This is a genomic window from Loigolactobacillus backii (assembly GCF_001663675.1).
GTDB lineage: Bacteria > Bacillota > Bacilli > Lactobacillales > Lactobacillaceae > Loigolactobacillus > Loigolactobacillus backii.
In genome coordinates, this window is record NZ_CP014873.1 from 2191519 (window position 1) to 2249189 (window position 57671).

Annotated in this window: 59 protein-coding genes, 1 tRNA gene and 1 other annotated feature (2 of these 61 only partly in view); of the genes, 15 read left to right on the forward strand and 45 right to left on the reverse strand. The window is 40.0% G+C overall.

Translation table 11 applies throughout. The features are described 5' to 3' along the window. On the reverse strand, positions 1–208 hold the 5' portion of the coding sequence (locus AYR53_RS09945; RefSeq protein WP_068223848.1) for a YdbC family protein. 20 nt of this gene lie to the left of the window's left edge; only the first 208 of its 228 coding nucleotides appear in the window; the start codon lies at positions 206–208; its stop codon lies off the left edge, out of view. 154 nt (positions 209–362) lie between these two features. On the opposite strand from AYR53_RS09945, the gene AYR53_RS09950 reads away from it, so the two are divergent. Then, on the forward strand, positions 363–683 hold the full coding sequence (locus tag AYR53_RS09950; protein ID WP_068223846.1) for a hypothetical protein: 321 nt from the start codon (positions 363–365) through the stop codon (positions 681–683). A gap of 137 nt (positions 684–820) precedes the next feature. Here AYR53_RS09950 and recN read toward each other — a convergent pair whose 3' ends face one another. The 16 genes from recN to AYR53_RS10030 all read right to left on the reverse strand — a co-directional run bounded on the left by recN (position 821) and on the right by AYR53_RS10030 (position 12459). Further along, positions 821–2533, reverse strand: a complete 1713-nt coding sequence (gene recN / locus AYR53_RS09955; RefSeq protein ID WP_068223843.1) for a DNA repair protein RecN — start codon at positions 2531–2533, stop codon at positions 821–823. A 35-nt stretch (positions 2534–2568) separates the two neighbouring features. Continuing rightward, the gene (gene argR, locus AYR53_RS09960; RefSeq protein WP_068223840.1) at positions 2569–3024 is read right to left on the reverse strand and encodes an arginine repressor; all 456 of its coding nucleotides are present in this window, start codon (positions 3022–3024) and stop codon (positions 2569–2571) included. Between the two features lie 70 nt (positions 3025–3094). Continuing rightward, positions 3095–3934 carry a TlyA family RNA methyltransferase gene (locus tag AYR53_RS09965; protein WP_068223835.1) on the reverse strand — a complete coding sequence of 280 codons (840 nt, stop codon included), beginning with the start codon at positions 3932–3934 and terminating at the stop codon, positions 3095–3097. A 9-nt stretch (positions 3935–3943) separates the two neighbouring features. Further along, positions 3944–4825 (reverse strand): polyprenyl synthetase family protein, encoded by an 882-nt coding sequence (locus AYR53_RS09970; protein ID WP_068223830.1) that lies wholly within the window; start codon positions 4823–4825, stop codon positions 3944–3946. Further along, on the reverse strand, positions 4815–5063 hold the full coding sequence (locus AYR53_RS09975; RefSeq protein WP_068223828.1) for an exodeoxyribonuclease VII small subunit: 249 nt from the start codon (positions 5061–5063) through the stop codon (positions 4815–4817). The genes AYR53_RS09970 and AYR53_RS09975 overlap by 11 nt, the downstream gene beginning before the upstream one ends. Further along, positions 5056–6423, reverse strand: coding sequence for an exodeoxyribonuclease VII large subunit (gene xseA, locus AYR53_RS09980; protein ID WP_068223825.1), 1368 nt, complete (start codon positions 6421–6423; stop codon positions 5056–5058). Before xseA ends, AYR53_RS09975 begins: the two co-directional genes overlap by 8 nt. Next, positions 6424–7269 (reverse strand): bifunctional 5,10-methylenetetrahydrofolate dehydrogenase/5,10-methenyltetrahydrofolate cyclohydrolase, encoded by an 846-nt coding sequence (locus AYR53_RS09985; RefSeq protein WP_075168906.1) that lies wholly within the window; start codon positions 7267–7269, stop codon positions 6424–6426. It abuts the gene before it with no gap. A gap of 156 nt (positions 7270–7425) precedes the next feature. Next, positions 7426–7860: a transcription antitermination factor NusB gene (gene nusB, locus AYR53_RS09990; RefSeq protein ID WP_068223821.1), complete on the reverse strand. Its 435-nt coding sequence runs from the start codon at positions 7858–7860 to the stop codon at positions 7426–7428. Then, positions 7857–8300, reverse strand: coding sequence for an Asp23/Gls24 family envelope stress response protein (locus AYR53_RS09995; RefSeq protein ID WP_068223819.1), 444 nt, complete (start codon positions 8298–8300; stop codon positions 7857–7859). Before AYR53_RS09995 ends, nusB begins: the two co-directional genes overlap by 4 nt. Before the next feature lie 223 nt (positions 8301–8523). Further along, positions 8524–9081, reverse strand: coding sequence for an elongation factor P (gene efp, locus AYR53_RS10000; protein ID WP_068223815.1), 558 nt, complete (start codon positions 9079–9081; stop codon positions 8524–8526). 243 nt (positions 9082–9324) lie between these two features. Beyond that, complete coding sequence (locus tag AYR53_RS10005; RefSeq protein ID WP_068223812.1) at positions 9325–10398, reverse strand: M24 family metallopeptidase; 1074 nt, start codon at positions 10396–10398, stop codon at positions 9325–9327. Between the two features lie 123 nt (positions 10399–10521). After that, positions 10522–10815, reverse strand: coding sequence for a 50S ribosomal protein L27 (gene rpmA / locus AYR53_RS10010; RefSeq protein ID WP_068223809.1), 294 nt, complete (start codon positions 10813–10815; stop codon positions 10522–10524). Positions 10816–10846: 31 nt separating this feature from the next. After that, positions 10847–11179, reverse strand: a complete 333-nt coding sequence (locus AYR53_RS10015; protein WP_068223806.1) for a ribosomal-processing cysteine protease Prp — start codon at positions 11177–11179, stop codon at positions 10847–10849. Positions 11180–11196: 17 nt separating this feature from the next. Then, positions 11197–11505: a 50S ribosomal protein L21 gene (gene rplU, locus AYR53_RS10020; RefSeq protein ID WP_068223803.1), complete on the reverse strand. Its 309-nt coding sequence runs from the start codon at positions 11503–11505 to the stop codon at positions 11197–11199. A 14-nt stretch (positions 11506–11519) separates the two neighbouring features. Beyond that, positions 11520–11594, reverse strand: a sequence feature (ribosomal protein L21 leader region). A gap of 200 nt (positions 11595–11794) precedes the next feature. Beyond that, entirely contained in the window at positions 11795–12034 is a 240-nt protein-coding gene (locus tag AYR53_RS10025; protein WP_068280414.1) for a cytochrome b5 domain-containing protein, read from the reverse strand. Positions 12035–12192: 158 nt separating this feature from the next. Further along, positions 12193–12459 (reverse strand): LysR family transcriptional regulator, encoded by a 267-nt coding sequence (locus tag AYR53_RS10030; protein ID WP_068223798.1) that lies wholly within the window; start codon positions 12457–12459, stop codon positions 12193–12195. A gap of 226 nt (positions 12460–12685) precedes the next feature. Here AYR53_RS10030 and AYR53_RS10035 point away from each other — a divergent pair, with 226 nt between their 5' ends. The 3 genes from AYR53_RS10035 to AYR53_RS10045 all read left to right on the forward strand — a co-directional run bounded on the left by AYR53_RS10035 (position 12686) and on the right by AYR53_RS10045 (position 14249). After that, positions 12686–13102, forward strand: coding sequence for a PAS domain-containing protein (locus AYR53_RS10035; protein ID WP_068226204.1), 417 nt, complete (start codon positions 12686–12688; stop codon positions 13100–13102). A 76-nt stretch (positions 13103–13178) separates the two neighbouring features. Further along, positions 13179–13820, forward strand: coding sequence for a hypothetical protein (locus tag AYR53_RS10040; protein WP_156520051.1), 642 nt, complete (start codon positions 13179–13181; stop codon positions 13818–13820). A 174-nt stretch (positions 13821–13994) separates the two neighbouring features. After that, positions 13995–14249: a hypothetical protein gene (locus AYR53_RS10045; RefSeq protein ID WP_068223792.1), complete on the forward strand. Its 255-nt coding sequence runs from the start codon at positions 13995–13997 to the stop codon at positions 14247–14249. A 234-nt stretch (positions 14250–14483) separates the two neighbouring features. Here the strand turns inward: AYR53_RS10045 and AYR53_RS10050 are convergent, their stop codons facing one another. From AYR53_RS10050 to AYR53_RS10070, 5 genes are all read right to left on the reverse strand, one after another. Continuing rightward, positions 14484–15833 (reverse strand): IS4 family transposase, encoded by a 1350-nt coding sequence (locus AYR53_RS10050; RefSeq protein ID WP_068223115.1) that lies wholly within the window; start codon positions 15831–15833, stop codon positions 14484–14486. A 377-nt stretch (positions 15834–16210) separates the two neighbouring features. Continuing rightward, positions 16211–16284, reverse strand: a tRNA-Arg gene (locus AYR53_RS10055). A gap of 54 nt (positions 16285–16338) precedes the next feature. After that, positions 16339–16560 (reverse strand): hypothetical protein, encoded by a 222-nt coding sequence (locus AYR53_RS10060; protein ID WP_225359734.1) that lies wholly within the window; start codon positions 16558–16560, stop codon positions 16339–16341. Next, positions 16561–16944, reverse strand: coding sequence for a hypothetical protein (locus tag AYR53_RS10065; RefSeq protein ID WP_237051164.1), 384 nt, complete (start codon positions 16942–16944; stop codon positions 16561–16563). Between the two features lie 330 nt (positions 16945–17274). After that, complete coding sequence (locus AYR53_RS10070; protein ID WP_068223789.1) at positions 17275–18684, reverse strand: NAD-dependent succinate-semialdehyde dehydrogenase; 1410 nt, start codon at positions 18682–18684, stop codon at positions 17275–17277. 453 nt (positions 18685–19137) lie between these two features. Between AYR53_RS10070 and AYR53_RS10075 the strand changes: the two genes are divergently transcribed. The 4 genes from AYR53_RS10075 to AYR53_RS10085 all read left to right on the forward strand — a co-directional run bounded on the left by AYR53_RS10075 (position 19138) and on the right by AYR53_RS10085 (position 23871). Next, positions 19138–19572 carry a universal stress protein gene (locus AYR53_RS10075; RefSeq protein ID WP_068223786.1) on the forward strand — a complete coding sequence of 145 codons (435 nt, stop codon included), beginning with the start codon at positions 19138–19140 and terminating at the stop codon, positions 19570–19572. 4 nt (positions 19573–19576) lie between these two features. Then, positions 19577–19729 (forward strand): hypothetical protein, encoded by a 153-nt coding sequence (locus tag AYR53_RS13550; RefSeq protein WP_156519987.1) that lies wholly within the window; start codon positions 19577–19579, stop codon positions 19727–19729. Between the two features lie 166 nt (positions 19730–19895). Then, positions 19896–22307 (forward strand): Xaa-Pro dipeptidyl-peptidase, encoded by a 2412-nt coding sequence (locus AYR53_RS10080; RefSeq protein WP_068223783.1) that lies wholly within the window; start codon positions 19896–19898, stop codon positions 22305–22307. 280 nt (positions 22308–22587) lie between these two features. Beyond that, positions 22588–23871 (forward strand): ISL3 family transposase, encoded by a 1284-nt coding sequence (locus AYR53_RS10085; protein WP_068224565.1) that lies wholly within the window; start codon positions 22588–22590, stop codon positions 23869–23871. A gap of 148 nt (positions 23872–24019) precedes the next feature. Here the strand turns inward: AYR53_RS10085 and AYR53_RS10090 are convergent, their stop codons facing one another. The 7 genes from AYR53_RS10090 to obgE all read right to left on the reverse strand — a co-directional run bounded on the left by AYR53_RS10090 (position 24020) and on the right by obgE (position 32781). Continuing rightward, positions 24020–24538: an adenine phosphoribosyltransferase gene (locus AYR53_RS10090; protein WP_068224688.1), complete on the reverse strand. Its 519-nt coding sequence runs from the start codon at positions 24536–24538 to the stop codon at positions 24020–24022. 12 nt (positions 24539–24550) lie between these two features. Beyond that, positions 24551–26860: a single-stranded-DNA-specific exonuclease RecJ gene (gene recJ / locus AYR53_RS10095; RefSeq protein ID WP_068224690.1), complete on the reverse strand. Its 2310-nt coding sequence runs from the start codon at positions 26858–26860 to the stop codon at positions 24551–24553. Positions 26861–26971: 111 nt separating this feature from the next. Further along, on the reverse strand, positions 26972–27388 hold the full coding sequence (locus tag AYR53_RS10100) for a LapA family protein (protein WP_068224693.1): 417 nt from the start codon (positions 27386–27388) through the stop codon (positions 26972–26974). 41 nt (positions 27389–27429) lie between these two features. Next, the gene (locus AYR53_RS10105) at positions 27430–28227 is read right to left on the reverse strand and encodes an SDR family NAD(P)-dependent oxidoreductase (RefSeq protein WP_068224696.1); all 798 of its coding nucleotides are present in this window, start codon (positions 28225–28227) and stop codon (positions 27430–27432) included. Between the two features lie 11 nt (positions 28228–28238). Further along, a complete protein-coding gene (gene rnz, locus AYR53_RS10110) occupies positions 28239–29168 on the reverse strand; it encodes a ribonuclease Z (protein WP_068280410.1) in 930 nt (309 codons plus the stop codon). 190 nt (positions 29169–29358) lie between these two features. Beyond that, positions 29359–31272: an acyltransferase family protein gene (locus AYR53_RS10115; protein ID WP_068224702.1), complete on the reverse strand. Its 1914-nt coding sequence runs from the start codon at positions 31270–31272 to the stop codon at positions 29359–29361. A gap of 213 nt (positions 31273–31485) precedes the next feature. Further along, on the reverse strand, positions 31486–32781 hold the full coding sequence (obgE, locus tag AYR53_RS10120) for a GTPase ObgE (protein WP_068224704.1): 1296 nt from the start codon (positions 32779–32781) through the stop codon (positions 31486–31488). 189 nt (positions 32782–32970) lie between these two features. Between obgE and AYR53_RS10125 the strand changes: the two genes are divergently transcribed. The 3 genes from AYR53_RS10125 (at position 32971) to AYR53_RS10135 (ending at position 36690) form a co-directional block, all read left to right on the forward strand. Then, entirely contained in the window at positions 32971–33726 is a 756-nt protein-coding gene (locus AYR53_RS10125; RefSeq protein ID WP_068280407.1) for a DeoR/GlpR family DNA-binding transcription regulator, read from the forward strand. Then, complete coding sequence (gene pfkB, locus AYR53_RS10130; protein ID WP_068224708.1) at positions 33723–34637, forward strand: 1-phosphofructokinase; 915 nt, start codon at positions 33723–33725, stop codon at positions 34635–34637. Before AYR53_RS10125 ends, pfkB begins: the two co-directional genes overlap by 4 nt. Before the next feature lie 115 nt (positions 34638–34752). Beyond that, entirely contained in the window at positions 34753–36690 is a 1938-nt protein-coding gene (locus tag AYR53_RS10135; RefSeq protein ID WP_068280404.1) for a PTS fructose transporter subunit IIABC, read from the forward strand. A gap of 76 nt (positions 36691–36766) precedes the next feature. Here AYR53_RS10135 and AYR53_RS10140 read toward each other — a convergent pair whose 3' ends face one another. From AYR53_RS10140 to AYR53_RS10155, 4 genes are all read right to left on the reverse strand, one after another. Further along, on the reverse strand, positions 36767–37411 hold the full coding sequence (locus tag AYR53_RS10140) for a hypothetical protein (RefSeq protein WP_156520052.1): 645 nt from the start codon (positions 37409–37411) through the stop codon (positions 36767–36769). A 130-nt stretch (positions 37412–37541) separates the two neighbouring features. Continuing rightward, positions 37542–39314 carry an excinuclease ABC subunit UvrC gene (gene uvrC / locus AYR53_RS10145; RefSeq protein ID WP_068224714.1) on the reverse strand — a complete coding sequence of 591 codons (1773 nt, stop codon included), beginning with the start codon at positions 39312–39314 and terminating at the stop codon, positions 37542–37544. A 227-nt stretch (positions 39315–39541) separates the two neighbouring features. After that, entirely contained in the window at positions 39542–40273 is a 732-nt protein-coding gene (locus tag AYR53_RS10150; protein WP_156520063.1) for an amino acid ABC transporter ATP-binding protein, read from the reverse strand. Position 40274: 1 nt separating this feature from the next. Continuing rightward, on the reverse strand, positions 40275–41732 hold the full coding sequence (locus tag AYR53_RS10155; RefSeq protein ID WP_068224719.1) for an ABC transporter substrate-binding protein/permease: 1458 nt from the start codon (positions 41730–41732) through the stop codon (positions 40275–40277). A gap of 198 nt (positions 41733–41930) precedes the next feature. On the opposite strand from AYR53_RS10155, the gene AYR53_RS13645 reads away from it, so the two are divergent. The 3 genes from AYR53_RS13645 (at position 41931) to AYR53_RS10165 (ending at position 43175) form a co-directional block, all read left to right on the forward strand. Beyond that, positions 41931–42068, forward strand: coding sequence for an SPJ_0845 family protein (locus AYR53_RS13645; protein WP_164505765.1), 138 nt, complete (start codon positions 41931–41933; stop codon positions 42066–42068). 127 nt (positions 42069–42195) lie between these two features. Continuing rightward, entirely contained in the window at positions 42196–42420 is a 225-nt protein-coding gene (locus tag AYR53_RS10160; protein ID WP_068224722.1) for a DUF2829 domain-containing protein, read from the forward strand. After that, the gene (locus AYR53_RS10165) at positions 42417–43175 is read left to right on the forward strand and encodes a 3-oxoacyl-ACP reductase (RefSeq protein ID WP_068224724.1); all 759 of its coding nucleotides are present in this window, start codon (positions 42417–42419) and stop codon (positions 43173–43175) included. The genes AYR53_RS10160 and AYR53_RS10165 overlap by 4 nt, the downstream gene beginning before the upstream one ends. A gap of 281 nt (positions 43176–43456) precedes the next feature. Here AYR53_RS10165 and AYR53_RS10170 read toward each other — a convergent pair whose 3' ends face one another. From AYR53_RS10170 to rpsO, 9 genes are all read right to left on the reverse strand, one after another. Then, positions 43457–43741 (reverse strand): nucleoside triphosphate pyrophosphohydrolase family protein, encoded by a 285-nt coding sequence (locus tag AYR53_RS10170; RefSeq protein ID WP_068224727.1) that lies wholly within the window; start codon positions 43739–43741, stop codon positions 43457–43459. Further along, positions 43741–44337 carry a ribosome biogenesis GTP-binding protein YihA/YsxC gene (gene yihA / locus AYR53_RS10175; protein ID WP_068224730.1) on the reverse strand — a complete coding sequence of 199 codons (597 nt, stop codon included), beginning with the start codon at positions 44335–44337 and terminating at the stop codon, positions 43741–43743. The genes AYR53_RS10170 and yihA overlap by 1 nt, the downstream gene beginning before the upstream one ends. Before the next feature lie 252 nt (positions 44338–44589). Further along, positions 44590–45840, reverse strand: a complete 1251-nt coding sequence (gene clpX, locus AYR53_RS10180) for an ATP-dependent Clp protease ATP-binding subunit ClpX (protein ID WP_068224733.1) — start codon at positions 45838–45840, stop codon at positions 44590–44592. Between the two features lie 234 nt (positions 45841–46074). After that, the gene (tig, locus tag AYR53_RS10185) at positions 46075–47400 is read right to left on the reverse strand and encodes a trigger factor (RefSeq protein WP_068224736.1); all 1326 of its coding nucleotides are present in this window, start codon (positions 47398–47400) and stop codon (positions 46075–46077) included. Between the two features lie 181 nt (positions 47401–47581). Next, the gene (gene tuf, locus AYR53_RS10190; RefSeq protein WP_068224739.1) at positions 47582–48769 is read right to left on the reverse strand and encodes an elongation factor Tu; all 1188 of its coding nucleotides are present in this window, start codon (positions 48767–48769) and stop codon (positions 47582–47584) included. 224 nt (positions 48770–48993) lie between these two features. Continuing rightward, complete coding sequence (locus AYR53_RS10195) at positions 48994–49956, reverse strand: hypothetical protein (protein WP_068224740.1); 963 nt, start codon at positions 49954–49956, stop codon at positions 48994–48996. 150 nt (positions 49957–50106) lie between these two features. Next, positions 50107–51768, reverse strand: a complete 1662-nt coding sequence (locus tag AYR53_RS10200; protein ID WP_068281269.1) for a ribonuclease J — start codon at positions 51766–51768, stop codon at positions 50107–50109. A gap of 39 nt (positions 51769–51807) precedes the next feature. Further along, positions 51808–52686, reverse strand: coding sequence for a 4-hydroxy-tetrahydrodipicolinate synthase (gene dapA, locus AYR53_RS10205; RefSeq protein ID WP_068224742.1), 879 nt, complete (start codon positions 52684–52686; stop codon positions 51808–51810). A 207-nt stretch (positions 52687–52893) separates the two neighbouring features. Further along, positions 52894–53163: a 30S ribosomal protein S15 gene (gene rpsO, locus AYR53_RS10210; RefSeq protein ID WP_068224744.1), complete on the reverse strand. Its 270-nt coding sequence runs from the start codon at positions 53161–53163 to the stop codon at positions 52894–52896. A 281-nt stretch (positions 53164–53444) separates the two neighbouring features. On the opposite strand from rpsO, the gene rpsT reads away from it, so the two are divergent. After that, on the forward strand, positions 53445–53702 hold the full coding sequence (gene rpsT, locus AYR53_RS10215) for a 30S ribosomal protein S20 (protein ID WP_068224746.1): 258 nt from the start codon (positions 53445–53447) through the stop codon (positions 53700–53702). A gap of 50 nt (positions 53703–53752) precedes the next feature. Here rpsT and AYR53_RS10220 read toward each other — a convergent pair whose 3' ends face one another. From AYR53_RS10220 to AYR53_RS10230, 3 genes are all read right to left on the reverse strand, one after another. Continuing rightward, complete coding sequence (locus tag AYR53_RS10220; protein ID WP_035457977.1) at positions 53753–55024, reverse strand: ISL3 family transposase; 1272 nt, start codon at positions 55022–55024, stop codon at positions 53753–53755. A 234-nt stretch (positions 55025–55258) separates the two neighbouring features. Further along, entirely contained in the window at positions 55259–56290 is a 1032-nt protein-coding gene (holA, locus tag AYR53_RS10225; RefSeq protein WP_068224752.1) for a DNA polymerase III subunit delta, read from the reverse strand. Between the two features lie 4 nt (positions 56291–56294). Continuing rightward, positions 56295–57671: the 3' portion of a DNA internalization-related competence protein ComEC/Rec2 gene (locus AYR53_RS10230; RefSeq protein WP_068280398.1), read on the reverse strand. The gene runs 849 nt beyond the window's last position; only the last 1377 of its 2226 coding nucleotides appear in the window; its start codon lies beyond the right edge, outside the window — the gene reads right to left on this strand; its stop codon occupies positions 56295–56297.

Genomic DNA, 57671 nt, shown 5'->3' on the forward strand with positions numbered 1-57671 from the left:
CAAGGATTTCACGTAAAGATGCCACTTCGTCGTTAGTTAAAGTAATGCCCTTGCCCATTTTTGCGTGGTCAGGTGCCCAATCGCGCAAATCAAACTTGGGTGGCCGACCATTCCAACTAATTAAATTAAGTTCTTTCGTCCAACCACTTTTATTGCTACTTAGGGTGCCAATCGTTTCTTCAATTTCAAAATTAATTTGGTTAGCCAATTTACGGTGCCTCCCAGAATTTTATTGAGATAAGTTTAACATGCTTCAAAGCCTGGCGTCACTATAAAACACAATTAAATTATAAAGAGCAGTTGCTTTTTTGAACATTTGTTCGTATAATGATGATACAAACAAACGTTCGGAGGCAATTAAAATGGAAATAAAACAAGTTAGATTAAGGGCTTTAGGTTCGCGGATTCAAACTTCCTACAATAAGTTGCTAACCCCTGAGGATCAATTAAACTTAGCCGCAAAACCGCAAATGCCTCTCTTTCAAATCAACTACTACTTAAAACAAGTCCTCACGCGCAAACAACTAGTCACCGTCCAGTTTAATGATTTTGATCACGGTGGTCAGGCGGCCATGACGGGTTACTTTAATCAGCGCGGTCACATTACATTTTTTACTAGCCTCGATCAAAAATTAATTCATTTAGTTACTGCTAATGCCATTCGCTATATCGAACTCGCTTAAATTACGATTGCAGCAGAGATTGTTACAATAATTGAAGTACAAGCTTAGCCTAAGTTTACAGCTAACCTGTAGTTCAATTATTGTTAGCAACCTCTTTTTTTGATTTAATTTGAAGTGATCGCAATCTAATCACAATTTTACTCAGTTGTGCGCTGAATAACCTTACTTTTCTCAGTCTCCGCTAATTCTAAAAGCTCCTTTGCGTGCTCAAGAGTTAACTTAGTAACGGTTGTCCCCGCTAGCATCCTGGCTAATTCATCAACCCGCGAATTTAGGGTTAGTGCCGCAACGGTTGTTTTCGTTCGTTTACCCACGATTTGTTTTTGAATAAAGAAATGATGATCACTCATAGCCGCCACTTGTGGTAAGTGTGTAATGCAAAGCACCTGTGAAAAACGGGCAATGCCACTAATCTTATCCGCAATTGCTTGGGCCACACGACCGCTAACCCCTGTATCAACTTCATCAAAAACGATACTGGTAATTCCCTGACTACGAGTAAAGATTGTTTTCAGCGCCAACATCATCCGGGACAATTCACCACCAGAAGCAATTTTTGCAAGTGGCCGAGCAGTTTCTCCTGGATTAGTTTGAATGTAGAATTCAACATCATCCAAACCTGTCGCGTAGAAATGCGTGCCTGATTGTGGTTTAAAAACAACGGAGAAAACTGTTTTTTCCATATAAAGCTCCCGTAATTGCTGGTGAATGGCCTGAGCTAACTGTTTTGCACCTTTTTTTCGAATTTTAGTAAGTTGCTCACCAATCGTTAGCAATTTATCTTTAGCAGCCGCCACATCCGCTTCTAATTGACCCTCATCATTTTCGGTGGCTTCCATTTGTTGCAACTCTTGTTTAATTTTATGGTAGTAATGCAATATTTGCGTCGTACTGTCACCATATTTATGTTTTAGCTGTTCAATCACCTCTAGCCGCTTTTCAATTTCATCAAGGCGACCTTCATCCCAATCCAATAAATCGGTCTGTTTTAAAATATCTGATGAAACGTCCTGCAGCGTATAGTAGGCCGTTTGCACACTTTCCGCTAAAGACTTGTAGTTATCATCAAAGTCAGCAATTTGCTGTAAGTCGGTCATGGCGGCGCCAATGTGATCCAGCGTTTCTGCCTCATCGCTACTAATTGCATCGTAACTATGCTGAAGCGCGTCATTAATTTGTTGAAAATTACTAAGGTGATCTTTTTCTTTAGTTAGCGTAATTTCTTCGTTTTCTTTTAATTGTGCTGCCTCGATTTCATTAACTTGAAAACGCAACATATCCAGTCGCTGGGCCCACTCTTTTTCATTGGCCAGACGTTGCTGGTAGGCGCGATTTAACTGTTGATAAGTTTGATAGGCCGCTTCGTAACGCGTTCGTACTGGTACAACTTCCTGTTTGCTAAATTCATCTAACAAACCAAGGTGCTTTTCAGCGTGCATCAATTCTTGATGCTCGTTTTGACCGTGAATATCAACGATAGTTTCACCAATCTCTTTTAGGGTAGCCGTGTTAACTAGCTGACCGTTAATTCGACAAACATTACGACCACTGCGGTGTAAATCACGTTGTAACAAAACATCTTGATCATGATGTTCGATACCGTACTTATCGAGTAACGAGAAGGTTAACGCAGTAGACGGTAAATGAAACTGGCCCTGAAGCCGAGCCTTGCTGGCGCCAGTTCGAATAAATTCTTGTGAACCGCGCCCACCCGCCAGTAAACCAACCGCATCTATAATAATAGATTTACCGGCCCCGGTTTCACCAGTTAGTACGGTCATGCCAGAATCAAATTCAATATTTAATTTTTCAATAATTGCAAAATCACGAATTGCTAATTCTTGTAACACATGAACACTCCTCAATTTAAAAATAAAGAACTTGCCTATTGTTCAAGCAAGTCCAAAAGTGTCTGGTATAAATGTTGCGCATCATCAGCCGACTTGGCAATAATAAGAACAGTATCGTCACCGCCAATTGTCCCAAAAGCACCGTCAAAATTCATTTGGTCAATTAAAGTCGCAATTGCTGTGCCATTACCTGGTAGAGCCTTTAAAACGATAAAATAATCCTGAACGTCCAAAGAAACATAAGCATCATAAAGCGTTCGTTTAAGCTTCTTTTCCGTGTCCATTGCTTGTTGCGCCGGCAAACTATAACGATAGCCGCCGCTGGGTGACGGTACCTTGACTAACTGCATATCCTTGATGTCCCGGGAAATTGTCGCCTGGGTCACCTTAATGTCAGCGTGATCTAACAGCGCAACCAAATCTTCTTGCTTCTCAACATCATGTTCATCGAGTAACTGTCTAATAATTCGTTGCCGTTCTACTTTACGCAATCCATCACCCTCTTAATCCGCAAGTTTTTTCTTAATGATAGCGTATTTTTAAAAGGAGATAAAGTAAAAGTTACGCTTTTGCACCGTTAAGTGCCTGGTAGGCCGCCTTAAGCGTTTCATCAATTGAAACATTTGCCGCAATTTGGCCTTCTTCACTATCGGCCAACTGTAAATGCGTGATAAATTCAATATTTCCTTCACCACCGCGTTCGCCGCCTTTAATTGGTGAAAAATCTAAGTTCAGCACATTATAATGATGGCTGGCCGCAAAAGTTAGGATAGTTTCTAAAACTTGTTGGTGGACTTTACGATCACGAACAATCCCACCTTTACCAACATTTTTGGGACCAGCCTCAAATTGTGGCTTAATCAACGCAACAACATCGCCTTGTGGGGCCAAAATAGTTGCTAAATTTGGTAAAATTAGCCGCAAAGAAATAAATGAAACATCAATCGACGAAAAATTAGGTTGACCAGCAGTAAAATCTACTGGCTTACTGTACCTAAAATTGGTTTGTTCCATTACAACAACTCGCGGATCCTCCCGCAGTTTCCATACCAATTGATTGGTCCCTACATCAAGCGCATAACTCATCTTAGCCCCATTTTGTAAGACAACGTCTGTAAAGCCACCGGTTGACGAACCGATATCCAAAACGATTTTATCAGTGACATCTAACTTAAAAACTTTTAATGCTTTGGCCAATTTTAAGCCACCACGACTGACGTACGGTAAGTGTTTGCCTTTAAGGTGTAACACCGCGTCGGCCGCAATTTTACTACCTGGTTTATCGTAACGTTGATCATTTTTATCGTATACTTCACCGGCCATTACCGCACGCTTGGCCTGTTCACGAGAATCAAATAGCCCTTGCTGTGTCAATAAAACATCAATCCGCTCTTTTTTCAAACTATTCCCTCATTTTTCCAAATAATCAGCAAAATCTTCAAATAATGTTATGTCGGTTGACGCAACTAATGGATCAAGTGCCAACCTAGTAGCTGCAATGGCCTTATTAAATGAGTCTTTGGCGCCGGCCAATCCTAATAATCCAGGATAAGTATTCTTGTGGGCAGCCTCATCTTGATGAACTGGCTTACCTAATTCCTCAGCCGTACTTGTGACATCCAGAATGTCATCTCTGATTTGAAAAGCTAAACCAAGATTGACAGCATATTTAGTTAAGGCAGCACGCCGGTAATCTTGAACACCTGCAATATCGGCACCCATTAAGATGCTTGCCTTGATCAATGCTCCCGTTTTCTTTTCATGTAATGCTTGTAGTTGCGGTAACGTTAATTGCCGCGCTTCACCAGCGATATCTTCACTTTGGCCCGCCACCATTTTGGCAGGCCCGGCACCTAACGCTAATTCATGCACTAAAGCAACCTTGACCTCAGCCGCTAACTGGCAATCGCTTAACCACTGAAAAGCCAAGGTTAAGAGACCATCACCGGCCAAAATAGCCTGTGCTTCCCCGAATTTGACGTGATTAGTCGGTTTGCCACGACGGAGATCATCGTTGTCCATTGCTGGTAGATCATCATGAATCAATGAGTATGTATGCACTAATTCAATTGCAGCCGCCGCCTGTAAACTTTGTGGTATTTGACCCGGCAAAAAAGTTTGCACGGTTGCCAAAAGTAAAAGTGGTCGTAATCGCTTACCACCAGCCATTACTGAATATGCCATTGCACTTTGCAGCGTCTCATCTGGCACATCATGCTGGATTTTCATGGTTAATAGACTATCCAATGCAGGCACCATTTCTGTTGTCAAACGAGTTAGTTTAGTCGTCATTTTTATCGTCTGTCCCTTCAGGCCCCTCAAAAGGTACTTCCTGATTATCTTCATTCATCATTTTTGTCAACGTCTTCTCGGCGTGGTCTAAAGTATCCTGTAGGTTTTTACTTAACGTAACACCCTTTTGAAATTCGCTCAACGCTTCTTCTAATGGAACGTCACCTTTTTCCAGATTCGTGACAATCTCATTTAATTGGGTGAGATTATCCTCAAATGATGGTTGTTCTTTAGCCATTGTCTTCCTCCTTTTGCTCATTTAATGTGACCTTCTTAATCGTTGCCATCACAGTTGCGTCCAACACGTGTAACGTAACGTCGTTGGCCGGTTTAAAATCGGTCGCACGTTTTAAAACATTTCCCTGGTCATCAGTTACGTAGCTGTAACCCCGCTGCATAATTTTTAAAGGACTTAAATAATCAAGCGATTGAATTTGTTGCTGTAAAAGCTGCCGTTTTTTCTGAAAATAACGCTGACCAGCATCCGTTAACTGTTGTTGCTGCCGTTGTAGATTTTCTTGGGCCAACTGAATCATTCGTAAAGGTGTTTGCTGCTTCAAGCGTGTTTTTAAAATAGCGACCTGCTGATTTTGTTTTAAATACGTTTGCTGAAACCCACTTGTCAGCTGTTGTTTTAAACTATCAACTCGTTGACTGTACCCATCATAAAGCCGATTGGGCTGCCGAAAAACGTAAGATTGCCGCAAACGTTCTAATTGCTTTTTAGCGACGGCTAGTTTAGCCTGTAGAGCTTGAAATAAACGGATTCGTTGCTGCTGCAATTTCAATACTTCATCACTGAGTACCGGAACGGCTAATTCAGCAGCGGCCGTTGGTGTTGCCGCACGTACATCAGCAACCAAATCAGCAATCGTTGTGTCAGTTTCGTGACCAACTGAAGAAATAATGGGCACTTGACTAGCAAAAATTGCACGAGCTACTTTTTCTTCATTAAAAGGCCACAAATCTTCAATCGAACCCCCACCACGACCAACGATTAACGTATCAAAATTGCCAATTCGATTAACCTGCTGAATTTTAGCGGTAATATCACTGGCCGCCTCAGTTCCTTGAACCAGCGTTGGAAATAAAATAAGTTGTGCAATTGGGTAGCGCCGTCTAGTTGTGGTAATAATATCACGAATAACCGCACCACTTGGACTCGTAATAACTGCAATTCGTTTTGGAAAACGGACTAACGGTTTTTTAGGTGCCGCAAATAGCCCTTCTTGAGTCAACTTCTTTTTTAATTGTTCATAAGCCTGATAAAGCGCCCCAACACCATCGGGTTCCATCCGTTCAACGTAGATCTGATAACTTCCAGACGGCTCGTATAATGAAATGCGTCCGACAACCAAAACCTTCATCCCTTCTTCAGGGGTAAATTTCACTTTATTGAAGGCAGAACGAAACATAATTGCACTAATCTTAGCGTGATCATCTTTCAAAGAAAAATACTGGTGGGCGTTGGGACGTAAACGAAAGTTAGAAATTTCACCGGTTAAATAAACGCGATCTAAATAGGGATCACTATCAAATTTGCGCTTTAAATATTTAGTTAATGCTGTAACTGATAAATAATCAGTTTGCGTTGCCATTTAAGCCACACCCTTTGTTAATTTCACAATTTGGTACATCAACATCGTGATTGTCATCGGCCCAACACCACCGGGAACCGGCGTAATCGCACTGGCTACCTGGCTAGCCTCTTGATAGGAAACGTCGCCCACTAATTTACCGGCTGCCGTTCGGTTCATACCTACGTCAATAACGGTTGCACCAGGCTTGATGGCATCCCCATGAATAAAATTGGCCTTACCAGCCGCAACTACCAAAACATCTGCTTGCTTCGTTAAAGCACTTAAATTAGTCGTGTAACTGTGGGCAACGGTCACGGTCGCGTTTTGATTCATTAATAAAGCCGCCATTGGTCGACCAACAATCACACTTCGACCAATAACAACCGCATTTTTACCTGCCAGCGGTATTTGATAATGCGCCAATAATTTCATGACGCCATAGGGTGTATTCGGAATATTTCTAGGCGTCCCCGCAAATAATTGGCCCAAATTAATCGGGTGAAACCCATCCACATCTTTGGCCGGATTGATTGCCTCTAAAATATGTTGCTGATTAATCTGTTTGGGTAAAGGCATTTCAACTAGAATTGCGTTAATCTTTGGATCCTGATTTAACTCGGCCAATACCTTAAGCACTGCCGCCTCAGTCGCCGTTTCAGCCAGAGCTTTAACAAGCACTCTAATTCCTAATTTTTTTGCGCGGCGTTGCTTACTACGTAGATAAACGTGGCTAGCCGGATCATCACCCACAATAACAACGGCCAAACACGGAACTACTCCCTGCTGTTTTAGTTGAGCTACCTCCAGTGTTAAATCGGCCATAATCTCCCCAGATACGGCTTTACCATCTATTACAGTTGCCAAAAAACCACCCTTTTCATTAAAAACTAATCAACGGCCCATAATTTATGTAAGCTAGACAAAAAAACAGTTTGTCATTTTACACCCAATCTACATTTAAATAATTGCAGAAAACTGGGATTCACTAAGGCTAAACTGCTTTTTTGGTCCATTGTAAAATTAATTATCCGGTGTTGCCTGTTCACGTAAAATAGCCGATAAAACACCATTAATAAAACGACGTGAACGTTCATCATTGTATTTACGAGCCAACTCTAAAGCTTCATTGACGGCAACCCGTGCCGGAACATCTTCCACATTAGTAATCTCAAAAATGGCAATCCGTAATATAACCAAATCTGTTTTAGCAATCCGTTTAATCGACCAATTTTTACTTAAATGTACAGCAATCTGTTCATCTAATACTTCCGTACTATTGGACACGCCAGTTACTAGGCTTTGTAAATATGCTGGGATCACTGATTCTTCAGTAACTGAGTCAACTGGCGCTAATAATGAATTCATTAAGGCCGTTTGATCAACTTCTGGATTAGCATCAATTGCAAAAAGCGTTTGAAAAGCTAATTCCCGAATTTTATGCCGTGTAATTGTCACTTATTATCACCATTTTCATCATCATCGTCCGCAAATAGGTTGTTAGGATCAACAGTTGTTGCCAATTTTTCCGGAATAACCCCCACCACATGAATATTAACCTCTACTAATGAAAGATCCGTCATAAATAACAATTGTTCTTTAATTCGATCCTGCATTTTTAAAGCGACCTGAGGTACCGAAACACCATAATTTAAATAAACGTAAACTTCGGCCTTGATTTTACCGTCAGAAACGCTTAGTTTAACGCCCTTACCACGATTTTCCCGACCAAATAACGCGTTAATACTTGAGGCAAGTGTTCCCCGCATTTGATAAACACCCTTCACTTCACGGGCCGCAATTCCTAAAATAATCTCGATTACTTCTGGTGCAATTTCAATTTTTCCAAGGGAAGGTTGTTCCTTTGAATCCAAAACAATATTGTTGTCTTCAGCCATATTCTGAACCTCCTCAATTCTATCAGGGTTATTTTGTGTCACCACAAAATCTTATTTTCGGAGGATGACCATTCTCCTTGCATAATAAATTATGCACTCGAAACATGGCCTCCTCAATTTTCTAAGGTTTGTTTTGTATACTGTGATCGTCATTATACGTAATCAACGGCTGAAAATCTTTTATTGTCCCCTAATTACGCAACAATCGTTCTTCTACAACAAACTAGGCACGTGAAATATACGAACCATCTTGAGTACTAATCAATAATTTTTCGCCAACATTAATGAAAAATGGTACCTGAACAACTAAACCAGTTTCCATCGTTGCGGGTTTTGAGCCACCAGATTGTGTATCACCACGAATTCCTGGTTCAGTTTCCGCAACTTCTAATTCAACTGTATTAGGTAAAGAAATACCTAAGGTTTCACTACCATACATACTAACGCTAACTTCCATATTCTCTTTGATGTAATTTAGCTCATCCTTAATCTGAGTACCAGGTAAAGATAATTGCTCGTAAGTTGCCGTATCCATAAAGACATAATTATCACCATCTTGATAGAGATATTGCATTTTTTTATTATCAATTTGGGCGCGGCCCACTTTTTTACCTGCCGCAAAAGTTTTTTCTTGTACAGCACCCGTACGTAAATTTTTAAGCTTTGACCGAACAAAGGCACTACCCTTACCAGGTTTAACGTGCTGAAATTCAACCACCCGCCATAATTCACCTTCAACTTCAATTGTCAAACCAGTCTTAAAATCATTAACTGAAATCATCCGTATTGTTCCTCCTAAAATCCATAATATCTTTTTGGTCAATTATTGACTAAAATTCCGCTTTTGGAAAGCCAGTAGCGGCACAGATTTATATACTTGAGCCATAGCTAGTAAACATATTTCATTTAATTCTTGTTACTTTTACAAAATACAGTAAATTTGGCTAGAGCACAATTTTTACTAACGTTTCATAACTAATTAAATTGATCGCCGATCGCGGCCAAATATTCGGTAAATCAGTACTTAGAGAACAATCAATTCATGCTTCGGTGCCTGATTTAAAACCTGATTTCCCGTTGGCGTCACTAACAGATCATCTTCTATTCTAACACCACCAAGCCCAGGCAGATAAATACCTGGTTCAGCAGTTTCAACATTGCCAACTATAAATTGCTGCTGAACTTTCGGACCGGCATACGGCCCTTCATGTATTTCTAAACCAATTCCATGACCTGTATCGTGGCCAAATTCAGGCCCATAACCAGCCTTAGTAATCCGGTCACGTGCCGCTGCATCAATTGTTGCGCCAGTAACACCCGGTTGCAATTGATCTACAACAGCCTGTTGTGCTTCAAGCACAATCTTATAAATTTCTTGTAATTGGGTATCTGGCCGGCCAATCGCGAAAGTTCGGGTCACGTCAGAAACGTACCCGTGATAGTAGCAACCGAAATCAACCGTAATTAATTCATGCTGCTGAATAATCTTATCAGTCGCAACACCATGTGGTAACGCTGATCGCACACCACTAGCAACAATTGTCTCAAATGAAGTACCACTAGCGCCTAGTTTACGCATATAAAAATCCAATTCATTTGCTACTTGTCGTTCAGTCATTCCAGGACGAATGGTGACCAGTATATGTTGATAACCTTGATCAGCAATCTTAATCGCCTTTTCAATTAGTTCAAGCTCTGCTGGTTCTTTAATTTCACGTAATTCCTCAATCATACCGGCAACAGGAACCAAACCAACATCAAATAAGTCCGCCAGTTCATCATAGGTTTGAAAAGAAATATAGGCCTCTTCAAAGCCTAACGTCGTTAACTGACAGTCCAGCAATAGTTGATTCACCATGTCGTAAATTGACCCTTTATTTTCAGTAATCACAAAACCACGTGGGGCCACTTGTTGTTGCGCTTGAATTAAATAACGCGAATCAGTTATAAAATAAGCAGCAGTACGCGTAATCAAGGCTACACCTGTCGTTCCAGTAAAAGCCGACAAATAACGTAAATTGGCCTGACTAGTTACTAATAGACCATCTAATCCAATTTCTGCCAACTTTTCACGTAATCGCTCTAACCGACTTGCCATAGCCTCAACCCTCCCCACTCTCATTTTTACTTACGCCTAACAGTATAGCAAAAACTAACTATAAACGAAATACACTAAACCACAAAAAAAGGCCAAAGGCAAACGCCCTCGACCTTTAAATAATTATTTAGCAGCTGCTTCAGCTGGGTAAACAGAAACTTTTTTCTTCTTTTTACCAAGACGTTCAAAACGAACAACGCCATCTGTTAAAGCAAATAATGTATCATCGCCGCCAATCCCAACGTTTTCGCCAGGATGAATTTTAGTTCCGCGTTGACGATAAAGAATTGAACCACTTGTAACTGTTTGACCATCAGCACGTTTGCTGCCTAAACGACGGCCAGCTGAGTCACGGCCGTTAGCAGTGGAACCACCACCTTTATGGTGAGAGAAGAATTGCAGATCCATTTTCAACATATGCGTGCACCTCCTACGTTTTTGATAGATTTTATTTTTTGATTACAACATAATCTGGATAACTTGCAACAATACTTTCAAGCGATAAATGTAAATTGGCGAGGATAATTTGTGCTGTCTTATTTTGTTCCAAAGTTAAGTTAGCCGGTAATCGAAGCTCTAAATGGCCTCCATTTTCAGCATCCATCTTAACTTGTGGTTCAAACCCAGCCAATACTTCAACGCCATTAACTGCACCAATTGCGACTGCCGAAACAGCGGCACAAACGATATCACTACCGTAAGGGCCAGAATCGGCGTGACCAGTTAACCGAAAATAAATAATTTCCTGTTCTGCATTTCGCTCAAAACTAGCTTTTATCATTGTGTCACCACTTTTAACTATGCGTTAATTGCGTCAATTTTGACACGAGTATATGGTTGACGATGGCCACGCTTAGTATGGCTATGTTTCTTAGGCTTGTACTTGAAAGTAACAACCTTCTTTTCCTTACCTTGCTTTTCAACTGTACCAGTAACAGTTGCACCGTCAACTGTTGGTGCGCCAATCTTAGTATCATCGCCACCAACAAGGATAACGTCGCTGAACGTAACTTGTTCACCTTCGTTAGCATCGAGTTTTTCAACCCAAATTTGTTCGCCAGCTTCTACCTTAAGTTGTTTACCACCAGTTTTAATAATTGCGTACATTAATATGCACCTCCTTAATATCTTAGACTCGCCGAATACAAGTGTTCAGACGAAACTTAAAAACTCGCTTCGTGCGGTTGCAGCTTTGGAAGCTACAAATACAACGTTCTAATGATAGCAAACTTTGTATCAATATGCAATCAAAATATTCAGCTTCCCGATTATATAAATTGACACTTAAAAGGCTACCTAAGGACCCTTACAATAAATGAAAGAGGAAACAGAGTTTGTAACCTCCCTGCTTCCTCTAATTTGGTCAAGATAAAATAACGCCAAAAAGCCTAAAAATTTATTCTGCGCTATATTTACCAACCACTGTTAATTTCTGTAAAACCGATTTTTTATGGGGCGCCTGAGTAATCGCTTCTGACAAATCTTGACCAGCAACATGGCCATGATGTTGACCTTCAGCCCACTGGGGAATGTTGGTAACATCATAAACAGCGCCATCAATTGCAACGTAAGCCTTGTTACCATTCTTACCATCAAACTTAGCTAACTCAGCTTTTGTAAATATCTTTTCTGCCATATAACCACTCCTAATCTTGATTTATTTACTACCATGTATAGTTTACCATTTAAGTAACTATCAATACACGAAAAGTGCCTAATTATCTTTAAATAATCGTTTATTTCTCGAATTGATTTAATAACCTCACAACTACCTTTTAGAATAACATCACGTTATTATTCTGGATCATCAAGATCGCTTTCAATATTCATGCCGTAGAGTTTATTAACAGCAGCATCTTTTTGTGCCTGATGAACGATTAGAATCGTAGTTGCACCTTTACTACTTACGTAACCCGCAAAACTTGTCACTTCTTCGACGGCATAAGCGAGGCCGTCAGAATGAATAATATACTGACCGGCTACCGGAATATTTTCAAAATACACCTTGTTCATTCGAATATAATCATTCCCATCATGAAGTACCACCAACACTTTGTACATTTCATATCGCTTCCTCATTGATATTCTAGGATAAATATATACCCTATTACGGCTAAATTATACTAAAACTGTTTCAAAAGTAATTTTACAATCCTTAATAACTAACAAACGGGTTATCCGAAAACAAATCACTGTAAATTAACTTTTTTATAGAGACTGCTCTGCTATACTAATAGCTATAAATACAATACCTATAAGGAGTTAATTTCAATTGAATGATCAACAGATGAAAGTAAATTTAGCCAGTGGAACCTTAAAATTAGAACAACTCAACGCAATCTTCAAGACAATCCCCCAAGAATTTGATTTCATTGATGAAAACGATATTGTGCGTTGGTATTCAAATAACACTAATCGTTTATTCGCACGCGATACTAGTAAACTTAACCAACCTGTATTGGCTGTCCATCCCGCTCACAGTGCTGGTCGCGTAAAAAAAGTACTTGCTGAAATGCACAGCGGTGAACGTGATTCCATCCAGATGACAGTTCCTGCAAAAGGTAAACAAATTCACATCGCCTTCTACGCCTTACATAATGATTCAGGGGATTACATTGGTTGCATCGAAGTCACTGAAGATGTTTCTGAATTTACTAAATCGAGTAAACTTGGGAATTTAGTTAGGCTTTTAAGGAACAAATAGCGTTATTTTAAAGCAATTTCCAACTTTTGGGGAATTTTACGATAATTTTGGAGGAATAATTTATTTGGAGGAATAAATGATGAAAAAATTAGTTAGTTTGGGAATCATCGCCCTGGCCACTATTAACCTGGCCGCTTGTGGAAATAATTTGGCGAGCAAAAGTAGCTCGTTAGCAAAGGCTAAATCTGAAAGTGTGGCCAAACAGCAAAGTAGTAAGAAAAAAACTGCAGCTAAGGCAGAAAGTAAGGCCAAAATTGAAGCTAAGGCCAAACGTTCTTCGGCTAAGAAAGCCAGTGCCAAGGCCAAATCTGAAAGCAAGCGTAAGGCCAAGGCCGCCAGTGCATCAAGCACTGAAGCCGCAAGTGAAAGCTCAGCCGCCGCCCAATCTTCTTCTATTGCCCAACAACAGGCAGCTGATAGTTCCTCCCAAACGGCCGCGGCCAATAGTTCAGAACAGGCCGCAATTGCAAGTAGTCAACAAATTGCCCAGGCTAGTCAACAGCAGGCACAACAAAGTCAGCAGGCCGCTCAAGCGCAATCACAGCAAACACCACCAGCTACTTCTGGAGATGATTCCAGTGATTCATCCAATTCTGGAACGCAAGGTCAAACTGATTGGATTGGTGGCGGCAACTTAAATGCCACTGGAACAAGTGCAGCAAATGCGCAATCAACAGATAACGGTGTTAACGCTAATTCGACTGCGGCCGGAAATTAAATTCTAGGAAGTTTGGTGTGCTTAAAAAAATGATTTTAGTTGTTTGATGATGTTTAGCTAGAATGTGATTTGTAGTTCACATATATTTAACACAACTTAATTATTAATTAAAAAATAAATGGCTTACTTTTACGTATCTTACTAAATAGATACATGAAAGGAAGTAATATATTTATGCCAGGTTGGACTTTTGAAAACACTGATAAGGTGGTATTTGTTGAAATGTACAACAATGAACTCACTATTGATTATTTTCACACAAATAAGAATTCTATTATTACTATTAATCAAGATTGTCTCACAAATGAAATAGCAACTTTAGTTTGTCATTACATTTTTGCTAACCTTAAAAACCACCAATTTATTGAAACTGATAAATATGATCTATATGATATTGATGACAACCTTCATGTAATTAAATTAGAATAGAATAAAAATAAGGGCCTGCCAAATATAAATTTAGCAGGCCTCTATTTTTAAGCAATTTATTTACTTATAAAATAATTTTGCGGCGACTTATACCGATAATTATTTTTTTAGACTGATATAAAGACAGCGCAACGTTGCAAGGACAATTAAATTACCTAAAGGTTGAAAGTATCAAAATGGACCGTAACCATTGATGCCAAACGGTTATGGCACATTATATTACTAATTTCCACTTCATTGAGCATTACCGAGTAGCCTGCCAAGGCTATTCGGTAATGCTTTTATAAATTCGTCAAAAATCATATTTAATGTTTCAACCGCCATGTCGAGTTTTTCACCTAGACCAGTAATTGTTTGTATCAACCAATTCAACGCACTTACTAACTTAATATCGGGCAACGGGCGCCCATAATCGAAAAATAAGTCACCCAGTGTCCTGTCGTCCATGTTTTCGCGTTGTGCCAATGCAAGGACGTCATAGCTTAACATGACCATTGCTAGATGACCGCAGAGCCCATCGTAGCTTTGGACTTGAGTCTGATCAAATTGCAGGTATTGTTTGGCGACTTTAAAATAACATTCGATCTGCCACCGCCGACCGTACATCTGAATGATTGCTTCTGGTCTTAGAGCAGTCATTGTGGTCGCCAATACAAGATATTGATCAACCTGGCCGCGTTTGGTTACGAAAACTAATTTCATTGGGATCTTTTCGCCATCAACTTCAAATGTGACGATGGGACTGTATAGATAGTTATCCTTAATTGGCCATTTACTGCGCCGCAAATTAGCGTATAAGGTCTTAATATCCATTTCGCGGCCACGATAACGAAAATAAACCTTTTTAGTTTTTTTCAACATGCCAATCCCATGACAGTGACGTTTTAGCAATGCCGCAAACATCCGCGGTGACGTGTACCAGCTATCGAATAGGACGTATTTGGCCTTGATTCCAGATTTGATTGCCTCATCTACCAATTCTAAAGCAACAGCGGTCATTTTACGTGTTGCCTGCGTACGTCGTTTTGCGGACAGTGATCGTTGATCATTGGACTTAAGGCGCCCAAATCGATTTTTGGCGTGGCTTGATGACATCAAGGCAAAGTTCAGCGGTAAAAAAGTGTTGCCGTCACTCCAGCCTAAAGTTAGTGTCCGGAAGCCTTTAAAATACTGCTGTTTGTCGTGGTCAAAAACACGGGCCAATAGTTCAGTTTTGCGTGAAAATTCACGTTTAAACAATGAATCATCAATGATCAAAGCCTGTCGCCGTCTTGGATCGGTAAAATGTTGAACGTATTGAATCAAATGAATCGCTAATAGCTGAACCAGCCGTTGCCAATTAATATGCGGGTCATTTAGGCAATTTCGAACAGTTCGTTTTGAAAAATCGTTAGCCTTTTCTGCTCTAAAAATGGAGTAGCGATTAAAGATTGTGGTCAATAACCACTCAAATAAGCGTTCAGTTTTAATACCGCGCGATTTATGGATATTGACACGACGCAAAATAGCGGAGAGATGGACCAATTTTGAAAAATGAGCAAAAGAATGATGAATATCAGTGTCATTGTATTGTATAGTAGACATGGGCATGAAACTCCTCTGTATGGTTTTTGTTTAGACGCTTTAAGTATACAGATGTGAATGGTTTCATGTCTATTTTTGTATTAAAATACCCCAGCAGACTGGGGTATTGGGTAACTATTTAACTTTCAACCTTTAGTTAAATTACCTAATTAATTAGTATAGTACAACAGATACGGGTTTAAAGTTAGCATTTTTGTCGAAGGTAATTCCCACTTAAAATAAACAAACCTGCAGTGATAGAAAAAAGCAACTCATCAGCCCAGTTTATGCCCAGTTTAAATTGATATACTTGCAGTAGCAAAAAATAAAAAAATAGTCTAAATACCCGATATAAAGGCATTTAAGCTATTTAAAAAACTACTTGCAGTTACTATTTATGCCTCAGGTGGGATTCGGACCCACGACCCATGGTTTAGAAGACCATTGCTCTATCCAGCTGAGCTACTGAGACAATAACAGGCTTAATTATAAATAAGAAAAACCGGCGTGTCAACGACATTTCATTTTAATGACCGATTGCATCACTATTGTGTAACATCTTTAGTTTGCGTTCGTTCCAATATTCGTTTGATAAGTCACGGTAAAATATCTGCGTACCACAAGAACGACATTCTTTTGTACCAAAAATTAACTCTTCTTGACAAACTGGACAAGAAAATTTTGTTTCCGTTTTTTCAACGTTTATTTCTGCGGTAGTGTCGTCGTTTTTTGATTCATGACTTGGCATTTAGTTCTCCTTTGGGGTGACATGTAGCATGGCGTAAAGCCGGTCCAGACTTTCAAAGCGGGCAGCAACTAACTGTTCAGTGATACCATGCTTCATCAATGAGTATAAATTAACAGGTTCTTGCGCCCAAATTTCACTGATGAAATTTAATAATTCACCAACGGATAAAGTAGTTGGTTGAAAGTTAAGCCCAGCATCCTGCTTTATTGTTAGCCATTTTTTAGCGTAATGCTGACAAATCTCAGTTCGTTTCGGAAAATTAGTGACATAACGATCAAAATCAGTAACAATCGTTGGATCAACTGCCATGTAAGCCTGAATAAATTCAGGTAAGAAATCCTGGTAACGAGGCCATTGCCAATTACCATCTGCGAGCTGTTTCATTTTTTACAACCTCTTTTAATTAAAATAACTTGTCTCCAGTATAACAAATTGTTTGTAACTTGTCGGCACATAATTAATCGACCAAATTTACGGCATGCAAAAGAGGCCGGGACAACAGCCCCAGCCTCTTCCTATTTCCAAACATTACGCCAGAACGTGCACCAAAAGTCCAGGTTCACGTGCCTAACGAGAGTGTTTGAAAAAACGGTTAGATTCTACTTCGCAATTGAGGATTATTAGTCAGAATCGCTAATAATCTTGATGCTACGAACGATGGCCATTCTTGTGGCAAAGTACATGCCGCAAGAAACATGGCTCTGAGTGCTAGCCTTAAACAAAGCCACCAAAAGTATTCTCAAAATCAACTTTTGGTTCTGGATTAACAACCACTAACTCGTTATTAACAAACTCATTAATTCCTAAATGACCAAGTTCGCGCCCGTACCCAGAATTCTTGACACCGCCAAATGGTAATTCAGGTAACGTTCCAAAATAGGTATTTACGAAAACTTGGCCGGTTTCAATTTGTGACGCAATCTCTGCCCCATGCTTAGGATTACCAGCAAAGACAACCCCACCTAAACCATAATCAGAATCATTGGCCAATTTAATTGCCGCTGCATCATCCTTAACTTTATAAACCTGTGCAACTGGGCCAAAGAATTCGGTGAAGTATGCTGGATTATCCCGCGTAATATTAGTTAAAATAGTTGGCTCAAAGAAGTTCCCAGGATGATCAATTGGCTGATTTCCGTATTCAAGTGTTGCGCCGTTAGCAATGGCATCATCTACTTGCGCTTGAAGTTTCTCCTTAGCGCTGACCGTACAAAGCGGTGCCAGAGTTGTTGCATCATCCATTGGATCGCCCCACTTAACTTGCGCGAAGCTCTTCTTTAAAGCGGCCAAAAATTCATCATAATGATTTTCGGTAATAATAAAGCGCTTAGATGACGTGCAAACTTGCCCTGCATTATAAAGCCGTGCCGAAGTGGCAACCTTGTTAACTTCCTCTAGATTAGCATCTTCAGCAACGATAAACGCATCGCTACCACCTAATTCTAGTGTACTTTTCTTCAAGTTTTGCCCGGCTTCAGCCGCAACTTTTTTGCCGGCTCTTTCGGAGCCAGTCAAAGCCACACCATGGATTCGCTTGTCAGCAATCACGTTAGAAACTTGATCGTAACTAATGAAAAGATTGGTACAACTGCCATCAGGTACTCCGGCATTACGAACTGCTTCCTCAAATGCTGCCGCCGAGGCCGGTGTATTACTGGCGTGCTTATAAACAACTGGATTACCTACCGCAAAGTTGGGCGCGAAAACTCGCATTAGCTGGTAATATGGAAAGTTCCACGGCTCGACCATCATCAACGTACCAACTGGGTGTTTTTCTTCTCGTGCTTCACCAGCCGAAGATTTAATCGTCTGTGGCTGAAGCATTTCTTCACCGTGATCCGCATAATATTGCGCAATTGCGGCACAAATGGCCACTTCACCTTTTGCTTCGCTAAGCCGTTTACCCATATCAATTGTAAGAACTTTAGCCAGTTCGTCCGTGTGTGCCGTAAAATAGTCACTCACCGCTTGTAATAGAACCGTTCGTTCTTTAACTGGTTGATTCCGCCATTGATGATAAAGTGCATCGGCCTTACTAAGCGTCTTTTCAACGTACGCATCGTCATGATTCGGGTACGTCTTTACCAATTCATTCGTATAGGGGTTAATTGTTTTATATGCCATTTTTAAGTACCTCCTAATTGTACTTTAATTAATATTAATTCTTAGAGACTACTCTACCATTACTGGTGACTTTTTTGCAAGTGCTTTCATCAAACTGTTTGCAGTTAAATTTTAGACTAGACCAATTTAAAGTACCTATACCGCCGATAGTTTGTAATCTCATTTTTTATTAAACTATTATGCCGATTCCTATGAGTCATTTGTTTTCAAGGCTTTTTAACGTTATTCTCACTTAATTTAGTGCCGCTGAACAATTAATAATACTATTATCAAAAAAGATAACAGCAAATCATTTAGCAATCATTATTGCAAAATCTGCGAGTCTTCCCTGACTGTTCGCACCCACTTTTGCTTATTTATTATTCTATTAACTTAACCATTTTTTTTGACTTCTCCATTAAAGGCCCCGTATACTAAAGTTGTTAAGGTAAGCCTTTACAACGAGGGGGTTAAATGATGAAACAAACTTTTCTTGTCGCCGTCGATGGTTCCAAGGCAGCGTACACAGCATTTCAACGCGCAGTTGAGTTAGCTAAGGCCGTGCAAGCAGCGCTCACTATTCTTTACGTTGTTAATGACCGCGGCTACCTTGCTGAACGTTATCACGATACATTTTTACACTTAGTTGATCAGGAAACTAATTTGGCAACTGAACTCGTCGCGGATTACACAGAAGAAGCACAAAAGGTTGGTTTAAAACAAGTTGAAACAAAGGTTGTTTATGGCTACCCGAAAGAACAAATCGTAGCGTTAACTGAACAATTAAAGTTTGATTTATTATTTATTGGCGCTACTGGTAATAATGCTTTTGAATCCGGTAAGTTAGGCTCGACTGCTACCTACATTGCTCAAAATTCCCACTGTAACGTCACAATTATTAAGGAGTGATATTATGGCTCACTGGCTAACGCTTGGAATTAGCGTATTAATTATTTGGTTCATTGCGTTTATTCTTTACCGAACTACCAGTACAACTGGCGCCAGATATCTCATTTGGCTACTTGCCATCTTGTTGCCCGCCATTATCTATATCTTCTTTCATTAGGTGAGTTCAATGGCGGCCAAATTCTAACTGCTTTGTAAAACACTTTCTAGCACAATTTAATCTAAAAATTTTCGTAGTGGTATAACTCAGTTGTGAACTATAATTGAGTTGTACCATTTTTTATTTATTTTTGAAAGAATGACTCGATTATCACAGGAGGCTTACAATGAAAATTAATCAGTTTGCACAAATAACAGTTCCGCAAGAGACCATGGTGCATGAATTATTGGCGATTAAGTTTATTGACGCTAATTTTTTCAAACGTCCCTTACAAGATAATCTCATTCACTTTTTTAACCAAGTTTTTCCTGATTGCTATACGGCAACAACAAAAAAGGCGGCCTGTGCAAATTTATTAGCCACTTCAGTTTTCACAGTTACTGACCTACTAGACCAAGCCAAACCGTTTAACAACCAAATTTTTTATAATATTGCCTTACAACTTCTCGGCTTCCATCCGAAAACTGACTTCAAGCTCAATTCACCACTTGAATTCATGCGCCAAACTAAACTGGCCTTTAATGAACCTGCTGTTTTTGACAATCAGGCACTTTTAAAGAACAGCTACTTGCTATTAACGACACACACTAGGTTTGGCGTTACTTTTCTTGACGATCTCGCTAACCGCGGCTATTTTAAAGATTTTCAATCGAAAGAAAATCCCCACCCACTAACCTTTAATGGTAAAATGCAGCCAGTTTTCGATCCCAACCAAGTTGTTAAGGAAGTCGTTTACGTTGAATCCAGTTTGGATACTGATCAGGATGGTCACCGCGATTTACTTGAGACAACCATTTTTCGTCCACGGGAAACCAACCAAGGCTTAAAAATGCCCGTTTTATACACCGCTAACCCCTACTACAAGGGAATGAACGACGTTACGGACTACCTTCACTCAGTTGATCAAGAAATCAGTCCAAAAACACCCAGCAATACGGACTATGCTGCTATTAATTACAGCGAACCAACCACCCAATTACCAGAGGAAATGCCGGTTAATAGTGAAAGCCAAACGGCAGAACGTTATGGCGATGAACCAAGTTTTTATTCACTAAATGATTATTTTCTACCTCGTGGTTTCGTTAACGTTTACGCGGGTGGGATTGGCACACGTGGATCTGATGGTATTCGAACTTGTGGCTCCCCGGCCGAAACTGAATCCACAATTGCCATCATTCAGTGGCTGCATGGTGATCGGAAGGCATTTACTAACAGAACTGATGGTATCGTGATTAAGGCCTGGTGGTGTAATGGAAACGTAGCAATGACGGGTAAATCTTACCTTGGAACCTTGGCTACGGCAGCTGCAACTACTGGTGTTGCTGGACTTAAAACGGTTATTTCAGAGGCGGCCATTTCCAGTTGGTACGATTATTATCGCGATAATGGGCTAGTCGTTGCACCTATTGATTGCCAAGGAGAAGACGCTGATGTGCTTGCTGAATTATGTTTTTCCCGCCAAATGGACGCTGGTGACTACACGCAGGTAAAAACTATTTTCCAGCAGAATCTTGCGGCTTTAGCCAAAGACCAAGATCGTGTCACCGGCAATTACAATCATTTTTGGGATGAACGTAATTATCGCCGCAATTTAAGCAACGTGAAGGCCGATATGGTAATGGTTCACGGGCTAAATGATTGGAACGTTAAACCGCGAAATGTTGAGAAACTTTGGGCCGGTTTACGCGGACAAAATATTAGTCGCAAATTATTTTTACACCAAGGTAAGCATATCTACATGAACAACATGCCATCTATTGATTTTACGGACATGATGAATCTTTGGTTAAGTTATGAACTTTATGGTGTGGTCAATCATGCTAAAGAGATTTTACCTAACGTCACCATTCAGGATAATTTAACTCCGGAAACCTGGACACCCCAGCATGATTGGTCGCGAATTGATCAAAAATTGACACTTTATCATTTAACAACTAAAGATCTGACCACAACAAAACCAACTTCCGCAGCTAGTCTAAGTTTTAAAGATGACGGTCTAGAACAATTTAAACAAACTAACGGTGATGAACATCAATGGCAGCAGCAATTATTAACCGCGGATGGCCCCTACCAAAATAATCGAATCTGCTTAAAAACAGCACCCTTTAAACAAACACAAATAATCGATGGTAAACCAACCGTTACTTTACAGGCCGCGGTGGACCAACCAACTGGACTTTTAAGTGTGATGTTGGTCGATTATGGTGTCGCTAAGCGCTTAACTGAAGTACCTACTGTCTTAGAACGATCAGGCTATAAACTCGGCTATAACTGGAAGAGCGATGACCTAGTTGAGTTCACAACGCAGGCACAGACCACACCATTTAAGCTGATTACTAAGGGCCACATTAATCTACAAAACCGGCAACAACCGTTTAAAAATGAGGAAGTTATCCCAAACGAATTCTACACCGTCCACTTTGAACTCCAACCTACTCGTTTCCACTTGGCCGCTGGTCACCAATTGGGACTTGTTGTTTATGCAACCGATATGGGCATGACATTGCGTTCCCCCAAGAAGGCCAACTATATTTTGGATTTAAATGCTAGTCAATTAGAAATACCTTTTAGAAAATAAAACTGCCAGGAAGTGTTTGCCCAAAAGTAGTCATGAAAATACTAATAAAAGTATTTTTCAAACCCGACCTAGATTTGCCCGACTATATTCTTAATAAAAATTTTCCTGAATAACAAAAAAGTGCGGCCTAATTGTTAAAATAAATGGCTCTATACTTTTTCCTGTTGATAGTTTACAAATGGTAAACTATTAACAGGATTTTTGTGCAGAAAAAGAGCTCACAGCTCTCATCCAAAAATCTACCCACCACAAGTATCATTTGAAAGGATATGAGAAAACCGTGAACCCTATAGACAATCATATAAAATTTGCGCTCAGTATTAAAGACCCAAATGTCATTTTTTTCGATTATGGTTACGAATACAAACAAAACAGACGAATTAAAGTCTATCGCGCAACTGTCAAGACCGGCCTTGAACGTTGCCCCCAGTGTGGCTTTGATCAGTTCAATCATAATGGTCACTACCTTTCCCGGGTGACCTACCTAGCCGCCAACGCCAGTGAGCCGGTGTACCTAGAACTGCATAAAGAGCGCCTGCTTTGTAAAAACTGTGGGACTAGTGTGATGGCAACGACCGAGCTAGTTGATAAATATTGCAATATCTCCCGGGCAACTCGCCAAAAGATCTTTATGCATTTACAAGATGATCGGACCCAAAAGAGTATTGCTTGTGACAATAATGTCTCACCCAGTACTGTTTGTCGCTACCTAGATAAATATGATGATCTCTTTCGCCGGAATTACAACTATCTGCCAGAACATTTAGCGATGGATGAAGTACGTGGTGTTGGCGGTGTCCTGCACTTTATTTGTATTAACGGTGCTGGTGATCATGAAATTCAACAGATCCTGCCGGATCGGTTGAAACAAAACATTATAGCTTACTTTAAGCAGTTTCCGCTCAGCGTGCGTCAGCGCGTTAAAACCGTGACTTTAGACCTTAATAGTTACTACCAAGACATTGTTAAAGTCGTATTCCCCAACGCTAAGATCATCGTCGATCGGTTTCACATTATCGCCATGATGACCAGAGCGTTCAACCAAAGTCGCGTGCAGCTTATGAAACAATATTCTAAACGGACCAAAGAATATCGGATCCTAAAATTCGCTTGGAAACTGTACTTAAAACATTGTGATGACCTGGAGGTTAAACAATTATTTTATGATCGCCATCTGCGCCAACAAGTAACCCAGCAAGAACGCGTTCAGTTGGGTCTTGAGCTTGATGAAACGTTAGCGAACACCTACACCATCATGCAAGGCATCATGACTTGTCTAAAAAATTACGATAAAGATGGGCTCGTGATCTATTTATATCACAATGAGCAACTCAGTCCCAAAATGAAGGCCACACTAATCACTTTCAAGAAAAACCTAGAGATCATCCTCAATGCCAGTGAATCAAAGTATTCGAACGGTCCCATTGAAGGCATCAATCGCATGATCAAACAGATCCAGCGAACGGCCTTTGGTTTTCGCAACTATCACCATTTAGTTTCACGGATCAAACTACAACAAATGCGCACCAAACCAAATAAAAAAACAGCATTAGAAGTTGCCTAACTTCTAACACTGTAAAATTGGCTATCAACAGGATTTGACAGAGAGCCATAAATAATATCACTAGGATTAGCGCACATTAATGATGCATATTTCAATCGCTTGTAACAAACAGATATTGTTAACACTTGGTTCTAAGCTTTCTTACTGTTTAGAAATCCATCAAGGCCAACATATCATAATTTTTAATCTTTTCCCGGCCCTTAAGGTCTTTTAACTCGATTAAAAAGGCAGTTCCAACAACAATACCACCTAAATCTTCAACCAACTTAATTGTTGCCGCAATTGTACCGCCCGTTGCCAATAAGTCGTCGGTTACTAAAACTCGTTGCCCTGGCTTAATCGCATCCGTGTGTAAGTATAAAGTTGAACGGCCATACTCCAAACCATAGCTGGCTGAAATTGTTGGTCGAGGTAACTTACCTTTTTTTCGGGCCGGTGCAAAACCAATTCCAAGTTTATAGGCCACTGGACAGCCCACAATAAATCCCCGGGCCTCTGGTCCAACAATCATTTCGACACCCTTATCTTTGGCGTACGCCGCAATCTGATCCGTTGCTTGGGCATACGCAACACCGTCGGCCATTAATGGCGATATGTCGCGATAAACGACACCTTTTTCTGGAAAATCATTAACACTTGCAATATAGTCCCGTAAATTCACTGACATTCTTTTCGCTCCTTAAACAAGATCTTGTTGCTGATTAAACCAGCCTTTTAGATCTGGGTAGTTACTATAAATCAGAACGGATTCAGATTTCATTTTTTGTTCACGTTGTTGATAGCTAGGTGCTTCCGTTAACGCATGCTTATCTGGATGCGCAACACCATTCATAACGCCATCATCTATTTTAACAAATCCTAATTCAAAAAACACTTGAATCATAAAAATTAACATTGCTTCTTTTAATTGTAAATGATGCGCAATGGTCTTTAATTCAGCGCGAACAGCAACATTTTTGTGACTCAATACAAATTTAAATAGCCGGCCAAACTGCTGGTGAGTTGGCATGCCATCTAAATAAACTGGCCGTTGCGTGTAAAAAAGCGCGATAATTCGTGCGCAATGTGCCCTTTTGAGTAACGCTGTTAAATCGGCCAAGTTGACCGGCGCATCTACCAAAATCAGTGTATCATCTGTTACCGTAGTCGCTTCGTTAGCCAATACAATCTGATTAGTCGGTTCAATGTACGGCTTCAAACGTTGACAATACTTGGCGTTAAAGAAAACATAGGTCCCCTGATAACTAAATAACTGCTTAGTTAAGTGTGAGGTTCGCTTATCAATAATTTCAACACCAGAACTAGCCAAATCCTTAACCATTAATTGCAAAGTAACATTACCTTGCCATTCATTTTCACCTAATTCGCCAACAACCGTAACTTGATCGGCCGCCACAAGATCATCAACATAACCACCCATTCTAAAAGCAATCGCGTCTAACTGATTGTTCGCACCACAAAGTTTTAATTTTAAATGCGTTTTATCCGCGCCAATTGCCCGAACATCAGTCAGTTTTTCTGGTGTTAATTCTAGTAAAGGCGTTTTATTATCGGTCCCAAAAGGTGCTAACTTTTTAAAACCGGCAAGTAAATCCGGCGTTACTTCATCAACTGTCAGTTTGAGATCAATTATTAAATCCGCAGCCCCTTGATGAGCTAAATCCTGCTTCACGGCCGCCGCCTCTAAACCGGCACTAACCGTTGTTAGTGCCGACTTTGGCAAGGTTAATCCGGCAGCCATTTGATGACCGCCAAAGGTTGTCATTTGTTCACGATTGGTATTAAGTGCCGCAAATAGATCAAAGCCAGCCACGCTACGGCCAGATCCCTTGACCGTTTGTTCACTTTCAATATTCAATACTAAAGTAGGCTTACCCGTTTTTTCGACGATTCGGCTAGCTACAATACCTAAGACACCCTCATGCCAATTTTCGTGGGCCAAAACTAAAGTTTGTTTCAGCGTGTTTTCAGGCGTGGTGGCTAATTTAATTGCTTCATCATAAATGACTTTAACGTAATTTTGCCGGCGCTCATTTTGCGCTTGAACAAATTTGGCCAATTGCGTTGCTTCATCTGGATCAAACGTTGTTAATAGCTTAACGCCATCCTTCGCGTCTCCTAGGCGTCCCAAAGCATTTAAACGTGGTCCAATCCCAAACCCAATTGATTGCTCATCCAACGTTGTCTGTTTTAATTTGGCAACTTCACAAAGTGCCGAAATACCTGGCCGTGGTGACTGCTGTAATTGTTGTAAACCTAACGCCACCAAGGCACGATTCTCACCAGTTAAAGAAACAATATCACAAACCGTTCCAATTGCTGCTAAATCCAGACTTTCAATCGGTACTTCCTCCAGTAAGGCCGTTGCAACCTTAAAGGCCACCCCAACACCCGCTAAGTCCGGAAAGGGATAATGGCTACCTGGTAATCGTGGGTGAACGATCGCATAGGCATCAGGTAACTTAGGCGGTAACTCATGATGATCAGTAACAATGACATCGACACCCTTGGCCTTAGCAGCGGCAATACTAGCCACCCCACTAATCCCATTATCAACTGTAATAATTAATTTGGTTCCAGCATCCGCTAACGCCTCAAATGCAGCAACATGTGGGCCATAGCCTTCTTTGAAGCGATCTGGTATATAGATTGTCACATTGGCACCCAAAGACTCCAGTGTTTCTAGCATTAGACTGGTGCTGGTAACACCATCCGCGTCATAATCACCATAAACCGTTATTTTTTCATTAGCCATAATTGCCTGCTGAATTCGTTCAATGGCCTTTGACATCTCACCTAAGGCCAGCGGATCGTTTAATTGTTCTAAACTTGGTTCTAAAAACTGTTTAATTTCAGTTGTCTTAGTTAATCCACGGCTAACTAATAATTTTGCGAGGCGCTCATCCAATTGATTCTCTGCAGCAACTTGTTTTACCGTTGTCGCATCCGGCTCAGGGCGCAATTGCCACTGGTAACTGGATTTTATCATTCGTTCACACTCCCAACCAGACTATTATAGCAAACTCGCTCACGAATAAAAGAGCAAAAAAAATGATTAGCAATTAGCCAAAATTAACAGCTAACCCTAATCACAGCTTAGTTACTGAATTTTATCGGTTGGTTTACTTTCACTGGCCGCTAAATCCGTTGCTTCAGTCTCAGCAATTTGTGCCTTTAGCGTTTTAATTTGATTATCCTTTTGAACCAGCCGATTTTCAAAGTTTTTAGTTTTATTCGCAACTTCAGCAGCAACCTGTTTCTGCACTGATTGTTTTAATTCAGCGTTTTCTTTTGTTAAAGCCTTATGTTGGCGCCGTGCGCCTAACGAATTAGTTGTCGAGACCAGAACTGTAATCAACGCGCCCAACAATAGTGCAACCAAAATAACCAAAATTAACGGCCACTTAGTTGTACCAAAACCAAAGTTAACAACTACTGGCGCCACGTTTATAACGGCAAAACTAACAATAATAAGAACGAGCAGTAAAATTAAGATTAACCGCCATTGATTTTTCATCTTACTACCTCCCTTTACTAATTAGCTAGAAAAACATCAACTTATTTTCGATTAAACACTGGACGGGAAACAAGCCAGTCGCCCAACTCTGGAAACAACGGATAGAAACGCGCAGCAACCTCCATAATCGCTGGTGCGTTAATTTCTCTGGTTCCACGGCCAATACTAGCAATAATTCGCCGTGCGAACCGTTCCGGGTCAAGCATAATTTTTGCCACCGACTGCGCATATTTTCCTGACTGATCTGCCTTCTTTATAAAATCAGTCGCCATTGGACCAGGATTGACAGTTGTTACCCGAATGTTCCGCGGTCGAAGCTCTAAACGTAATGAATTACTGTAAGCAATTAGGGCCGCCTTTGAGGCCGCATAAACGCTAGCCTTAGGTGTCGCGATTTTTCCTGCTTGTGAAGCAACATTGATAATTGTTCCCTGGTGGTAAGCCACCATCTGTAAAGCAACTAATTGGGTTAAGTAGATTGCGCCTAAAGTATTAACCCGGAACATCTTTTCCATCACGGTTAATTTAATATCTAGTGCATTTTCAAACTGACCAATCCCGGCATTGTTAATCAAAACAGTAATCGGTCCAACCTTTTTTGTTACCGCCGCAACTAATTGTTCAATCTGTTCAGGATCACTTAAATCCACGGTGTAACTATAAGCCGGTCGACCTGATAGTTGATGGGCCTTTTTGATCACCTGGCTTAAACGAATTTGATTACGCGCACAGGCTACAATTGTTGCTCCACGCTGAGCTGCACAATAAACGAGCTGTTCGCCTAAACCTGTCGATGCTCCCGTTATTAAAATAACCTGATTTAACAATCTTTTTTTCATTTCTACCACCTCTAATTTCGCAGGGGTACCTTAATTTGATCGAAATCTTTAACTACACGCGTATTCGAAAAAGTTTTTCGGGCCTCTTCTTGAAGATTCAAGGCCATTTTACCAACGTAGCGCGCCGAAATATGGGTCAATAGCAGTTGCTGAACGCCAGATTTTTTTGCAACATCAGCGGCCTGGGCACTGGTTGAATGATAGTAATTTGTTGCCATTTTGGCCTCGGCCTTACTAAAAGTACTTTCATGTACTAATACGTCGGCATCCTTAGCCAGTTTATAACTATTTTTAGTCAGTCGCGTATCACCTAAAATTGTGATTATGCGGCCTTTTTGTGCGGCCCCAATAAAGTCCGGCCCGTGTAACAAAGTACCGTCGGCCAGAGTAACATCCTTCCGCGTCTTTAACTGACCATAAAGTGGTCCTGCCGGCACCCCTAATTCTTTTAGCTTTGCAACTAATAATTCTCCCGGATGATCCTTTTCAACTACCCGGTAACCATAGCTTGCAATTCGATGATCTAAACGCAGGCACTCTACACGAAAAGTTGCGTCATCAAATAATATTCCTTCTTTAGTGATTTCAACGAAATTTAGGGGATAGCTTAAATGCGTTTCGGAAACACGTAAACTCGTCATGACGTAATCACGAATTCCCCGCGGACCATAAATTGTTAGGGTACCCTCACCACCCTGAAAGGAACGGCTACTTAAAAATCCAGGTAAACCAAAGATATGGTCACCGTGTAAGTGAGTAATAAAAATTTTTTCAATTTTACGTGGTCGAATTGTTGTTCGTAAAATCTGTTGCTGCGTGCCCTCGCCAACGTCAAATAACCAGACGGCATTTCGCTCATCTAATAGTTTAAGGGCCAAGCTCGTAACATTACGAAATTTAGCCGGTGATCCAGCACCTGTTCCTAGAAATTCTAATTCCATGATTTGTTCATCCATTTCTTTATATTACGTTCATTGTAGGCAATTTTATAACTTCCTGCAATTCTTTTATTTTAAACGGCCGCACTAAATAGCTAAGGAGTTGTGACAAAAAATAAATTTTGCCATAACTCCCATCTACATCTTCAAATATTTTTAATAATGTGTAGCTTAAAAATCTGTTCTACAATCATTAGTGTTGTCCATTTGATTGCATAATCGAACGAGCCACAAAATTAGCGTAATGTTCCTTTCCTACTACGTTCGGGTGTACCTGATCAGCATAAAACCAATCACTGTGTTGATTGCTTTCCTTATACCAATCAATAATCTTCAAATTAGGCCACCGCCCACTGGCCGCAGTTAATGATCTATTAACCGAATTTTGCCAGCTTCTGGTGGGTACACGAACGTTAATCCAGTAAACCTGGCGTTTGGCACCACACGTTCGCATAATTTGATCTACCTGCTGGTCGGTAAATGGGCCATTAGTTCCTAAACCAATTAAAACAACATTACCTAAGACACCTTTTGCCGCATAACTTTGAAGGATACCAACGGCCGTATCAGCCTGACGCCCCACTGAAGCATCCAGAAGCATCTTGGGAAAAATTTGCTGTAAGGTATCACCACCGTCCAACATAACCGAATCACCGACAGCCGTTACGTTCAAGTCTTGCGCCTGACTAACTTGCTTTTGCGTTAAATTTGCCGCCAATTTTGCATCAATACTTTTTGCGGACTCAGTTGATGACTGGGTTGAACCAGAGGACGACCCACTTTTCGCTTTTTGTGCTTCTGCTAGTAAGGATGATCGTTTCTTTGAATTTGCGATTTCATTGTGCTTAATATTTTTTGTTAACTGATTTGATGTTTTGGCTGCACCACTTGGCGCAACAACAAATCCAATCATTCCAACGCCAAGAATTGCAATTGCCGGAATTATAAGTAACCTTCGCCGACCATAAATTGAACGCCGGCGGAAAAATTCACGTGTGAAGCTGAAAAAGTGACGGTACTTAAAGTGACTAAACGGACGTTCAATTAATCGATAGGATAATTCACTGATTAAAAGAATTAAAACTAACTGAATCACCCCGTGTAACACAGGAGAATTGGCGATATCTTTAACCTGATTCTCGTAAAAAATCATCACTGGAAATTGATATAAATAGATGCCGTAACTTCGCTGGCCAACCCAAGTAAATATCCGATTCGTATAAAAACGGTTTAGATCGGCCGCCGGATTAACAATTACTGCCGTTAATAAGGCAATAATGATTGTGAACAAATACATACCACCACGATAAAGAAAGGTACTTTGTGCTGGCAACGTAAAAAATAGAATAATCACTAAAATTGACGTCACAATTCCAATACCATCCAATAATAGGCGCTGCGCTCGCGCGACTTTGGCCTTAAGGTGAGTACTAGGCCAAATAATGGCCAGTGCTGCGCCGATTAAAATCGCAAAAAAACGAGTATCGGTTCCATAATAAACTCGGCTAGGATCATGCCCCGGCACAAACAGAAATGCCATTAGGCCCGCAGAAAGTAGGCTAAGGCCGAACAACCATCCGGCTATTTTGCGGCGTTTCTTAACAAAGAGAACCAGTCCAACAATAATAAAGGGCCAAATTAAATAAAACTGACCTTCAATTGATAACGTCCATAAATGCGTAAAAGGAGATTCATTATTAGCAAAACGTTCAAAATAAGATTGACCATGCGTAATCTGCCACCAATTATAAAAGTAACCAAGATTACTAACCATAATGCCACGTAAGTTATTCAATAGCTGCCGCTGAAACAGCGTTATATAGGCCGCCGTTGAAAATAACATGGCAACTAATGCCGGATAAAGTCGCGTTATCCGCCGCCGATAAAAATCCAATAAATCAATTTTGCCATTTTGTTCCCACTCTTGGATTAGAAGATCAGTAATTAAATAACCGGTTAAAACAAGAAAAATTACAACGCCTAGGTAGCCGCCTGGAACAGTAAAGGGAATTAAATGGTACAAAATAACTCCAATTACGGCCAAGGTCCGCAAACCACTAAGTCCGGTAATATAGCGACTATTTGCCAGTCTCTTTTTATGTTCCATTTATTTATAAGCCTCAATTAATCATATGCATCAAATAGCTAATAGTAGGGAATAAAAGGTTGTTAAATCTAGAACTACAAAGCAATATTAGAAATTTTCTATTAATAGCATAAAACAACACTAAAAAAGGAAAATTCCAGATTACTATTGTCCATTCAAAAACTTAACATTTTGCGGCCAGTAACGCGCCCCTTTCATTCCAATTTTCCTTCATTATTCAACAAATTCAAATGTAAAATCAAGGATTGATACTAAATCACCATTTTTAGCGCCATTTTTTCGTAGTGCATCATCAACACCCATCCCTCGTATCTGCCGGGCAAAGCGCATGAGACTCTCATCACGATCTAAATTGGTCATCTTATAAAGCCGCTCAACACGTTCACCGGCCACAACAAAAGTACCTTCCTCATCCTTAGTAACTGTAAAATCAGGTTGATCCGCTTTGTATTCATATAATTTTTCGGATGCCGGTTCTTCATCCTGATACAGTGGAAAGCTCGGTGTTTTATCTAATAAATCCGCCGCCTGTTGTAGTAACGGGGTTAATCCTTGGTGTGTGAGCGCCGAAATTGGAAAAATTGCTGTATCTTTGGCCGTAGTTTCTGCCAACTTAAGCTTGAAATTCTCTAGATTTTCGGCACTGTTTGGCATATCCATTTTAGTTGCTACAATTAATTGCGGGCGCTTTAATAAACTAGGATCATACTTTTCTAATTCATGGTTAATTTTGCCAAAATCGGCAAAGGGATCCTGTTCATCTACACCACTCATGTCAACTAAATGGAGTAAAACACGGGTACGTTCAATGTGGCGTAAAAATTCAATTCCAAGTCCAACGCCATTTGAAGCTCCCTCAATTAAACCAGGCATATCTGCAACCGCAAAACTTCGATCGTCATCCAATCTAACCATCCCTAAATTCGGAACTAAGGTTGTAAACTGATAGGCCCCAATCTTGGGTTTTGCACTAGTAATAACTGACAATAAAGTTGATTTACCAACTGAAGGAAAACCAATTAAACCAACATCGGCTAACACTTTCAATTCTAAACTCACTTGTCGTTCAATCCCTGGCTCACCATTTTCAGAAATTTCTGGCGCCGGATTTTTTGGTGAGGCAAAATGGATATTTCCCCGGCCACCACGACCACCCTTAGCAATAATAACCTCTTGTCCATTCTCAGTGAGATCGGCTAAAAGAGCGTCCGTCTCAACGTCTCGAACAGTTGTACCCGGCGGCACACTAATAAAGGTATCCTTAGCGCCTCGGCCTGTCATTCCTTTGTTCATACCTCGCTCACCATTTTGAGCCTTAAAAATATGTTTATACCGAAAGTCCATCAGAGTTCGTAAACCTTCATCAACGCGCAAAGTAATATTTCCACCACGACCACCATCACCGCCGGCAGGTCCGCCAAGTGGCACAAATTTCTCCCGTCGGAAAGCCACCATACCATCGCCGCCTTTACCAGCGCGCGCCGTAATCTTAACTTGATCAATAAACAAGTTATAGCCCCTCCCTTCCTATGTTTGTATCTTTCCCATTGTAAAGAAAATACGGCTATTTGTCCATAGAAAACGAAACATATGTACGCTTCGTTATTGACTGTTTTAAATGTTTTTGAACGTTTATGAACAAAAAAGATTGATTTTGAATGATTTTGGTGGTAAATTAAATTTTGCAGGGGTGAGAAAATGCTTACAGAGGAACGGCACCAATATATTTTAACGACGTTAAGACAGCACGATATTGTTAAATCACAGGACTTGATAACCCAAACGGCTGCATCTGAGTCAACTATTCGCCGTGATCTACAAATTTTGGAACAGGCTGGGTTTTTAGTTCGGGTTCATGGTGGCGCCAAACGTGCGGCAACGTTGCAAACCGAACTTGCGGTTAGTGAAAAGTCTAACCAGAGTGTTCACGAAAAAGATCAAATTGCCCGTTTAGCAACAAACGCTTTAAAACCGCGCGACGTTATTTTCCTGGATGCTGGCACAACGACTTTAGCAATGATTCCTTACCTAAAAAAAAGTTTAAATTTAACTGTCGTTACTAACGGTGTTAATCATGCATCATTGCTGGCCGATTATGATATTCGCTGTTTTCTTTTAGGGGGCCAACTTAAAAATGTCACCAAGGCGATTATCGGCTCTGAAAGTGTTGCTACCTTAAAGGAATACCGCTTTAATAAGGCCTTCCTGGGTACCAACGGCATTCACCTTCGTTTTGGCTACACAACACCCGATCCTGATGAGGCCGCTGTTAAACGTACGGCATTACAGCAAGCGGCTAGTACCTTTTTTTTAGCGGATCACACTAAGTTCAATCAAGTTTCCTTCGCCAAGATTTCCGATCTGGCCCAGGGTACCATCATCACTGATCATATTAGTCAAAAAGATCGGCTCAATTTCCAAAAACAAACAACCGTACAGGAGGTTACAAAATGATTTATACCATTACGGTGAATCCATCAATTGATTACATCGTTCAATTACCTAAGGTCACATTAGGCCAGGTTAATCGAATGTCCTACGACACCAAATTACCAGGCGGCAAGGGAATTAATGTTTCGCGGATTTTACAACAACTTAATATTCCTAGTGTGGCCTGGGGCTTTCTAGGTGGCTTTACTGGCGACTTTGTTAAACATTACCTTGCCCATGAAAAATTACAGACCGCCTTTACTTCCGTTAGCGATGACACCCGGATCAACGTCAAAATTAAGGCTGCGGAAGAAACTGAGATAAACGGTCAAGGACCAACCATCTCACCGGCGGCCGTTGCTAGTTTCAAGGCCCAATTTCAACAATTAAAACCCGGCGACGTTGTTGTGATGTCCGGCAGCCTAGTTCCCAGTCTTCCCGTTAGTTTTTATCATGATTTGATTCCATTAATTCAACAACAAGGTGCGGAATTTGTGATTGATACTACAGGCCAGGCGCTATTAGACACACTGGCCGCGCATCCTTTAGTGGTTAAACCTAATCATCATGAATTAGCCGCACTTTTCAACGTGACCTTAGCTGATGATGAAGCCATTGTTACGTACGGGCGCAAATTACTAGCCCTCGGTGCCCAGAATGTTTTAGTTTCAATGGCCGGTGCAGGTGCTTTTCTAATCACACCCAAGGCTGTTTATAAATCAACTGCCCCCAAAGGAACCGTCAAAAATTCAGTTGGTGCTGGTGATTCAATGATTGCCGGTTTTGTTGGTACCTACAGTCAAACACAAGATCCCTTGGCCAGCTTCAAAACTGGTTTGGCTTGTGGAAGCGCAACGGCCTTTTCTGAAGATTTGGCCGATCAGGCTAAAATTAGCGAAGTTAAGCAAACAATTAAGATTACACCCTATGCTTAAAAAAGGTGCGCCCATTTCACATCGGACCAATCCTTATAATCCAACAATTAACTTATAAAACAAAAGCTAGATAATTACGCCACCAATTAGTGACGACTAAAAAGGAGTGCCAAACATGGATATTCGTGAACTTTTACTAAAAGGTGTCATGATAATGGACCTGAAGGCAACAACAAAAGTTGAAGCCATTAATGAAATGGTTCATCAGTACTACGAACACGGTATTATTACGGATGAAAAACTGTATAAACAAGATATTTTAAAGCGCGAAGCCGAATCAACCACGGGGATTGGCGATGGTATTGCAATGCCCCACGCTAAGAATAAGGCCGTTACCCGAGCAACGGTTTTATTTGCAAAAAGTAATGCGGGAATTGATTTTGACGCTTTAGATGGCCAACCAGTTCAATTATTCTTTATGATTGCTGCCCCTGAAGGCGCAAATAATACTCATTTGCAGGCCCTAGCCGCCCTATCCAGTTTATTGATTAATCCTGATTTAGTGGCCGCTCTGAAAAAAGCCCAAACACCGGATGATGTACAACAATTATTTGCGGACGCTCAAACTGCCAAAGAAGCAAAAGACAAACAAGAAGCTGATGCAGAGGCCCAAAAGACAACACAAGTTCAACCAACAACTTCTACTAGTGAACGGCCATTTATCGTTGCCGTTTCCGCTTGTCCAACTGGTATCGCCCACACTTATATGGCCGAAGCCGCTTTAAAGAAGCAAGCAGAAGCAATGGGCGTTGACATCAAGGTTGAAACCAATGGCTCTGAAGGTGTTAAACACCGCCTAACAACCAATGATATTGAACGTGCTAAAGGTGTTATTATTACTGCCGACAAAAAAGTTGCCATGGATCGTTTTGATGGCAAACATTTACTAAATCGACCAGTTATTGACGGGATTAAAAAACCTGAGGAATTGATTAACGAAACACTTGCTGATAAAGGAGCAATTTTCCACGCTAGCGGAAACGCCGAAGTTGGCAATGATGATTCCGGTGAGCGCAAATCGGCTTGGAGTACAATCTATGCCAGCCTAATGAATGGTATTTCAAATATGTTACCGTTCGTCGTTGGCGGTGGGATTTTAATGGCCATTTCCTTTATGGTTGAACAATCCGTTGGTCCAAAATCCGTGACCTTCACTTTTCTAAATGGGATTGGTACTTGGGCCTTTGGCTTCTTGGTGCCAGTTTTGGCCGCATACATTGCTGAGTCAATTGGTGATCGGCCGGCCTTAATGCCCGGCTTTGTTGGTGGTTTCATGGCCAATACTGCTGCCGCAAGTGTTGTTAAGACAACAAGTGTTGCCGGCTTCTTAGGTGGGATTGCTGCTGGTTTTATTGCCGGCTACGTCATTGTTTGGTTAAAGCATGTTTTTCGGAATATGCCGAAGTCACTGGATGGCTTAAAACCAATGATTCTTTACCCGATTCTTGGACTCTTAATTGTTGGTGCCATTATGTTCTTCGCGGTTGATCCAGTCTTTGCAGTCATTAATCATGCTTTAACTAGCTTCTTAAAGAGTATGGGAACTGGTAACGCCGTTGTTCTCGGTGCTGTTCTCGGTGGTATGATGGCGATTGATATGGGCGGTCCCTTTAATAAGGCGGCTTATACAACTGCAATCGGTGTTTACAGTGCCACTGGTGATGGTAAGATGATGGCCGCCGTTATGGTTGGTGGAATGGTACCACCACTGGCAACGGCCATTGCAACCACCTTCTGGGGTGATAAATTTACACCAGACGAACGTAAAGCTGGTATTTCTAATTACGTTCTTGGTATTTCCTTTATCACTGAAGGGGCAATTCCATTTGCTGCCTCAGATCCTCTACACGTTATTACTTCTAGCGTTATCGGTGCCGCACTTGGCGGTGGCCTCAGCCAATTATGGCACGTCAGTGTTCCTGCTCCCCACGGTGGTCTGTGGGTAACACCATTAGCTAGTCACTGGGTTTTCTACCTACTATCAGTAGCCATTGGCGCTATTGTTGCGGGTACTATCCTCGGTTTATGGAAACCAGTTAAAAAGACTAATTAAGCTTAAATATAAAAAAAGTTGGAAAAATAAGTTTTCCAACTTTTTTTGTGCACCAAATATTTTCACCATCGTCACTTTAGCGCGTAATCAACCGTAAAAGCAGCCAATAGAAAAAGCTTAGAATGACGGCATAGCCTAGTAAAGTTCCAAAAATTAACGTTACCTTAGTTAAAATCGCAACAAGCGGCAGTTGAACCAGCACTGCTCCAAGGGCTAACAAACTAAGAACAAGAACTAAGGGTAATAGGCCCCGCAAGCTTCCTTGAAAATCCTGGCGACTAAGGTCAAAACCACCAAATACAATTTGCGTCGCCAATAAAAAATAAACAAGTAATTTCCAAGGTGCATACTGTCCGTGACTAATAATTTTCCATAATAATTGGTGTAGTTGGGTGAAATCTAACACCGTCCAGTCAAGTCGCAATAATGACCAAAGCTCTGGATAAATGAGACTAGCAAGACCTAGTAAAATTAAACTACAACCATAGATTGGCGCAATTCCAATAAAAAAGTTACCTAAATTTTGGTACCAACTTTTGGCATTATACTGGTGCTCCACGTGGCCCAAAGTTGCATCCGTTGGCCGTAAACTAACCAATTTGACACTCATGATTTGATGATGAAATAGTTTGGCCACTAACAAATGGCTTAACTCATGACTAATAATTCCAAGCCAACCAAAATAAATTTGACTACGAAAACCAAATCGACTAACCAACATTTGCTTACTGCTACGATTAAAGAAAGTTAATATCATTGCAAAAATCGTTGGGACAATAATTATTAATAAACAATTTAACCCAGCTGTTAATATCACTTGTTTAAACACTGCTAATCAACCACTTTCCCGATTACTGTAGCGATAGTTTAATTGTCTGGGCAACCGTTTTTGAAATGCCAATTTTCTGCAGTTCCGGCACCGACGCTAACTTGATTTTTTTTAATGAGCCAAATTCTTTGAGCAGTTTAGTTCGCGTTTTTGGCCCAACACCTTGAATAACATCTAACTGCGAACTTAGGGAATGCTTACCTCGTAATTGCCGGTGAAAGGTAATTGCAAAACGGTGGACTTCATCTTGAATCCGTTGTAACAGATAAAAGCCTTCACTTTTAGGATCAAGATCAAGTTTTTTATCCTGCGGACCAAACATCAACGAGGCCGTTTTATGGTGTTGGTTTTTTACCATCCCAGCAATTGGAATATCGATATCAAGTTCATCCTCTAAAACTTCCTTTGCGGCGTGTAATTCAATTTCACCACCATCCATTAGAATAAGGTCTGGTAAATCACGACCCTCTTTTAATAAGCGACTATAACGTCGGCGGATTACTTCTTGGGTATTCTCGGCCTCGTTCCCGCCATCACCATTTTTCAACTTGTATTTACGGTACTCTTTTTTGGCCGGCTTACCATCAATGTAACAAACCATTGCTGAAACTGGATCCGTCCCCTGAATATGCGAATGATCAAAGGCCTCAATCCTGTGAGCCGATTCAATGTGTAAGACATCCACTAACTCCTGAACAGCACCAACTGAATGTGAATTGTCCAATTCCATTAAACGAAACTTTTCTTCTAAAACTAGACGACTATTATTGTTGGCCATATCCATTAAATCACGCTTCTGACCACGCTGCGGTGTTCGTACCGGAACTTTTAGGATGTCGGCTAATACCTTTTGATTAATGCCCTTAGGAACCAATATTTCTCGTGGTAGTACTTTATTTTTTCGATTGTAAAACTGTAATATAAAACTTTCTAATTCTTCCTCAGGGGTATTAACACAAGGAAATAGCCGCTTCTCTCGTTTCATTAGGCGCGCCTGGCGAATGAAGAAGACCTGAACTGACAACCAACCCTTATCCATGTAATAACCAAAAATATCCCGAGGTGTATTATCATTGGAAATAATTTTCTGCTTTTCCACTGTTGCCTCAATATATTTTAATTGATCCCTTAATTCCGCCGCTCGTTCAAACTTTAGCTCGGTGGCAGCGGCCGTCATTTGCTGTTGTAGTTCACGTTTTACCGTTGCAACATTACCGTTTAAAAAGCTTTTAATTCGCTTAATTTGCGCTTGATATTCTTCTACAGGGACCTCCCGGAAACAGGCGCCAAGACACTGACCCATGTGGTAGTACAAGCAAGGGCGTTTTTGGCGGCCAGAACACCGCCGCAATGGATAGACTTTTTGCAAAAAATGTAACGTTTCGTCGGCAGCATAAACATTAGGGTACGGCCCAAAATAATAACCGCCATCCTTCTTTATTTCGCCAGTAATCAACATATGAGGGTCACGCTCATTGGTAATCTTAATATACGGATAACCCGTCCCTCTTTTTAACTTAATATTAAAGTACGGTTGGTGTTTTTGAATTAAGGTGATTTCAAGTAAAAAGGCTTCTTTATCCGTTGAGGTAATAATCGTTTCAAAATCACGAATTGTTTCAACTAAACGTGCCGTTTTGCCCTCGTGGCTGCTTTTAAAATAAGAACGAACACGATTTTTTAAATTTTTGGCCTTACCAACGTAAATAATATGGCCGTCTTCATCTTTCATTAAGTAGCAACCTGGTAACGGCGGCAATAATGCCAACTTATGTTCAAGATATTCTGAAGCCATCCAAAACATCCTTTCTATTTATTCCGCAATTAATTTCGCACAGATGTTCGCTATAATAGTTTAGCGCGAATAACGTATTTTGCAAGTTACTGGCCTAAAAAACGTCCTTAATTTGAATTTAATCAAAATAGTAAGCGGCCAGGACTTTTGTCCTGACCGCTTACTATTTCTGATCGTTACGTTAGAACATGCGCCAAAAACAACTTCTGTTCCAGTTACTTGCTGCTTTAAGCCTCTAATATTTTTGCCAAAAAATCTTTAGTTCGGTCATTCTTAGGATGCTCAAAAATTTGTTCCGGTGTTCCTTTTTCGGCAAAAACACCACCGTCCATGAACCAAACTTGATCAGCAACATTTTTAGCAAAGCCCATTTCGTGCGTCACTACAACCATCGTCATCCCATCGTTGGCTAAATCCTGCATAACCTTCAGAACTTCGCCAACCATTTCTGGATCAAGCGCGGAAGTTGGTTCATCGAAAAGCATTACATCAGGATTCATTGCCAAGGCACGCGCAATTGCTACCCGCTGCTGTTGACCACCGGATAGGCTTGCCGGGTAAGCATCCGCCTTTTCCTGTAAGCCAACTTGATCCAGAAGGCTTAACGCCAACTTATTTGCCTCATCATCACTCATATTTTTAACCTTAACTGGCGCCAACTTAACGTTTTCAATAACCGTCATGTTGGCAAATAGATTAAAGCTTTGAAAAACCATTCCCATTTTTTCCCGTAATTCATTTAATTGGGTTTCATTTAAAGCAGTTAATTCATTACTTTCAAAAGTAACTTTACCACTAGTTGGTTTTTCCAATAAGTTTAGGCACCGTAGAAAGGTACTTTTACCGCCACCAGATGGTCCAATGACACAAATTACTTGACCCTTACTGACGCTACCGTTAAGACCCTTTAAAACCTCGGTATCACCAAATTTCTTGCTCAAGTCCTCAATTTTTATCATATCAGTCATGACGCATGCTCCTCTCGTAATGGTTCAGTACTTTCGACAAACTAAAGGTCATAATGAAGTATAAGATCATCGCAACAATAATCGGTGCAACACCCTTATAGGTCGCAGTTTGAACGGCTTTTAATTGATAAATTAAATCGGTAACCCCAATAATGGAAACAATCGAACTTTCCTTAATTAGCGAAACAAACTCATTACCTAATGCCGGCCAAATATTCTTCAATGCCTGGGGGAAGACGACACTCCGGAAGGTCTGGGTATTACTAAGCCCTAAACTACGCGCAGCTTCGGTTTGCCCCTTAGCAACCGAATTAATCCCGCCCCGAATAATTTCGGCAACGTAGGCCGCCGAATTCAGCGATACGGCAATAATACCAGAAGTCAAAGCCGGAATATTAATAAACAGGCCAATCCCAAAGTAAACAAACATAACCTGAATCATTAATGGTGTGCCCCGAACAAATTCAATGTAGGCAACGCCTAAACCATGTAACAACTTATTTTTACTTAAACGCATTAAAGCAAAAATTATTCCCAGTAAAATACCAAAGAAGACACTAATTACGGTGATGAGTAATGTGTAGCCAACCCCTTTAGCAAAGTAACCAGCATAATGCCACATAGTTGTGTTATGGGTATTGGTCTTCATGTAAGAACCAGCATCTTTTAAATAATCCTTGGTTAAGTCTTGTTTATCAATCTGATCAACGGATTTATTAACTTCATTAACTAATGATGTTGATCCCTTACGGAAACCAATTGCGGTATCATTTTCACCTTTGCCAAGGTTGAAATTCCCGTTAATCATGGTGAGGCTCTTATCATTATCAACGTAGGCCTGAGCTGAAGGCTTTTCCATAATAACCCCTTCAACTTTATGACTCTTTAAGGCCAGAATTAAATCACTAATCTTGTCGAGGCCTTTAACTGTTGAATTTTTAATTTGCTTTTTTCCAAGGCTGTATTGAATACTTCCGGTTTGTGCCCCCACGGCCTTATTGATAAATGAATTCTTGTCGTGGTAAAGTCCCTTATCCGTTTTATTAATTAAAATGGATTGACCACCTTTATAATAAACCTTAGAAAAATCAACACTCTTTTCCCGAGCAGGTGTCGGTGACATTCCTGAGACAACCATATCAACCTTATTCGTTTCTAAGGCAACTAACAATGAGTCAAAACTCATTTGTTTGATGACTAACTTCACGCCTAAATCCTTAGCAATCTTTTTGGCAATGTCGACGTCCATCCCAACGACACGTTCCTTACCATTACGATTAACTAAGAATTCATAAGGTGGGTAATCAGGACTAGTCCCCATCACTAAAGTTCCCTTTTCCTTAACCCGGGCCAATGAGTTATCGGCCGCTTGAGCAGGCTGAGCACTGATTCCAGCTAGCGTTACGATGAGCCCTAGCACAAGGCTAAGCCAAACAAAAAATTTTTTCATACGCGCTCCTCTTCCAATCTTTTTAATCAATGATTCGATTATAACCATAAATGATTTTTTATGCAATACTTTTGCCAAAATAATCTAATTAATGCATAAAATTATTAATATATTCAACCCGGCTTTGTGATCTAGCTAAATAGTAGTATTTTCGGCAAAATTTGTTACAATGAAAGTAAATCAGAAAGGATGATGTTCATGGGTTTAACCATTAAACAAGATAATAGTCTAAACGAACTCTTCGATAAATTCGCTATTGATCCCAAAGTACCCGTTGAAGATAAGCCAAAACCGCAAAAAAAAGATAAGCAAAAAAAACCAACTTCTAAAAAATAATTTGGTCTCAATATAAAAATTTAGTTGTATTAAAATCTACAATGATATAATAAGTGCGGGATTAAAGGTAATTTACATCAACCTTAATTCCGCACTATTTTTTAGCAATTTTATTTGGAGGTAAAAAATGACATTTGAAGAAATCTTGCCCAAAATTAAACAAGGCAAAAAAGCAATTCGCACGGGCTGGGGTGGTTCAGAATTATATATTTTTGAGGTGAGTCACGATCAATATCAAGGTGAAGAAATAAATCCTTACTTATTAATTAAAACAAATGAGGCCCCTACACTTTCAATGTTCCAACCAACTTCCTGCGATGTTCTGGCCGATGATTGGCAATTAGTCGAATGAGAAGTTACCTCGATTGGCCCCAACGCCACATTATCGTCACTGGGGCCGCTTCTGGAATTGGTTTGGCCCAAGTCAAGCTACTATTAACACTTGGCGTCCACGTCTACGCCATCGACCAACAAGATAATGCGTCATTCCAATCATTGCAACACAAATACCCGCAACAGTTGACCTACTATCCATGCGATCTGCGGCTTGAGAGTGAACTACAACTAACAGTTCAACAAATACTGCAGACGTGCTATATCGATAGCTTGTTTAACACTGCAGGAATTTTAGATCATTATGCCCCAACACTGGCAACAACAAGTCAAGATTGGGATAACGTCATGTTAACTAATCTAAAAAGCCAATTTTTATTAACTAACCAGGTACTACCCCAAATGCTGGAACATCAATTTGGTGTCTTCGTAAATATGGCCTCAATTGCTGGTTTAGTCGCTGGTGGTGGTGGTGCCGCTTATACGGCCGCTAAACACGCCATTATTGGTTACACTAAGCAATTAGACTATGATTACGCGGCCGTGGGCATTCAGGCCAATTGTATCGCCCCAGGAGCAATTGATACACCAATGAACCAGGCCGATTTTACTGGTGCTGGTACCATGGCCAAATCAGTGGCCGAACAAACACCAGCAAAGCGTTGGGCCAAACCAGAAGAAGTTGCCAATTTAAGTCGCTTCTTGGCCAGCTCTGAAGCCGATTATATCCATGGTGCCGTTATTCCCATTGATGGCGGTTGGCTAGAAAAATAGAAATGGGGCAAAAATCGTTTTGGAGCCTACTGTGCGACGTTGGCCAGGCCAATAATTATAGTATGGTTATTGAATTAGCCGTAATCGTGTTTGAAAACGCAACTTCCTGTGCTTTTCCAAACACTCCCGCAAGGCACGTAAACCTAGACTTTTAGCGCACGTTCTAGCGTAATAAAAAATAAGCGGCAGAAATGACCCTCCTGGGATTTGACTAAACTCCAATACTGGGGGCCACTTCAAGCCACTTATTTTATTTTTTCTAATAACTAATTAGACTACCATCAATCTTTTTTATACCGTGCGTTTAGTTTAGTAATATTATCCTTAGCAATATCTTCAAAGGGAATATCGGCCCACTGAGCAATTTGTGACAAGTACCATAAAACGTCACCCATCTCTTTGACTAACTCTTCTTGATTTAATTCCTCACCGTGAAAGGTATATTGTTTGATTAAATCAATCACTTCACCACTCTCACTAGCCAACCCTAAGGCGCAATTAGTTAGAACCTGTTCATTACCAAGTAATGTTCGATTAGCTAGTTTTTGGTATTCATTAAACTCCATTAGTCTACCTCCACTTCCGTCTGTTCGCCGACCCACTGCCAAATTTTATCGGCTCCAATCCCAGTCTGACTAGAAAAAATAACAAAATCATCAGTTTGATTTAAATCAAGTGCTTTTTTTAACTGACTTTCCCGCTGATTCCACTTACCCCGCGAAACCTTGTCCCCTTTAGTTGCCACAACTAAAACCGGAATACCATAATATTTAAGGTAGTTATACATTGCCTTATCATCTTCAGATGGTTCGTGGCGGACATCAATCAATGAAATGACCCCTTTTAATTTAGTTCGCGTTTGTAAATAAGTTTCAATGATGTGACTAAATTTTTCGCGATCTTTTTTTGATACTTTTGCGTAACCATAGCCTGGCAAATCAACAAAATATAACTTTTCATCCAAACGATAAAAGTTTAACGTCTGTGTTTTACCTGGTGTCCCAGAAGTTCGCGCCATTTTACGGCGATTAATTAATTTATTGATTAAAGACGACTTACCCACATTAGATCGTCCTGTTAATGCAATTTCAGGTAATGTATCGTCTGGATACTGACTTTGCGCTACCGCACTAATTACCAATTCTACGTCTTGAACGTGCATGATAACCCCTCACTTTCTAAAACACTGCCCTTAATTTTAACACAAACTAGACTCAAAAAAAAAGCAGCCCAAAAGACTTCAGAACTTTATCGGTGGTGTCTAATAAGTAAGACACCCTGCCCATAAAATTAGTCTTTGGACCACATTTTTTCTAGTGCTGGCTATACATAACGGTTCTGCCAGTATTCAATTGACTAAATTGGTGCACTATTTCAATCATCAACTGTCCTTTAAAACACGTCCTAAGCAGCATTAAGAGGCCTTTTGATCATCCGCTAAAACCAACTGTGGTTTTCCGGAACCATTAACTGTATCCTTGGTAATAATAACTTTAGAAACGTCATCACGACTAGGTAGGTCAAACATGATATCCATCATGACCTCTTCAATAATTGAGCGTAACCCCCGCGCTCCAGTATTACGTTCAATTGCTTCGTGGGCAATTGCGTGTAGCGCGTCAGGCTTAAATTCTAACTGAACTTTATCTAAAGACAATAGCTTAGTGTACTGCTTAACTAAAGCGTTCTTTGGTTCAGTCAGAATTTTAACCAAATCATTCTCGGTCAACTTCTCTAAAGCTGCCATAATCGGAATTCGGCCAATAAATTCAGGAATTAAGCCAAATTTCATTAAATCTTCAGGAATAACTTGTTGCATCAGACTTTTTGATTCATCAAAGTTTTGTGCATCCTGACCGCCGAAACCAATTACTTTATCACCTAAACGTTCCTTAACGATATTTTCAATTCCGTCAAAGGCACCACCAACGATAAATAAAATATTGGTTGTATCAACTTGAATAAATTCTTGTTGCGGATGCTTTCGACCGCCCTGGGGTGGTACGTTCGCGATTGTACCCTCAAGAATTTTCAAGAGCGCTTGCTGCACCCCTTCACCAGAAACATCCCGGGTAATTGAAACATTTTCAGATTTTTTGGCTATTTTATCGATTTCATCAATATAGATGATTCCTTTTTGTGCTTTATCAACGTCATAATCAGCATTCTGCAAAAGTTTCAATAAAATGTTCTCAACATCTTCACCAACGTAACCAGCTTCAGTTAAGGTCGTTGCATCGGCAATCGCAAAAGGAACATTTAAGATTTTAGCCAATGTTTGCGCCAAGAAAGTTTTACCAGAACCAGTTGGTCCAATAAGCGAAATGTTACTCTTTTGTAGTTCAGTATCGCCTTCTTCGGCAACTTCCATTTGATTAACTCGCTTGTAGTGATTATAAACAGCAACTGCTAAGGCTTTTTTTGCTTCATTTTGACCAATAACGTATTGATTTAAAATAGATAAAATTTCAACTGGTTTTGGAACCTCAAGTAGATCACTGTACGCCTCATCCTGAAATTCCTCATCAATAATTTCTTTACATAAATCAATACACTCGTTACAAATATAGACACCTGGACCTGCTACAATTTTTTTAACTTGGTCTTGTGATTTTCCACAAAAAGAACAATTAACAGGGCCTTCGGTTTCTGTATTATCAAACACATTTATCAACCCCTATTCGTTTCTATTTATATTTTAGCGCAACATTCACGAATTAAATTATTCGCTGAACACTGATAAACTTTAGCATAATCTGAGCCAAGGGTAAAGAAAATAGCTTACTTAGAATTTTCCTTTGCTTGGATCGCCTAAATATCTTCGACCTTGATTGCTACTGCCGGCCTAAGAATATTACTGTTAATAAAAAGCGGGGCAAGCCCCGCTTTAAACTAAAACTTATTTATCTGCTTTTTCATCATCAACTGGTGCCTTAACATCTTTTGATTCCTTAGCAGAATCAGTAATCAATTCGATTGCCTGTTTAACCGCAATATCGTGTTTTAGCATATCATCAGTTAAAGAACTACGAACTTGTTTTTCTTCCATACTGTATTCACTGGCCAAATCTTTAATTTCATCGTTAATTTGATCTTCGGTTGGTTCAATCTTTTCAGCCGCAACAACTGCCTCAAGAACAAGATTAGTTTTAACCCGTGTTTCGGCATCTGAACTAAATTGTTTCTTTAAGTCGTCTTCAGAAGTTCCTGTCAACTGATAATACATCTTAGGGTCAATGCCCTGACGTTGCATATTGCCAAGATACTGGTCCATCTGGCGTTGAACTTCTTCGTTAACCATTGCTTCAGGAACATCCTGAATTTCAGAATTATCAACTGCCTGCTTAATAGCAGCATCCTGAATGGCCTCAGTAGCAGAATCATCCTTCTTTTCTTGTAAATCCTTTTTAATTTTAGCCTTTAATTCATCTAAAGTATCAACGTCTTCGTCAACATCCTTAGCGAATTCATCATCAAGTGCAGGTAATTCCTTTGCCTTAACTTCATGAAGTTTAGTTGCAAAAATTGCATCCTTGCCGGCAAGATCCTTTGCTTGATAATCTTCAGGGAAAGTAACTTTAACGTTGACGTCTTCGCCAGCCTTATGACCAACTAATTGATCTTCGAAACCAGGGATGAATGAGTTAGAACCTAATTCTAACGAATAGTTATCGGCTGAACCACCGTCAAATGCTTCGCCATCAACAGTCCCTTTATAATCAATAACAACCGTATCACCTGATTCAGCTGGCTTATCTTCTTTTAAGACTAATTCAGCTTGTTGTTGTTGCTTACTTTCAAGATCCTTTTCAACATCATCATCGGTTACTGTCCGGTCCTGTTCTGGAACAGCTAAACCTTTGTAGTTGCCTAAAGTAACTTCTGGTTTGACAGTTACCTGAGCAGTAATTACCCAAGGCTTGCCTGCATCCATACTCTTAACGTCAACTTTTGGTTGATCAACAGGTTCGATTTTTGCTTCATCAACGGCCTGTTGATAAACATCAGGTAGTAAGATGTTTAAAGCATCTTCATATAAAGCTGCTTCACCATACATATGATTAAAGACTTGGCGTGATACCTTGCCTTTACGAAAACCAGGTACGTTTAAATTTTTCTTAACGCGATCAAATGCTTTGTTTAGACCTTCGTTAATTTTTTCTTGATCAATTTCAAAAGTTAATTCGCCAGTAGTGGCGTCCTTTTTTTCCCATTTTGCTGCCATTAGTTTTCCTCCGAAATTCTTATTTTAACAATTAGCTATCAATTGCATACTCTATGATTTTAACGTAATTCACCAGTCTTGTAAATCATTCTAACCAAAAAAGCACCGTTTTATCGCTAATTTACTTATTTTTTGATAAAAAAAAGACACGGAAAAAATTTCCGTGCCAAAAATTTAAAATCTATTCGTCGATTTCAGTTACGACACCGGCACCAACAGTACGTCCGCCTTCACGAACAGTAAACTTAGTCCCTTTTTCAACTGCAACTGGTGCAATTAAATCAACTGAGAATTCAACGTTATCGCCAGGCATAACCATCTCAACGTTTTCTGGCAAAGTAATAACACCAGTAACATCAGTTGTATGGAAATAGAACTGAGGACGATAGTTTGAGAAGAATGGTGTATGACGACCGCCTTCTTCTTTGCTTAAGATATAAGCTTGGCCCTTAAATTTATCATGAACCTTGATTGAACCTGGTTTAGCTAATACTTGACCACGGACAACTTGTTCACGGTTAACACCACGAAGCAAGACACCAACGTTATCGCCAGCTTCACCATAATCCAATGTCTTACGGAACATTTCAAGTCCTGTAACAGTAGATTTAAGAACTTCTGGTTCTAAGCCAAGAATTTCAACTTCATCGCCAACTTTAACCATACCACGATCAATACGACCAGAAGCAACTGTACCACGACCAGTGATCGTAAATACATCTTCAACGGGCATCAAGAATGGTAATTCATTGTTACGTTCTGGAGTTGGGATGTAGTCATCGACAGCATCCAATAATTCCATAATGTGTGCTTCTTCGTCTTTGTCGCCTTCAAGAGCCTTCAAAGCAGAACCACGGATAAATGGAATATCATCACCAGGATAATCGTATTCTGATAATAATTCACGTGTTTCCATTTCAACTAAGTCAGTTAATTCTGGATCATCAACTAAATCAGTCTTGTTTAAGAAAACAACGATGTATTCAACACCAACCTGACGAGCAAGTAAAATATGTTCACGTGTCTGAGGCATAGGACCATCTGTTGCAGCAACAACTAAGATGGCACCATCCATTTGAGCGGCACCAGTGATCATGTTCTTGATGTAATCAGCATGTCCTGGAGCATCAATATGAGCATAATGACGTTTTTCAGTTTCGTATTCAACGTGTGCAGTGTTGATAGTAATACCACGTTCACGTTCTTCGGGAGCTGAATCAATTGTTGCGTAATCTTCGGCTTTAGCTAAGCCCTTAGCAGCTAATACCTTTGTAATTGCTGCCGTTAAAGTTGTTTTCCCGTGATCAATATGGCCGATCGTACCAATATTAACATGGGGTTTTGTTCGTTCATAATGTTCTTTTGCCATTAAATGAAACCTCCTGTATTTTTCGCAAGAATAATCCAGCAATTAGACAAAGCTAATGCCAGCAATCCTTTACTAGTTATTATACAACTTCCCTAGCTAAAAGCCAAGCACAGTACCTGTTCTCAACCAAGGAAGAATCCATTTAGATATTATATAGACTTCTGTGAACTTTGTAAATAGCTTTGCCCAAATATTTAACCATTTTTCAAAAAAATGTTTAAAACCTATAAGGTTAAAATGTTAGTTGTTTCTCTAAGCTTCTCCTGCCATTGCTGGATCTGGGTTAGATTTTCACTATCAATTTGTTTCTTATTCAATTTATCTGTTGTGTAAAAATCCAAATAAACAGCTAACCACAAAGTTGGATCCTTAACCACTTTATCAGCAAACGGGTAAAGATAAGCCGCATGCAAATTAATTTCTTCAGTTAGGTTTTGGTAGACAATTGGATCATCATTACCAACTTTTTCTGCCAATAATTGCTTCAAAGTGATAATACTTTTATATTCCATAATGGGTAATAGGCGCTCAGGTATAACTTGATATTCTTTATTATCTAACCAAAGCAAGGATACTTCATCACTAACCCGCATTTTTTGAAGATCCGCAAGAACGTTCGCCTTTAATAACGGGTGAACAAATGGATTCCGTAAAAGCCACTTAGCCGTCACTGTAAATTCTTCTTTCGGTAATTGGTTTGCCTGTTTCAAAAGGTCCATTTGTTCATAAATGGAACGATCGCTTAAATTATATAACGCCTTTTGTAGCTCCTTTAAGTGTGCAGCTTCCTCGTGGCGGTACTTGTTTTCAGCGCCTTTGATATGCTTTTGGGTTTCCATCCAAAAATGAATGTCGGCCGCCTTTGCTTTTGCCAAATGTTGATCACAAATTTGTGTTGCCTTTACAAAATCATGTGCTGTTAACAAAAGTGAAATATAAAACGAAATTAAACTCAATGATGCCTGATAATCATTCTCATACTCACCGGCAACTTGACGGGCCACCAAGTATTGGCCTGATTCCATTAATGCTGTTGCCAATAACAAATTAGTATTAAAGTCTTGTTTGGTTTGGTAGGCAGCAGAAAAATTATCTGCCGCTACTTTCCAATCTTCTTTCTTGGCCGCTGCCTTTCCAAGCATGATAAAACGATCAAAATTTTTTGGAAAGGGAATTTGCTCACCCACTAAATCACGTCTCCTTTGCAGCTTTAAAATTAATTTTATTTTAACGACTAAACCTTTATTTCTCAAATACTTGCGTATATTGAAATTTTTACTTTTTTAGAAAAAAAGGAAGCCAGGCAATGGCCTAACTTCCTCAATCCGCAATACTAATTAACTATGCCGTCGATTCTGATTAACTTCCATGATAACTGGTAAGATAACCGGACGCCGTTTAGTTTGCTCAAATAGGTACCCACTTAAACCTTCACGAATATCTTGTTTTAAGTGGCCCCAATCAAATTCTTTATTATCCAAATTATTTTGAACTGTTTTGGTCACAATATCAGCACTCTCATGCATCAAATCACGACTAGCCTTAACGTAAACAAAACCGCGGGTCGTAATTTTTGGCCGTGAAACGATCATCCGCTTTTTGCGATTGATTGTGACAACGGCAATAAAAATACCATCCTCAGATAAAACTTTTCGATCACGTAATACAATATTACCAATATCACCGACACCAATGCCATCAATCATGGTATTGCCAACCTCAACCTGGTTGGCCATGCGCATCCGCTTATTTTGGTACTCCAAAACGTCACCTTTACCAGTGATAAAGATGTTTTCGTAAGAGATTCCCGTTTCGTGTGCAATATCAGCGTGTGCAGCCAATAAACGGTATTCCCCCTGAACTGGAATAAAGTATTGTGGCTTGGTTAAATTAATCATCAGTTGCAAATCGTTCTTATTCCCGTGCCCAGAAGCATGAATATCATCGCCAACGGCCTTAACTTCGCCACCAGCTCGATAGATCATATCTTTTGTTTTAGCAACCGTTGTTTCCATAGCGTGCGATGGTGTTGTCGTAATAAAGACAAGATCGCCTTCTTTAATGCTAATCAAACGGTGACGACTTGTTGCCATCCGCTGCAAAGCCTTAATCGGTTCACCCATCTTACCAGTCTCTAAAATAACCGTCTCTTCAGGTGCTAACGTTTTGAGATCTTTAGTTGCAACTAAAATATCTTCACTAGGCAAAGTTAGCCGATTTAAACGCATTGCTGTTCGAACAATCTTTTCAAGGTCGCGGCCAGTTAAAACAACTTTTCGTCCGGAACGATAAGCAGCATCAATAACTTGTTGCACCCGCGCAATATTTGACGCAACCGATGCAACAATAATTCGGCCCTCATGATATTTAAAGGTATCCAAAATGTAGGCAGCAATTGCCCGCTCACTGGCCATCGTATACGGTGATTCTGCATTGGCCGAATCACTAATCAACGCTAAGACACCCTTTTGACCGATTTCTGCTAAACGCGCAAAATCAGTTTGGTATTCTGGCGTTGCGGATTGATCAAACTTAAAATCACCGGTATAAACAATTTGTCCAGCATCAGTCTTCAAAACAATTCCTAATGAATCGGGAATTGAATGGGTTGTCTTAAAGAAGGAAACTGTTGCGTGATTAAAATCAATCTCAGTGTCCTTATTAATGACGTGAAAATCCTTAAACTTTTTAGATGCCGTGTAACCATTTACGCTTAATTTAGCTAGTGCAATCGTCAATTCTGAACCAAAAACCGGGACATCAAATTTACTAACGAAATAAGGCAAGGCCCCAATAGCATCAGCATGACCATGCGTTAAAAATACGCCAACAACGCGATCAATATTTTCCTCCAAGTAAGTGAAATCAGGAATCACAATATCAATACCTAACAATTCATTTTCCGGGTACATTAAACCACAATCTAAAATATAAATTTCATCATCCACTTCAACAACGTACATGTTTTTTCCATTTTCACGAACGCCGCCTAATGGCATTATTTTAATTCGACTACTCACTTAATTCACCTCTTTTTCTTAAAGATCAAGAATATTTAATAATAACTCTGTTTCTGCCTTTGTTGGCATCAATAACGGTAAACGAACCCCACCAACCGGAATACCAATTTGTTTTAACGCGGCCTTCACCGGTCCTGGAGACGGTTGTGCGAAAAGTTGTTTACCCTTTGGTGTTAATTGCCGCATAATTTCCGCGGCCGCGGCCACTTTATTCTCGTCAATTAATTGATACATTTTTTTAATCTGTTGACCAAATAAATGGCTGCTAACAGAAATAACCCCCTGCGCACCAATTGTTTTCGCAGCAAAAGCATCTTCATCTTCACCTGTGAAGACAGCAAAATCATTTTCCTTTGTACCTTCGACAATTTGCCCTAAATTAGTTGCACCTGTGCAGTCTTTTATTCCAATAATATTTGGTAATAAAGATAACTGAATGGCAGTTTTAACTAACATTGTCACGCCGGTCCGACCAGGTATATTATAAATTATAATTGGTAATCCAGCCTGTTCGCTCACCAGTTTATAATGTGCATACATACCACGCTGATCTGGCTTATTGTAATAAGGTACAACGATTAACGCAGCGGCAATACCTTGAATTTTAGCAACTTGCTGTGTAAATTCAATGGTTTGCGCCGTATTGTTGGAACCAGTATTCGCAATAATTGGTACACGCCCACCAACTAACTTAACTGTCTCTTCAAATAAATTAAGTTTTTCTGAAGCTGATAAGGTTGGACCTTCGCCAGTCGTCCCACCAACTAAAATAGTTTCCGTACCAGTCGCCAATAGGTGGTCAATCAGCGTTGCTAAGCGTTCATAACTGACTTGGCCATAATCATCAAAGGGTGTCACCATTGCTGTGACTAATGAAACATTATTTAAGAAACTCATGAAGCCCCTCCTGTATTAAATTCATTCAAAAACTCATCCGTACCCTTAAATAAAAGCTAATACAAACATTGGCTAATTAACTGATTAAGGTTTCTGCTTTATTTTATGATACCACAAAAAAATAGGCTTTAACATATAACTGTAAAAAGCCAAAAAATGACCGTAAAAAAAAGACGTGATTCAAAAGAATCATGTCTTTTAACGTTATTAACGACGTAAACCTAAGCGTTGAATAAGGTCACGGTAACGTTTAATATCAGTCTTGCGTAAGTAAGCAAGTAAGTTACGACGATGACCAATTTTTTTCATTAAGCCACGATATGAATGATAATCCTTCTTATGAACACGAATATGTTCATTTAAAAGGTTAATCTCTTCCGTTAATACTGCAACTTGTACTTCAGTTGAACCAGTATCTCCATCTTGACGTGCAAAGTCTTTAATGACTTCATTTTTACGTTCTTTAGAAATTGCCAAAATATTTCACACCCTTCCACTATCTTAAAGTGCCTGTGACTGAGTAAAACGTTGGTGATTCGCTAAACCAAGTGACAGGTTCGTGCTTAAGCACAACTATTACTTTACGTGATTCTTTTATAAATTGCAAGACCTATCTAATAATAAGTCAGACGTACAGACTATCAAGCAAAATAGCTTTACAAGTTTTTATTGCAATGTTTCTAGGTCTTCTGTATAATAAACAACGTTGAAAACAAATAGCAATTTATTTAATTTGCTTAACTTGGAGGTGAAATTCAATGCCTAACTTAAAATCCGCAATCAAACGTGCTCGTAATAACGAAAAAGCCAATGCACATAATGTTTCACAAATCAGTGCAATGCGTTCAACTGTTAAACAATTTGAAAAAGCACAAGCTGCTGGTGGCGCTGATAACTCAGAAGAATTATACCGCGCTGCTGTTCGCTCAATCGACATGGCCAAATCAAAAGGCCTTGTTCACGCAAACAAAGCTGCCCGAGATAAATCACGCTTATCCAAATTATTGGCTAAATAAGTTTGGCTCTTCGTCAACTGTTGTTGGTGAATCCATATTTCGAGTTCTAATCACTTCGTGATTAGGGCTCTTTTTGTTTTGATTTTGAAAACGTATAGTACTCGAGTTCTAAACCTCCAGAAGCTGCGATAGCCAAAACTGGCTCGTTTGATCGCCTTGATTTTATTATTAGAACCTTCCAAAGGACCATTTGAATAGTGTGTGGTAAAGGTGTTACGAATCTCATCATGATGGCTTTCAAGTGTTTTAATCGTGTTCTTCATTTCTTCAGAATACGTTTTGTTATTCCAAAATGCCGCATTGTAGTTATGCCAATCTTGATGTTGGACAGCTGACCGGACGCTGTTTAAGACTTGATAAGTTTGTTCTAGTTCTGAATCCAACGATAACAGCTGATGGACAACATCGGTGGCAGCCATCCAGTAAGGAAAATTAGTCCACTTTTTGAATTGTTCAAAGTTAAGCTGTTCAGTTGGTACTAACAACAGCTTCCAGTAGCGCTTAAGGGCGTGAAATTCGCGAGAAGACGGGGTAAACTTCTTCATCACCTTGATTCTGGTTTTGTTAAACGCCCGATTTAGGGCGTTGATAATATGAAACTTGTCCATGACCACCATGGCATTGGGGAACACGGTCTGCACAAGCTTGGGGTAGGTATAATTCATATCAGTCACAATAATTTTGACGTTTTCTCGGGCAGCTTGATCGAAGCGGTAAAAATACTTCTCTAGTTTATTGATGGTTCGATAAGGGAGTAAGTCGATTAATTCATGGGTTTCGCCATTCATGAACTCAAAGCTCATGGCACCAGTAGCGCTCTTGGTACTCTTCACCTCATCCATTAAGATGATCTCTGGTAAATAGTGCCAATTGGTTTGAAAGTCTCGTTCAGCGCGCATTAACTGGCGGCCCACAAATGAATCTGATGCCGATACTTCATTGGCAATGTGCTTCAAAGAGACCGGTTCACCGAGCTTCTCTAGGCATTCTTTGCGGCTGGTGTTTGAAATTGTACAGTGTTTCGGAACTGCCACTGTTTGTGCAAGAAAGTTGCCGTGACATTCTTTACAGTGGAAATAGCGGCGCTTTAAGGCTAAGATGACGGTGTTGCTCAGAACCTTCGAGAATCTGATAGTGGTATTGCGCCAGCCGTAGTTAATAATCTTTTGATCATTGATAATCCCGCACTTGGGACAAGCCTTCGGCGTGTAATCCAAGTGGCCAGTTAAGCGAATAACCCCGTCTTCTCCAGTTTCACCGTCAGTAATTTTTAGGTTCTCGTCAGCTATTCCTAATAATAATTTTGTAGTATCATGACACATAGGGCATTTCCTTCTTTCTGAAAAATCTTCGTGGTGGTTGACTTGGATGAACGGACAGGAAATGTCCGCTTTTTTATTCTAGCCATAAATAAAAAATCTGTCATCAGTAATAGATGAAAATCTATTACCAACAACAGATATTGTAGAACCATAAGTTTATTTCAAAAAAAGAGTGTTAAGGCAAATGCCTTAACACTCTTTTTTTCGTTCCACAATATTGAAAACTAAGCACATTCAACTAACAATGGCCTTATCAACGAACTGCATGACAAATAATTGGAAAAGTAATTCTGGTTTTTCTTGCGTTGACTTCATTTTATATTCCATGTCCACTAGACCTAAATAGGCCGCGCGTAATGCTTCCTGCTGAAAATGACGCGCCTGACCAATTGCTAACTTTACTCGGTACGGATGAACTTTTAAAACTTGGGCTAAACTTCCTTGGCTATAACCATTTTTTTGTAAAATCTTAATTTGTAGTAATAAACGAAATTGCCCTAACAAAATGGCGTTAATTTTGAGTGGTTCTTCTTTTTGCAATAATAAATCGCTATAAAGCTGGACGGCCTGGGCTACATTTTGCGCCATCACAGCATCTACCAATAAAAAAACATTTTGCTCTAGGCTCTGGGCGACTAATTGATCTACTGCTTTTTGTGAAATTTCATGATCTTCCAGCGCATAAAGTCGCAACTTAGGCAATTCATCCATCATAATCGATAAATTAGCCTCCGTTCGTTGTAAAAACAATGCCATTGCTTGTGGTGCCATCGTTAACTGCTGGCGCTTTAAATAATCAGTTACATAACTTTGCGCACGTTGTTGAGTCAATGGCTTAACATCAACTTGCTGGGCAACTCGCTTTAATTGTTTGGTTACTTTTTTTCGTTCATCTAATTTGGCGTATGGCGCAAAAATAACTAACTGGGTCGAATCAAGTGGGTTTCCTAGGTAAGTTAAAAGACTGGCAACATCATGTTCTACCTTCGATTTTTTTGCTTCTGCAGTCAAAAAAATACTATTTTCAACAAATACTACCCGCCGCTCACCAAAAAACGGCGCCGACATAGCATCATTTAGCGCAACTGCTAAAGGGGTCACCGTCATATCATAAGCACCAAAATTCATTGTTAACTCTTCCTCCGATAATAATTGGCGGAAGGCTTTTTTTACTTGTGCAACTAAATAAGCTTCTTGACCCTGAACTAAATAGACTGGGGCAATTTCTCCATGTTTTAATTGTTTCTGTAACGCTGCTACATCCATATCATTACTCCTTGTGTCGAAAAGTTTGCCACCCGTCAGTTGATGACCAGAGCAACATTCCATTTTCGGCCGTATTATAAAATGGTATCTGTAAATCCTGATAGCGTTGAATGACATCTGAATGGGGATGACCATATCGATTATTCCGACCAGAAGAGATCAAAATACGCTCCGGTTGAACGGTTTCTAAAAATGTTTGTGCTGAAGCAGTTCGACTGCCGTGATGGCCGGCCTTTAAAAAATCCGCCTTTAACCGTTGCCGCTCACAAAGAGTAACTTCATTGGCCGCATCCAGATCTCCTGTAAACAACCACGTCTTACCCCCAATTTGACCATAGAGAACTAAGGAGTCTTCATTAGTCCCCAGGCCTGGCCTCTCAGGGTGTAATACCTGTAACTCTTCCTGCGGTGTTACTTGGATTTTTGCTCCTGTCTGTAGTGGACGCCACCTAATTTGTTGTCGGTAAGGCCAGATTCGATGCCGAAACTGGGGATTATTCTCCATTCCAGCTGGAAAAGCAACTTCTTTAACGGTCATTTCTTCTAATAAAACGGCCAAATCACCAATATGATCAGCATCTTGATGACTGAGACAAATTCGATCAATTCTTTTTATTCCCCGACTTTTCAAGTAATTGATTGTTACTCGCTCTGCCCGGGCGCTTCGCTTCTGCTTACGCCACTCAGCTTGATTAAACGTTAATCGTCCTCCTGTATCAATTAATGTTATCCGTTTATGTAGCCGACTTTCGATTAAAATACTATCACCTTGACCAATATCAAAAAAGATAACCCGGTCGACTAATGGATAATGAATTAGTAAAAAGATGGTCAAATAGATACTACCTAAAAAAAGTCCCATTGAAATACGATATTTTTTAGATACAGTTAACATGATTGCGGTCAAAATAAGTAGGATCAGGGTTATTGTTCCAGTCAAACGACCAAAAACGATCATCCATTGCGGCCTTGCCAAGTAAAGAAGACTCGTTTGAAAAGCGGCTAATCCCCAATTAATTAACCAACTGAACCCTGGTAGAAATGAAAAACACCCTGCCCCAATTAGCGTTAACGGTAAAACGGCGTAAGAAAATAACGGCATTACCAATAAATTAAGTAAAACCAGTAAATAGTGCCATTCATAAACGTGATGTAGTAAAATTGGCAAGCTAAACAGATTTAACCATAACGTTTTAAAAACAGCATTTTTATCTCGTAAAAATAATAATAAAAATGATAATAAATAAGATAATTGACCGCCAAGTCCCAAGAGAACGTACGGTTGAACTGCAAAATTAAATAATAAAACCCAACCAAAACAATCTAACGCCGAGATTTGAAAACTAAAACGCCGATTTAAAACACGTAACCAACATAAGCT

Coding starts and splice junctions, on each gene's coding strand:
- rplU (WP_068223803.1), bottom strand. CDS start 11,505: ATGTACGCAATTATTAAAACTGGTGGTAAACAACTTAAGGTAGAAGCT.
- AYR53_RS10140 (WP_156520052.1), bottom strand. CDS start 37,411: ATGTTGGTTAGTCGATTTGGTTTTCGTAGTCAAATTTATTTTGGTTGG.
- AYR53_RS13645 (WP_164505765.1), top strand. CDS start 41,931: ATGGGTTTAACCATTAAACAAGATAATAGTCTAAACGAACTCTTCGAT.
- AYR53_RS10035 (WP_068226204.1), top strand. CDS start 12,686: ATGAAAGTAAATTTAGCCAGTGGAACCTTAAAATTAGAACAACTCAAC.
- AYR53_RS10030 (WP_068223798.1), bottom strand. CDS start 12,459: ATGTACAAAGTGTTGGTGGTACTTCATGATGGGAATGATTATATTCGA.
- efp (WP_068223815.1), bottom strand. CDS start 9,081: ATGATTTCAGTTAATGATTTTAAGACTGGTTTGACAATTGAAGTTGAA.
- AYR53_RS10060 (WP_225359734.1), bottom strand. CDS start 16,560: ATGCCAAGTCATGAATCAAAAAACGACGACACTACCGCAGAAATAAAC.
- AYR53_RS10080 (WP_068223783.1), top strand. CDS start 19,896: ATGAAAATTAATCAGTTTGCACAAATAACAGTTCCGCAAGAGACCATG.
- AYR53_RS10115 (WP_068224702.1), bottom strand. CDS start 31,272: ATGGAACATAAAAAGAGACTGGCAAATAGTCGCTATATTACCGGACTT.
- AYR53_RS10105 (WP_068224696.1), bottom strand. CDS start 28,227: ATGAAAAAAAGATTGTTAAATCAGGTTATTTTAATAACGGGAGCATCG.
- xseA (WP_068223825.1), bottom strand. CDS start 6,423: ATGGCAACGCAAACTGATTATTTATCAGTTACAGCATTAACTAAATAT.
- AYR53_RS10050 (WP_068223115.1), bottom strand. CDS start 15,833: ATGTCTACTATACAATACAATGACACTGATATTCATCATTCTTTTGCT.
- AYR53_RS09950 (WP_068223846.1), top strand. CDS start 363: ATGGAAATAAAACAAGTTAGATTAAGGGCTTTAGGTTCGCGGATTCAA.
- yihA (WP_068224730.1), bottom strand. CDS start 44,337: ATGCACGTTCAAGACGTAGAATTGGTAATTAGTGCGGTAGCGCAAAGT.
- AYR53_RS09995 (WP_068223819.1), bottom strand. CDS start 8,300: ATGGCTGAAGACAACAATATTGTTTTGGATTCAAAGGAACAACCTTCC.
- AYR53_RS10160 (WP_068224722.1), top strand. CDS start 42,196: ATGACATTTGAAGAAATCTTGCCCAAAATTAAACAAGGCAAAAAAGCA.
- AYR53_RS10165 (WP_068224724.1), top strand. CDS start 42,417: ATGAGAAGTTACCTCGATTGGCCCCAACGCCACATTATCGTCACTGGG.
- AYR53_RS10135 (WP_068280404.1), top strand. CDS start 34,753: ATGGATATTCGTGAACTTTTACTAAAAGGTGTCATGATAATGGACCTG.
- rpmA (WP_068223809.1), bottom strand. CDS start 10,815: ATGTTGAAAATGGATCTGCAATTCTTCTCTCACCATAAAGGTGGTGGT.
- AYR53_RS10090 (WP_068224688.1), bottom strand. CDS start 24,538: ATGTCAGTGAATTTACGGGACTATATTGCAAGTGTTAATGATTTTCCA.
- tuf (WP_068224739.1), bottom strand. CDS start 48,769: ATGGCAAAAGAACATTATGAACGAACAAAACCCCATGTTAATATTGGT.
- recJ (WP_068224690.1), bottom strand. CDS start 26,860: ATGATAAAATCCAGTTACCAGTGGCAATTGCGCCCTGAGCCGGATGCG.
- pfkB (WP_068224708.1), top strand. CDS start 33,723: ATGATTTATACCATTACGGTGAATCCATCAATTGATTACATCGTTCAA.
- AYR53_RS13550 (WP_156519987.1), top strand. CDS start 19,577: ATGGCTCACTGGCTAACGCTTGGAATTAGCGTATTAATTATTTGGTTC.
- AYR53_RS10100 (WP_068224693.1), bottom strand. CDS start 27,388: ATGAAAAATCAATGGCGGTTAATCTTAATTTTACTGCTCGTTCTTATT.
- AYR53_RS10045 (WP_068223792.1), top strand. CDS start 13,995: ATGCCAGGTTGGACTTTTGAAAACACTGATAAGGTGGTATTTGTTGAA.
- AYR53_RS10125 (WP_068280407.1), top strand. CDS start 32,971: ATGCTTACAGAGGAACGGCACCAATATATTTTAACGACGTTAAGACAG.
- AYR53_RS10220 (WP_035457977.1), bottom strand. CDS start 55,024: ATGTGTCATGATACTACAAAATTATTATTAGGAATAGCTGACGAGAAC.
- AYR53_RS10025 (WP_068280414.1), bottom strand. CDS start 12,034: ATGGCAGAAAAGATATTTACAAAAGCTGAGTTAGCTAAGTTTGATGGT.
- tig (WP_068224736.1), bottom strand. CDS start 47,400: ATGGCAGCAAAATGGGAAAAAAAGGACGCCACTACTGGCGAATTAACT.
- AYR53_RS10155 (WP_068224719.1), bottom strand. CDS start 41,732: ATGAAAAAATTTTTTGTTTGGCTTAGCCTTGTGCTAGGGCTCATCGTA.
- uvrC (WP_068224714.1), bottom strand. CDS start 39,314: ATGGCTTCAGAATATCTTGAACATAAGTTGGCATTATTGCCGCCGTTA.
- AYR53_RS10015 (WP_068223806.1), bottom strand. CDS start 11,179: ATGATAAAAGCTAGTTTTGAGCGAAATGCAGAACAGGAAATTATTTAT.
- AYR53_RS10070 (WP_068223789.1), bottom strand. CDS start 18,684: ATGGCATATAAAACAATTAACCCCTATACGAATGAATTGGTAAAGACG.
- AYR53_RS10075 (WP_068223786.1), top strand. CDS start 19,138: ATGATGAAACAAACTTTTCTTGTCGCCGTCGATGGTTCCAAGGCAGCG.
- AYR53_RS09970 (WP_068223830.1), bottom strand. CDS start 4,825: ATGACGACTAAACTAACTCGTTTGACAACAGAAATGGTGCCTGCATTG.
- AYR53_RS10200 (WP_068281269.1), bottom strand. CDS start 51,768: ATGCCATTAGGCGGCGTTCGTGAAAATGGAAAAAACATGTACGTTGTT.
- rnz (WP_068280410.1), bottom strand. CDS start 29,168: ATGGAATTAGAATTTCTAGGAACAGGTGCTGGATCACCGGCTAAATTT.
- AYR53_RS10150 (WP_156520063.1), bottom strand. CDS start 40,273: ATGATAAAAATTGAGGACTTGAGCAAGAAATTTGGTGATACCGAGGTT.
- AYR53_RS10170 (WP_068224727.1), bottom strand. CDS start 43,741: ATGGAGTTTAATGAATACCAAAAACTAGCTAATCGAACATTACTTGGT.
- AYR53_RS10065 (WP_237051164.1), bottom strand. CDS start 16,944: ATGAAACAGCTCGCAGATGGTAATTGGCAATGGCCTCGTTACCAGGAT.
- AYR53_RS10040 (WP_156520051.1), top strand. CDS start 13,179: ATGATGAAAAAATTAGTTAGTTTGGGAATCATCGCCCTGGCCACTATT.
- rpsT (WP_068224746.1), top strand. CDS start 53,445: ATGCCTAACTTAAAATCCGCAATCAAACGTGCTCGTAATAACGAAAAA.
- dapA (WP_068224742.1), bottom strand. CDS start 52,686: ATGAGTTTCTTAAATAATGTTTCATTAGTCACAGCAATGGTGACACCC.
- holA (WP_068224752.1), bottom strand. CDS start 56,290: ATGGATGTAGCAGCGTTACAGAAACAATTAAAACATGGAGAAATTGCC.
- AYR53_RS09975 (WP_068223828.1), bottom strand. CDS start 5,063: ATGGCTAAAGAACAACCATCATTTGAGGATAATCTCACCCAATTAAAT.
- AYR53_RS10005 (WP_068223812.1), bottom strand. CDS start 10,398: ATGGCAAGTCGGTTAGAGCGATTACGTGAAAAGTTGGCAGAAATTGGA.